The sequence below is a fragment of the Pseudomonas muyukensis genome, from assembly GCF_019139535.1.
GTDB lineage: Bacteria > Pseudomonadota > Gammaproteobacteria > Pseudomonadales > Pseudomonadaceae > Aquipseudomonas > Aquipseudomonas muyukensis.
The window spans coordinates 5025543-5083019 of sequence record NZ_CP077073.1; the positions used below are offsets into that span (position 1 = coordinate 5025543).

At 63.3% G+C, this 57477-nt stretch carries 49 protein-coding genes (2 of these 49 running past the window's edge); 25 read left to right on the forward strand and 24 right to left on the reverse strand.

The window, feature by feature from the left end:
- The 3 genes in view from gspD to KSS95_RS22325 are tightly spaced (at most 3 nt apart) and all read right to left on the reverse strand, a layout consistent with a single transcriptional unit that may run on beyond the window.
- Positions 1–68, reverse strand: partial view of a type II secretion system secretin GspD gene (gene gspD / locus KSS95_RS22315; RefSeq protein WP_217854061.1) — the 5' end (the start) only. The gene continues 1882 nt to the left of window position 1, outside the view; the window shows 68 of its 1950 coding nt (coding positions 1–68); the start codon lies at positions 66–68; the stop codon falls past the left edge of the window.
- A 3-nt stretch (positions 69–71) separates the two neighbouring features.
- Positions 72–491, reverse strand: a complete 420-nt coding sequence (locus KSS95_RS22320; RefSeq protein ID WP_217849689.1) for a pilus assembly protein PilZ — start codon at positions 489–491, stop codon at positions 72–74.
- Complete coding sequence (locus KSS95_RS22325) at positions 488–2134, reverse strand: bifunctional UDP-sugar hydrolase/5'-nucleotidase (RefSeq protein WP_217849691.1); 1647 nt, start codon at positions 2132–2134, stop codon at positions 488–490. Before KSS95_RS22325 ends, KSS95_RS22320 begins: the two co-directional genes overlap by 4 nt.
- Before the next feature lie 207 nt (positions 2135–2341).
- Between KSS95_RS22325 and KSS95_RS22330 the strand changes: the two genes are divergently transcribed.
- Positions 2342–4393 carry a PhoX family protein gene (locus tag KSS95_RS22330; RefSeq protein ID WP_217849693.1) on the forward strand — a complete coding sequence of 684 codons (2052 nt, stop codon included), beginning with the start codon at positions 2342–2344 and terminating at the stop codon, positions 4391–4393.
- 189 nt (positions 4394–4582) lie between these two features.
- On the opposite strand, the gene gspK is transcribed toward KSS95_RS22330, so the two are convergent.
- Positions 4583–5548, reverse strand: coding sequence for a type II secretion system minor pseudopilin GspK (gspK, locus tag KSS95_RS22335; protein ID WP_217849695.1), 966 nt, complete (start codon positions 5546–5548; stop codon positions 4583–4585).
- 135 nt (positions 5549–5683) lie between these two features.
- On the opposite strand from gspK, the gene tatA reads away from it, so the two are divergent.
- From tatA to KSS95_RS22380, 9 genes are all read left to right on the forward strand, one after another.
- Positions 5684–5902 (forward strand): twin-arginine translocase TatA/TatE family subunit, encoded by a 219-nt coding sequence (tatA, locus tag KSS95_RS22340; RefSeq protein ID WP_217849696.1) that lies wholly within the window; start codon positions 5684–5686, stop codon positions 5900–5902.
- On the forward strand, positions 5902–6180 hold the full coding sequence (tatB, locus tag KSS95_RS22345) for a Sec-independent protein translocase protein TatB (protein ID WP_217849698.1): 279 nt from the start codon (positions 5902–5904) through the stop codon (positions 6178–6180). Before tatA ends, tatB begins: the two co-directional genes overlap by 1 nt.
- Entirely contained in the window at positions 6180–6914 is a 735-nt protein-coding gene (gene tatC / locus KSS95_RS22350; protein WP_217849700.1) for a twin-arginine translocase subunit TatC, read from the forward strand. The genes tatB and tatC overlap by 1 nt, the downstream gene beginning before the upstream one ends.
- 208 nt (positions 6915–7122) lie before the next feature.
- Complete coding sequence (locus tag KSS95_RS22355) at positions 7123–7854, forward strand: GntR family transcriptional regulator (protein ID WP_217849702.1); 732 nt, start codon at positions 7123–7125, stop codon at positions 7852–7854.
- 11 nt (positions 7855–7865) lie between these two features.
- Positions 7866–8954, forward strand: coding sequence for an N-acetylglucosamine-6-phosphate deacetylase (nagA, locus tag KSS95_RS22360; protein ID WP_217849703.1), 1089 nt, complete (start codon positions 7866–7868; stop codon positions 8952–8954).
- Positions 8951–9973, forward strand: a complete 1023-nt coding sequence (locus KSS95_RS22365; protein ID WP_217849705.1) for an SIS domain-containing protein — start codon at positions 8951–8953, stop codon at positions 9971–9973. The genes nagA and KSS95_RS22365 overlap by 4 nt, the downstream gene beginning before the upstream one ends.
- A gap of 18 nt (positions 9974–9991) precedes the next feature.
- Positions 9992–12535 (forward strand): phosphoenolpyruvate--protein phosphotransferase, encoded by a 2544-nt coding sequence (gene ptsP, locus KSS95_RS22370; RefSeq protein ID WP_217849707.1) that lies wholly within the window; start codon positions 9992–9994, stop codon positions 12533–12535.
- A gap of 12 nt (positions 12536–12547) precedes the next feature.
- Positions 12548–14212: an N-acetylglucosamine-specific PTS transporter subunit IIBC gene (gene nagE / locus KSS95_RS22375; RefSeq protein WP_217849709.1), complete on the forward strand. Its 1665-nt coding sequence runs from the start codon at positions 12548–12550 to the stop codon at positions 14210–14212.
- A gap of 196 nt (positions 14213–14408) precedes the next feature.
- Complete coding sequence (locus KSS95_RS22380) at positions 14409–16448, forward strand: HET-C-related protein (protein WP_217849710.1); 2040 nt, start codon at positions 14409–14411, stop codon at positions 16446–16448.
- A gap of 253 nt (positions 16449–16701) precedes the next feature.
- On the opposite strand, the gene KSS95_RS22385 is transcribed toward KSS95_RS22380, so the two are convergent.
- Positions 16702–17013, reverse strand: a complete 312-nt coding sequence (locus KSS95_RS22385) for a YqfO family protein (RefSeq protein WP_217849712.1) — start codon at positions 17011–17013, stop codon at positions 16702–16704.
- A 3-nt stretch (positions 17014–17016) separates the two neighbouring features.
- Entirely contained in the window at positions 17017–20916 is a 3900-nt protein-coding gene (gene purL, locus KSS95_RS22390) for a phosphoribosylformylglycinamidine synthase (protein WP_217849714.1), read from the reverse strand.
- Positions 20917–21244: 328 nt separating this feature from the next.
- On the opposite strand from purL, the gene mltF reads away from it, so the two are divergent.
- Positions 21245–22702 (forward strand): membrane-bound lytic murein transglycosylase MltF, encoded by a 1458-nt coding sequence (gene mltF / locus KSS95_RS22395; RefSeq protein WP_217849715.1) that lies wholly within the window; start codon positions 21245–21247, stop codon positions 22700–22702.
- 145 nt (positions 22703–22847) lie between these two features.
- Here mltF and tadA read toward each other — a convergent pair whose 3' ends face one another.
- The 4 genes from tadA to KSS95_RS22415 form a co-directional block, all read right to left on the reverse strand.
- The gene (gene tadA, locus KSS95_RS22400) at positions 22848–23327 is read right to left on the reverse strand and encodes a tRNA adenosine(34) deaminase TadA (RefSeq protein ID WP_217849717.1); all 480 of its coding nucleotides are present in this window, start codon (positions 23325–23327) and stop codon (positions 22848–22850) included.
- Complete coding sequence (locus KSS95_RS22405; protein ID WP_217849719.1) at positions 23327–24709, reverse strand: multicopper oxidase family protein; 1383 nt, start codon at positions 24707–24709, stop codon at positions 23327–23329. Before KSS95_RS22405 ends, tadA begins: the two co-directional genes overlap by 1 nt.
- Positions 24710–24824: 115 nt before the next feature.
- On the reverse strand, positions 24825–25610 hold the full coding sequence (locus KSS95_RS22410) for an APH(3') family aminoglycoside O-phosphotransferase (protein ID WP_367616932.1): 786 nt from the start codon (positions 25608–25610) through the stop codon (positions 24825–24827).
- 133 nt (positions 25611–25743) lie between these two features.
- Positions 25744–26331 carry a TetR/AcrR family transcriptional regulator gene (locus KSS95_RS22415; protein ID WP_217849727.1) on the reverse strand — a complete coding sequence of 196 codons (588 nt, stop codon included), beginning with the start codon at positions 26329–26331 and terminating at the stop codon, positions 25744–25746.
- Between the two features lie 122 nt (positions 26332–26453).
- Here KSS95_RS22415 and KSS95_RS22420 point away from each other — a divergent pair, with 122 nt between their 5' ends.
- On the forward strand, positions 26454–27653 hold the full coding sequence (locus KSS95_RS22420) for an MFS transporter (protein WP_217849729.1): 1200 nt from the start codon (positions 26454–26456) through the stop codon (positions 27651–27653).
- 178 nt (positions 27654–27831) lie between these two features.
- Here KSS95_RS22420 and KSS95_RS22425 read toward each other — a convergent pair whose 3' ends face one another.
- Complete coding sequence (locus tag KSS95_RS22425; protein ID WP_217849731.1) at positions 27832–28005, reverse strand: hypothetical protein; 174 nt, start codon at positions 28003–28005, stop codon at positions 27832–27834.
- 306 nt (positions 28006–28311) lie between these two features.
- Between KSS95_RS22425 and KSS95_RS22430 the strand changes: the two genes are divergently transcribed.
- From KSS95_RS22430 to KSS95_RS22460, 7 genes are all read left to right on the forward strand, one after another.
- Positions 28312–29868, forward strand: a complete 1557-nt coding sequence (locus KSS95_RS22430; RefSeq protein ID WP_217849733.1) for a phosphorylase family protein — start codon at positions 28312–28314, stop codon at positions 29866–29868.
- Positions 29869–29917: 49 nt separating this feature from the next.
- Positions 29918–30865: a CBASS oligonucleotide cyclase gene (locus KSS95_RS22435; protein ID WP_217849734.1), complete on the forward strand. Its 948-nt coding sequence runs from the start codon at positions 29918–29920 to the stop codon at positions 30863–30865.
- A gap of 5 nt (positions 30866–30870) precedes the next feature.
- Positions 30871–31350, forward strand: a complete 480-nt coding sequence (locus KSS95_RS22440) for an HORMA-1 domain-containing protein (RefSeq protein ID WP_217849736.1) — start codon at positions 30871–30873, stop codon at positions 31348–31350.
- On the forward strand, positions 31347–32243 hold the full coding sequence (locus KSS95_RS22445) for an AAA family ATPase (protein ID WP_217849738.1): 897 nt from the start codon (positions 31347–31349) through the stop codon (positions 32241–32243). Before KSS95_RS22440 ends, KSS95_RS22445 begins: the two co-directional genes overlap by 4 nt.
- Before the next feature lie 27 nt (positions 32244–32270).
- On the forward strand, positions 32271–32825 hold the full coding sequence (locus KSS95_RS22450) for a 3'-5' exonuclease (protein WP_217849739.1): 555 nt from the start codon (positions 32271–32273) through the stop codon (positions 32823–32825).
- Between the two features lie 176 nt (positions 32826–33001).
- Entirely contained in the window at positions 33002–33460 is a 459-nt protein-coding gene (locus KSS95_RS22455) for a hypothetical protein (RefSeq protein WP_225935542.1), read from the forward strand.
- 1371 nt (positions 33461–34831) lie between these two features.
- Positions 34832–35560 (forward strand): hypothetical protein, encoded by a 729-nt coding sequence (locus tag KSS95_RS22460; RefSeq protein ID WP_217849741.1) that lies wholly within the window; start codon positions 34832–34834, stop codon positions 35558–35560.
- A gap of 49 nt (positions 35561–35609) precedes the next feature.
- On the opposite strand, the gene KSS95_RS22465 is transcribed toward KSS95_RS22460, so the two are convergent.
- From KSS95_RS22465 to KSS95_RS22485, 5 genes are all read right to left on the reverse strand, one after another.
- A complete protein-coding gene (locus KSS95_RS22465; RefSeq protein WP_217854064.1) occupies positions 35610–36821 on the reverse strand; it encodes a tyrosine-type recombinase/integrase in 1212 nt (403 codons plus the stop codon).
- Between the two features lie 307 nt (positions 36822–37128).
- The gene (gene guaA, locus KSS95_RS22470) at positions 37129–38706 is read right to left on the reverse strand and encodes a glutamine-hydrolyzing GMP synthase (RefSeq protein ID WP_134691670.1); all 1578 of its coding nucleotides are present in this window, start codon (positions 38704–38706) and stop codon (positions 37129–37131) included.
- Between the two features lie 77 nt (positions 38707–38783).
- Positions 38784–40253: an IMP dehydrogenase gene (guaB, locus tag KSS95_RS22475; protein WP_134691671.1), complete on the reverse strand. Its 1470-nt coding sequence runs from the start codon at positions 40251–40253 to the stop codon at positions 38784–38786.
- Positions 40254–40339: 86 nt separating this feature from the next.
- On the reverse strand, positions 40340–40897 hold the full coding sequence (locus KSS95_RS22480; RefSeq protein ID WP_217849743.1) for a sugar ABC transporter ATPase: 558 nt from the start codon (positions 40895–40897) through the stop codon (positions 40340–40342).
- Positions 40898–40947: 50 nt separating this feature from the next.
- A complete protein-coding gene (locus KSS95_RS22485; protein ID WP_217849745.1) occupies positions 40948–41703 on the reverse strand; it encodes a sulfite exporter TauE/SafE family protein in 756 nt (251 codons plus the stop codon).
- Positions 41704–41800: 97 nt separating this feature from the next.
- On the opposite strand from KSS95_RS22485, the gene KSS95_RS22490 reads away from it, so the two are divergent.
- The 5 genes from KSS95_RS22490 to KSS95_RS22510 all read left to right on the forward strand — a co-directional run bounded on the left by KSS95_RS22490 (position 41801) and on the right by KSS95_RS22510 (position 48400).
- A complete protein-coding gene (locus KSS95_RS22490) occupies positions 41801–42679 on the forward strand; it encodes a LysR substrate-binding domain-containing protein (protein ID WP_217849746.1) in 879 nt (292 codons plus the stop codon).
- Positions 42680–42886: 207 nt separating this feature from the next.
- Positions 42887–44266, forward strand: coding sequence for an exodeoxyribonuclease VII large subunit (xseA, locus tag KSS95_RS22495; protein WP_217849748.1), 1380 nt, complete (start codon positions 42887–42889; stop codon positions 44264–44266).
- Positions 44267–44269: 3 nt separating this feature from the next.
- Complete coding sequence (locus tag KSS95_RS22500; RefSeq protein ID WP_217849750.1) at positions 44270–45097, forward strand: M23 family metallopeptidase; 828 nt, start codon at positions 44270–44272, stop codon at positions 45095–45097.
- Positions 45098–45466: 369 nt separating this feature from the next.
- Complete coding sequence (gene leuA / locus KSS95_RS22505) at positions 45467–47140, forward strand: 2-isopropylmalate synthase (protein WP_217849752.1); 1674 nt, start codon at positions 45467–45469, stop codon at positions 47138–47140.
- Positions 47141–47296: 156 nt separating this feature from the next.
- Complete coding sequence (locus tag KSS95_RS22510; protein WP_217848121.1) at positions 47297–48400, forward strand: IS110 family RNA-guided transposase; 1104 nt, start codon at positions 47297–47299, stop codon at positions 48398–48400.
- A gap of 426 nt (positions 48401–48826) precedes the next feature.
- Here KSS95_RS22510 and KSS95_RS22515 read toward each other — a convergent pair whose 3' ends face one another.
- From KSS95_RS22515 to zwf, 3 genes are read right to left on the reverse strand one after another with little or no spacing between them, the layout of a single operon-like run.
- Positions 48827–49501 (reverse strand): bifunctional 4-hydroxy-2-oxoglutarate aldolase/2-dehydro-3-deoxy-phosphogluconate aldolase, encoded by a 675-nt coding sequence (locus KSS95_RS22515; RefSeq protein ID WP_217849754.1) that lies wholly within the window; start codon positions 49499–49501, stop codon positions 48827–48829.
- Between the two features lie 17 nt (positions 49502–49518).
- The gene (gene pgl / locus KSS95_RS22520; RefSeq protein ID WP_217849759.1) at positions 49519–50232 is read right to left on the reverse strand and encodes a 6-phosphogluconolactonase; all 714 of its coding nucleotides are present in this window, start codon (positions 50230–50232) and stop codon (positions 49519–49521) included.
- On the reverse strand, positions 50219–51688 hold the full coding sequence (zwf, locus tag KSS95_RS22525; RefSeq protein ID WP_217849766.1) for a glucose-6-phosphate dehydrogenase: 1470 nt from the start codon (positions 51686–51688) through the stop codon (positions 50219–50221). Before zwf ends, pgl begins: the two co-directional genes overlap by 14 nt.
- A 190-nt stretch (positions 51689–51878) precedes the next feature.
- On the opposite strand from zwf, the gene hexR reads away from it, so the two are divergent.
- Positions 51879–52742 carry a DNA-binding transcriptional regulator HexR gene (gene hexR / locus KSS95_RS22530; RefSeq protein ID WP_217854065.1) on the forward strand — a complete coding sequence of 288 codons (864 nt, stop codon included), beginning with the start codon at positions 51879–51881 and terminating at the stop codon, positions 52740–52742.
- Here the strand turns inward: hexR and KSS95_RS22535 are convergent.
- The 5 genes from KSS95_RS22535 to KSS95_RS22555 all read right to left on the reverse strand — a co-directional run.
- Positions 52735–53589, reverse strand: coding sequence for a D-hexose-6-phosphate mutarotase (locus tag KSS95_RS22535; protein ID WP_217849767.1), 855 nt, complete (start codon positions 53587–53589; stop codon positions 52735–52737). The two genes, hexR and KSS95_RS22535, sit on opposite strands and share 8 nt — an antisense overlap.
- Before the next feature lie 117 nt (positions 53590–53706).
- Positions 53707–55050: a carbohydrate porin gene (locus tag KSS95_RS22540; RefSeq protein ID WP_217849769.1), complete on the reverse strand. Its 1344-nt coding sequence runs from the start codon at positions 55048–55050 to the stop codon at positions 53707–53709.
- 185 nt (positions 55051–55235) lie between these two features.
- Positions 55236–56384: an ABC transporter ATP-binding protein gene (locus KSS95_RS22545; RefSeq protein ID WP_217849770.1), complete on the reverse strand. Its 1149-nt coding sequence runs from the start codon at positions 56382–56384 to the stop codon at positions 55236–55238.
- A gap of 3 nt (positions 56385–56387) precedes the next feature.
- Positions 56388–57233 (reverse strand): carbohydrate ABC transporter permease, encoded by an 846-nt coding sequence (locus KSS95_RS22550; RefSeq protein WP_217849772.1) that lies wholly within the window; start codon positions 57231–57233, stop codon positions 56388–56390.
- Positions 57226–57477, reverse strand: partial view of a carbohydrate ABC transporter permease gene (locus tag KSS95_RS22555; RefSeq protein WP_217849773.1) — the end only. 657 nt of this gene lie beyond the right edge of the window; only the last 252 of its 909 coding nucleotides appear in the window; its start codon lies beyond the right edge, outside the window — the gene reads right to left on this strand; the stop codon is at positions 57226–57228. The genes KSS95_RS22550 and KSS95_RS22555 overlap by 8 nt, the downstream gene beginning before the upstream one ends.

The window sequence follows — 57477 nt, forward strand, 5'->3', positions numbered from 1 at the left end:
GGCTCTTCGGCCTGGGCCAGGGATATGCCGAGCATCAGCAGCCCGGCCAGACAGTACCTTGCGATCATCATTCATCCTTGGCGCTTGAAGCCGGTCACGGCAGGGCGTGGCGGCCAGGGCAGGCGCTCGCGCCGGCCGTTGTTGTCGAAAATCAGGCCATCGGCGTCGATGTCCTGCAGCACGATGCCCGGCGCCAGGCGCTGGCCACGGCCGAGGGTGCGCACCTGCTGGCCGTGGCGCAGCACCACCACGCTGGCCGACAACGGCTGGGCCTTGAGCCCGCCCAGGTAGACCAGGGGCAAGCGGGTCAGCGGAATGCGGCCGTCGTCCACCGGCGTTTGCCAATGCTCGACCAACAAGCCCGGCAACGGCGCCAGCGCCGGCACTGATGCGCTCGCCGGTTGCGGCTGGCGGCTGAGCAGCAGCACGCACTGCGCCGCCAGCCAACCGGCCAGGGTCAGCAGGGCGAAGCTGAAAACCCGCGAAGTCACGCGGCCACCTGGTGCGGGTGCCAGCCAGGGTGCCCCTGCACGTAGCGCACGGCCGGCAGTTGCAAGGGTGCCAGGGCCCAGCCCGGCGCCTGGCGGGTCAGCCAGGCTTCGAGGGTCTGCCACAATGGCGCGCCAGCCTGGGCATCGAAGTGCAGGCCAAAGGTGCGGCACAGGCCCTCGACGGGTTGCAGGCCGATGATGCGCTTGCCGTTGGGGCTGTAGCTGACCTGCCAGTCCTGGCTTTGCCAGCGCGGCAGGTCTTGGCTGTTGTCCAGCAGCAATGGGTCGCCGAACAGTTGCTCGGCGGCGTTTTCCAGCACCTGCTCGACCTGGCGCGCCGGGGCCTCGACCACGGGGGCGGGGTAGCCGCCGGTCAGGCTGATGAGGTGCTCGCGGGTAATCGGTTCACCCGCCGGCAGCGGGTAGTCGTAGCGCAGGCCGGGCAGCAGCACCGGCATGCTCGAAGTGTCGGCCAGGGCCTGGTGCAACAGGCGGTCCCAGCTGCCGCCACGGGTATCGCGGCGCCACAATGCTTCAGGTGCACGGGCCAACGGCTGGTCGAGCCAGGCGGCATGGCCACTGCGCTGGCGTTGCAGCTCGCCACGCAATTGGCTTGCACGGGCCAGTGCCTGGGGACCGAGGCTATGCGCGAAGGCCGGGAAAAACTGCGCCTCGAACTGCCACTGATCACCGGCCTGGCGGCAGCGCAGGCGAAACGCGCCGCTGGCCCGGCAGCCGGCGAACAGCACCGGTACCCGGCGGCCGCTGGCCTGGGTAGCCTGTACCGGCGTTGGCCACAGGTCCTGGCCACGGGCGCAGAGCAGCACGTCCAGCTCCGGCACGCGCTCGGCCAGCCACAGCCCGGGGCCGGTGCCGACATCCGCCAGCGCCACCACCAGGTCGGCCTCGCGCCGGGCTTGCTGGAAGCTCGGTTGCAATGACTGGTACCACTGCTTGAGCGAGGCTTTCTGATCCTGGGCATAAGGATCGGTAACCCCGACCACCGCGATGCGCACGCCGCCGCGCTGGAACACCTGCAGGCCTTCGATACCCAGCGCCTTGGCCTGCGCATCGGCCAGGCCGGCGCCGAGGGTAATAGAGGAAGACTGGCGATAGAGCCCGGCACTGCGCTGCGGCCACAACACGCGCTCGTCGCTGCTGACCCGCGCCTCGCTGCCCAGCAGTTGGCTGCCCTGCACACCGCTTTCACCCTGGGTGAGGTAGGCCAGGCCGCTGCCGTTCCAGCATTGGCCGTTCTCCAGGGTCAGGCACTGCTCACGACCCGCCTCGAGCCGCAGTTGCTCGAGCAGCGCCGCCAATACCGCATAGCCACCGGTGCGGGCCTGCCCGGCCAGGTTGGCATCGAGCAGTGGCGCCAGCGCCGGCTGCCCGGCGCTGGCGTTCGGCCCGCTCATCCACGGCGCGCGTCCCAGGTGGCTGACCGGCCCCAGCCGTGTGGCCGGCACCACGGCCTGGCCCGGTTGGCGAGCGTCGAGGGTATCGGCGACATACAGCAGGTCCAGCGCCCGGTCAGCCGCGCCACGGGGCATGGGCAAGCCCGAGCAGGCGCCGAGCAACGGTGCCAGGGCACCGGCACCCATCCAGCTGATCACTTCGCGCCTGCTTGCCATCGACTCCGCCATCCCTGTTCTCGTTGGGCCCCGGATATTGCGGCGCTTGCGTGACAGTTTGATGGCAGAAAACCGACGGTAATTCCAAAAGCAACTTGATTAAGTCTTTAGTAATAGCCGCAAGTTTTAAACGCGCGTTAACAAATCTGACAATCAATCATCATACTTGCCGTCTACAGTCGCGGTTTCCTTCAACTCAGCCAAAAAAAGGACACCCTGATGAGTCGAGACAGCGGCGATAACCTGGACCGCAACCCCAGCGGCAACCTACCGATGGCCAGCGTCATGGACGCCTACCTGAGCCGTCGCGCCGTGGTTCGCGGCAGCCTCGGCGCCGCCATCGCCATGATCGCCGGTACCGGCCTGAGCGGTTGCTTCGACAGCGGCGGCGGTTCCAACCACGACGATCCGGCCCCGCCCACCCAGCCAGAAAAACCCAAGCTCAAGCTGGGCTTCAATTCGATCACAGGCTCGCGCACCGACGCCTGCGTGGTCGCCGCCGGCTACAGCGCCTACGTGCTGGCGCCCTGGGGCACGCCGCTGAACGCCAGCGCCAACCCGTGGAAGGCCGACGGCAGCAACAGCGCCAGCGACCAGGCCAACGCCATGGGCATGCACCACGACGGCATGCACTTCTTCCCCATCAATGGCAGTTCCAGCGACGGCCTGCTGGCGATCAACTTCGAATACATCGACACCGCCGCGCTGCACCCGGCCGGCCCCACCACCGTCGCCGGCAAGCGCCCGGTCGAGGAGGTGCGCAAGGAGATCAACGCCCATGGCGCCGGCGTGGTGCGTATCAGCAAGGTCGCCGGGCGCTGGCAGGTGGTCGACAACGACCCGCTCAACCGCCGCTTCACCACCGTCTCGCTGATGGACATCGCCGGGCCGATGCGCGGCACCGACCACGTCAAGACCAAGTTCTCGCCCGCCGGCACCCAGTGCCGCGGCACCAACAACAACTGCGGCAACGGCTACACCCCGTGGGGCACCTACCTGACCTGCGAGGAGAACTGGCCTGGGATCTTCGTCAACAAGGGCACCCGCCCGGCCAACCAGGTGCGCATCGGCGTGTCCAGCAGCAGCGGCCAGTACAAGTGGGAGACCGCCGCCGGTGACGCCAGCGAGGTGGCCGGCGAGTTCGCCCGCTTCGACATCACCCCTACCGGCGCCAGCGCCACCGACGACTTCCGCAACGAAGCCAGCACCTACGGCTACATCGTCGAAATCGACCCTTACAACGCCGCCACCCTCGCGGTGAAGCGCACCGCCCTGGGCCGCTTCCGCCATGAAGGCTGCTGCCCGGGCCTGCCGGTGGCCGGCAAGCCGCTGGTCTGGTACACCGGCGACGACTCCAACAACGAGTACCTGTACAAGTTCGTCTCCGACGCCCTGTGGGACCCGGCCGACGCCAACCCGGCCGACCGCCTGGCCACCGGCGCCAAGTACCTGGACAAGGGCAAGCTGTACGTGGCCCGCTTCGACGCCAACGGCACCGGCGTGTGGCTGCTGCTCGACGTGGCCACCGCGACCACCGCAGGCAGCACCCTGGGCGCGCAGTTCGGCGACCTGCCGGGCATCATCCTCAACACCCGTGGCGCTGCCGACGCCGTCGGCGCCACGCCGATGGACCGCCCGGAATGGACTGCCGTCAACCCGCTCAACGGCGACGTCTACCTGACCCTGACCAACAACAGCGCGCGCACCGCGGCCAAGGTCGATGCGGCCAACCCGCGCGGCCCGAATCGCCATGGCCATATCATCCGCTGGCACGACAGCGACGATCACAAGACCTTCACCTGGGACATCTTCGTGTTCGGCGCCAACGCCGCCGGCACCCCGGACATCAACCGCTCGGGCCTGACCGAACTGAACCAGTTCGCCAGCCCCGATGGCATGAGTTTCGATAGCCGCGGCGTGCTGTGGTTCGAGACCGACAACGGCGAGACCACCCTGACCAGCTACACCAACGACCAGCTGCTGGCGGTGATCCCCACCGACCTGGTGGATGCCAACGGCAAGCAGATCCCGGTCAACGCCACCAACCAGGTGGACCTGCGCCGCTTCTTCGTCGGCCCCAATGGCTGCGAGGTGACGGGCATCACCTTCACCCCGGACAACAAGACGATGTTCGTCAACATCCAGCACCCGGACAACTGGCCCAGCACCGACAAGGCCACCGACCTGACGCCGGCCGGCACCTCGGTAAGGCCACGGGCTTCGACGGTGGTGATCCAGCGTAACGATGGGGGGGAGATCGGCACCGCCTGATTCGCCCCAAGCGCCGGGCCGCTCCCTCAAGGGTGTGCGTACTCCTTGTAGGAGCGGCCTTGCGTCGCGAAAGGGCTGCGCAGCAGCCCCGGCGATTTTGATGGTGGCTCAGAATCTGGGGCCGCTGCGCGCCCCTTTCGCGACGCAAGGCCGCTCCTACACAGATTGCGCACAGCCTGCGATTGTCTGCTACCAGGCCACCGGCTCCCGCCCCTTGACCCTTACCTGCTGCGCCGGCACCCGCGCGTGCCATTGCACCACGCCCAGCGCCTCGATCTGGAACTGGCTGCGCAGCGTGCGCCCCTCTTCCTCGAACGACAGCTGCAGCACAAAATGGCCGCTGTTGAGCAGCAACCCTTCGCTGAGCCGGGCGAAGGTCTCGTCATCCACCGCCCCCAGCGCCTGGCGCAATGCCGCGGCATCCACGTAGCCCGCCGCTGGCCGGCCGCTGATGATCCGGCTGAGCATCGACCCAGAGAACCGTCCCTCGTACATCGCCTCCAGCAACGGCAAGTGCTCCAGCCCCAAGGCATTGGCATTGAGCCGCCAGCCGCTGGTCAAAGGCAGGGCGCAGAGCATCCGGTAGCGCGCCTGGCGGCCACTGTCGGGCTCCAGCAACAGGTTCAGTTCGCTGCTGTCGAGCATCGGCTGGTTGGCCGCCAGGCGCGGCGGTTGCTGGCGCAGGTACTGGGCGCTCTCGGCGCCCTGCAGGCGGGCATCGCTGTCGGCATCCAGCCAGTCGGCCAGGGCATCGACCAGGCGCTCGGCGGCCATGTCATCGCCCAGCAGGTAACGCAATTGGCGCTGCGCCCGAGGGCCGTCCTCGCCCAGCAGGGCATTGACGTTGAAGCAACTGTGCTGGTCGATCACCCGCAGCTGCGCCTTGCCCGCGCCAAAGTCATAGCTCAGCGGTTGCCCGCGCAACGCCTGCCAGAACAGCGGGCTGACGCGCCAGGCCGGATCGCGCAGGGCCTGGGAGGCATAGGCTAGCCCTGCCTGCTCCATGGCCCGCACCTGCACCCGCTGGTGCAGCAGGCGCACCGCGTCCACCTGGCGGCGGCCGTCCTCCACCAGCCAGGCCAGCCCCGCGGCCAGCATCGCCAGCACTACCAGCACCATCAGCAGTGCCGCGCCCCGTTGTTGCCCGCGCCCCATCCTTGTCTTCCTGTCGCCGCTAAAAGCGCCAGTCAACACGCTGGTTGTTGCAGGCAGATGGCAGTCATGTGCGCGTCATCTGCGCCAGGCAGCATTGGCCTTCCCTTTTTATCGACCTGACAGGAGTGGTCTTACATGGGTGGCATCGGAATCTGGCAACTGGTGATCGTGCTGTTGATCGTCTTCCTGCTGTTCGGCACCAAGCGTCTCAAGGGGCTGGGCAGCGATGTGGGCGAGGCGATCCAGGGCTTTCGCAAATCCATGGGTGGCAATGCCGAGGCAAACCTCGAGCAGCAACCGCCAACCCTGAACAACCCGCCTGTGCACCAGGCCCAGCCGGATCGCCAGGCCTGATGTTCGAGATCGGTTTCAGCGAACTGCTGCTGGTGGGCATCGTCGCCCTGCTGGTGCTCGGCCCCGAGCGCCTGCCGCTGGCGGCGCGCAGCCTGGGCCGTGGCCTGGGCCAGGCGCGCCGGGCAATGAACGCGCTCAAGGCCCAGGTGCAGCGCGAGCTCGACATGCCCGCCCTCGACGCGGCGCCACTGCAACGCCTGGAGCAGGAGATCCGCCAGGGTATCCAGCTCGACGCGCTGCCCGCCAATGATGCAGCCCCAGCCAAGGAGCGTGCCTGATGTCCGTCGCCCTCGAACAGCCAGGCCGCCTGCCGCTGACCGAGCACCTGCGCGCGCTGCGCAAGCGCCTGGTGCGCTGCCTGCTGCTGGTCGCGCTGGTGTTCTGCGGCTTGTTCCCCTTCGCCCAGACGCTGTACACGCACATTTCCGAACCGCTGCGCCGCTACCTGCCCGAGGGCGCCAGCATGATCGCCACCAGCGTCACCTCGCCGTTTCTTGCGCCCTTCAAGCTGACGGCGATGTGCGCGCTGTTCGTCGCCATGCCACTGTTGCTGCACCAGGCCTGGGGCTTCATCGCCCCCGGGCTGTACCGCCGCGAACGGCGCATCGCCTTGCCGTTGCTGGTGTCGAGCATCGTGCTGTTCTACGGCGGCATGGCGTTCGCGTTCTTCCTGGTGTTCCCGATGATGTTCGGCTTTTTCGCCAGCGTGACCCCGGACGGGGTGGCGATGATGACCGACATCGGCTTGTACCTGGACTTCATCCTCGCGCTGTTTTTGGCGTTCGGCCTGGCCTTCGAGATTCCGGTGGCGACCTTCATCGTGGTCTGGGCCGGGCTCGCCGACGTGGCCACGCTGCGGCGCAGCCGGCCTTATGTGATCGTCGGCTGTTTCGTGGTGGGGATGATCCTGACGCCGCCGGATGTGTTTTCCCAGACCATGCTGGCGGTGCCGATGTGGCTGCTGTTCGAGGTGGGGTTGCTGGCGTGTGGGGTGGTGCGCAGGGTGGAGTAGGGCTGGAGGATTGGGGAGATCGAGACCGTTCACCGGAAGAGGTGTTGCGCCTATGCGACCGAGCGCCGCGCGGGCGGCGCTCGATCTCATAGGCGCCAAATCTCTATCGACATACATCTTCATCGACACACCAATCCAGACCAGTGGTATTGACCTGGTATTAAAGTGGTATTAGCTTTCTACCCAACAACAATACCGGACACCGCCCATGCGTCCTCTCTCGGCCCTGCGCCCCGACGACACCAGCGCCACCCCGCTCTACCTGCAGCTGGCACGCAACCTCGAACAGGCCATCCACGCCGGCCAGTGGAGCGCCGACCAGGCCCTGCCCTCCGAGCGCACCCTCAGCGAAACCCTGGACATCTCCCGGGTCACCGCGCGCAAGGCCCTCGAAGTCCTGCTCGAACAAGGCCTGATCCAGCGCATCCAAGGCTCCGGCACCTTCATCACCCCGCGCCTCGAACAACCCTTGTCACGCCTGTCGAGCTTCAGCGAAATGCTGCGCATGAAAGGCTTCGCGCCCAGCTCGCTGTGGCTTGAACGCAGCATCGGCAGCCCAAGCAACGACGAACTGATCCGCCTCGGCCTGTCGCCCACCGACCAGGTGGTCCACCTCAAGCGCTTGCGCAAGGCCGACGACATCGTCATGGCGGTGGAGGTCAGCACCCTGCCTGCCCGCCTGCTCGGCGACCCGCAGGCCATCGGCGACTCGCTGTACCAGCACCTCGACCAGCTCGGCCGCCCGGTGGTCCGCGCCCTGCAACACATTCGCGCGATCAACGCCGGTGACGAACTGGCCGCCCAGGTGGGCATCGCCCCCGGCACCGCCATGCTGCTGATGACCCGTATCGGCTACCTCGACGACAACACGCCGATCGAGCTCACCGACACCTACTGCCGCAACGACTACTACGACTTCGTCGCCGAACTGCGACGCTGACCGGAGCCCCCATGGACATCGCCAACATCCTCACCCCCGACGGCTGGGTGCGCGGACAGCTGCACCTCGAAAACGGCCGCATACAGGCCATCGAGGGCACGCCGTGCGACCCGCAGGCCAACGACCTGCCCTACCTGCTGCCCGGTTTCATCGACCTGCACGTGCACGGCGGCGGTGGCAGCGACATCATGCAGGGCGGTGACGCCTTCGCCACCATCGCCCGCACCCATCGGCGCTTCGGCACCACCTCGTTGCTGGCCACCACCATGACCGCGCCCCGTGAGGAGCTGGCCCGCGTGCTCGCCGAACTGGGCGAGCACCTCGGGCAACCGCGCCAGGGCGCGCGCATCCTCGGCGTGCACCTGGAAGGCCCGTACATCAACCCCGGCAAGCTCGGCGCGCAGCCGAACTTCGCTCACCAGGCGCTGCTCGACGAGGTCGAAGAGTACCTGGCCCTGGCGCCGATCAAGGTCATCACCATCGCCCCGGAAGTCGCCGGCCACCTGCCGCTGATCCAGGCCCTGAGCCAGCGCGGCATCCGCCTGCAGCTCGGCCATACCCTGGGCAGCTACGAAGAAGGCGTGGCGGCCCTGGAGGCCGGCGCCAGCAGCTTCACCCACCTGTACAACGCCATGAGCCCGCTGCACCATCGCGAGCCGGGCATCGTCGGCGCGGCCCTGGCCCATGCACGCTACGCCGAGCTGATCCCCGACCTGCTGCATGTGCACCCCGGTGCGATCAAGGTGGCCCTGCGCGCCATCCCCTGCCTGTACTGCGTCACCGACTCCACCGCCGCCGCCGGCATGCCCGACGGCGAATACCGCCTGGGCAGCCACACCGTGACCAAGTGCCTGGGCGGCGTGCGCCTGCCAGACGGCACCCTGGCCGGCAGCACCCTGACCATGGACCAGGCCCTGCGCAACCTGGTGAAGATCGGCCTGCCGCTGGCCGAAGCATCCGACCGCCTGTCCCGCTACCCCGCCGATTACCTCGGCATCGCCGACCGTGGCCGCCTGCAAGCTGGCGCCTGGGCCGACGCGGTGCTGCTCGATCGCCAACTGAACCTGACCGCCGTGATGGTCGAAGGAGAAACCGCATGAGTTCAAGGATGCTCGAAGAGGCGCGCGCCTGCGCCGATGTGGTACAGACACAGCTCCAGGCACTGGACCTGCGCCTGGAAACCCTCAGCGAACAGCTGCGTCGGCTCGACCCGCAGGTGGCGCTGACCGTGGCCCGGGGCAGCTCGGACCATGCCGCCAGCTATTTCGCCTACCTCGCCATGCAGCAACTCGGCCTGCCGGTGGCCTCGCTGCCGATGTCGGTGGTAACCCTGCAACAGGCGCCGCTGCGGGTGCGTGGCCAAGTGGCGTTGGGCTTCTCGCAATCGGGCCAGAGCCCGGACCTGGTCGACAGCCTGCGTCGCCTGGACCAATGCGGCGCGACCACCGTGTCGCTGGTCAACGCCACCGGCTCGCCGCTGGAGCAGGCCTGCAAGCACCATCTGCCGCTGTGCGCGGGGCCTGAGCTGTCGGTGGCGGCGACCAAGAGCTTCGTCGCCACCCTCAGCGCCAGCGCCCGCCTGGTCGCCCACTGGGGCCAGGATCGCGCCTTGCTGGAGGCCGGCCTGGCCCTGCCGGCTCAACTGCGTGAAGCCGCCGCCCAGGACTGGAGCCTGGCCATCGACACCCTGCGCGATGCCGAACAACTGATGGTGATCGGCCGCGGCGCGGGCTTTGCCATTGCCCAGGAGGCCGCGCTGAAGTTCAAGGAAACCTCGGTGATCCAGGCCGAGGCCTTCAGCAGCGCCGAGGTGCGCCATGGCCCCATGGCGCTGATCGATGCCCAGTACCCGCTGCTGGTGTTCGCCCCGCGGGGCGTCGAGCAGGCCGGCCTGCTGCAACTGGCCGCCGACATGCGCCAGCGCGGCGCCCGGGTGCTGCTGGCGGCGCCGGCCGACATCGCCGCCCGCGACCTGACCCTGAGCTGCGCCGAACACCCGGCCCTGGACCCGCTGCTGGCGATCCAGAGCTTCTACCTGATGGCCGCGGCCCTGGCCGAGGCCCGTGGCCTGGACCCTGACCAGCCGCGCCACCTGAGCAAAGTGACCTGCACGCAGTAAAGCCGCGAGGAACCGCGCATGCCCGACAATAACAAGATCATCCTCCATGCCCCGCTCGCCGGGCCGCTGGTGTCGCTGGAACAGGTGCCGGACCCGGTGTTCAGCAGCGCCACCCTCGGTGACGGCATCGCCATCGACCCGCTCAACGAGGTGCTGCACGCCCCGTGTGCCGGCGAAGTGGTGCAGTTGGCACGCAGCGGCCACGCGCTGACCCTGCGTGCGGCCAACGGCGCCGAGATCCTCCTGCATATCGGTGTCGACACCGTGCAACTGCAAGGTCGTGGTTTCTCGCCGTTGGTGGCGCTGGGCGACCAGGTCAGCCAAGGCCAACCGCTGGTGCGCTTCGACATGGACCAGGTGGCGCAGCACTGTGTCAGCCTGGTTACGGTGATGCTGATCAGCAATGGCCCTGGCTATGGCCTGAGGCGACTGCAGACAGACACTGCGCAGCTCGGTGCGGCGCTGCTGGAGGTCGAGGCCACGGCTCACGAAGCGAATGCCCGAGCGGTCAGCCATGAGCGCGCACGCGGCCATGCCCGGGTCGCTCATCATGGCGGCCTGCACGCCCGCCCCGCCGCCCTGCTGCGCCAGACCGCGCAAGGCTTCCAGAGCCAAGCCGTGCTGCGCTTCGGCGAACGCGAGGCCGACCTCGACAGCCTGGTGGCGGTCATGGGCCTGGGCGTTGGCGAAGGTGTCGACGTCGAACTGGTCTGTACCGGGCCGGACAGCCAGGCCGCGCTGCAAGCGTTGATCACCGCCGTGCAGACGGCCTCGGTCGGTGAGCGGCATGCCGCGCACGCGCCAACCAACACCACCCAGCCCAAGCCCGCTGCGGGGCCCGGCATGCTTACCGGTGTCTGCGCCGCCCCCGGCCTGGCCCAGGGGCCGCTGGCCCGGCTGGACGGAATCAGCCTGCCGCCCGACAACGGCGACAACGACCCCGCCGTACAGCACCAGGCGTTGAACACGGCCTTGGCCGAAGTGCGCCACGCCCTCGACCGCGACTGGCGCCACCTGCCACGCGGCCAGGAGGATGCGGCGGCGATCCTCGAGGCCCACCTGGCGCTGCTCGACGATCCGGCCCTGCTCGGCGACGCCCGCCAGCATATCGCCAACGGTGTCGCCGCCAGCCATGCCTGGAGCCGTGCCATCGATACCCAGTGCCAGATCCTGCGTAACCTGGGCAACCCATTGCTGGCCGAGCGCGCCAACGACCTGTACGACCTGCAACAGCGCGTTCTGCGGGCCTTGCTTGGTGAAACCCGGCAACTGCGCCTACCGCCCTCGGCCATTGTCGTCGCCCATGAACTGACCCCGTCCGACCTGCTGCTCCTGGCCCGCCATGAGGTCGCCGGGCTGTGCATGGCCGCCGGCGGCGCCACCTCGCACGTCGCCATCCTTGCCCGCGCCCGTGGCCTGCCGTGCCTGGTGGCCGTGGGCGAAGCGCTGCTGGAACTGCCCACAGGTACGCCGTTGGTGCTGGACGCCGACCAGGGCCGCCTGGAAACCGAGGCTGATGCGCAGCGCCTGGCCGAGGTGCAGCGTCATGTGCAACAGCGCCGCGACACCCGCCAACGCCAGCAGGTCGCCGCCCAAGGCAGCGCGCGCACCCGCGACGGCCAGCGGGTCGAGGTCGCCGCCAACGTCGCCAGCGCCGCGGACGCCGCCGAGGCCCTGGCCCAGGGCGCCGACGGCATCGGCCTGCTGCGCAGCGAGTTCCTGTTCATCGACCGCCCCACCGCGCCAGACCAAGCCGAGCAACTCGCCGCCTACCAGGCCGTGCTCGACGCCATGGCCGAGCGCCCGGTGATCATCCGTACCATCGACGTCGGCGGCGACAAGCAGCTCGACTACCTGCCGTTGCCGGCCGAGGCCAACCCGGTACTGGGCCTGCGCGGCATCCGCCTGGGCCAGGTGCGCCCGGAACTGCTCGACCAGCAACTGCGCGCGCTGCTGCAGGTCAGCCCGCAACGCCGTTGCCGGATCATGCTGCCGATGGTCACCGAGGTCGACGAACTGCTCGCCATTCGCCAGCGCCTGGACCAGCTGGCCGCCGAGCTGGGCATCGGCGAGCGCGCCGAACTGGGGGTGATGATCGAAGTGCCTGCCGCGGCGCTGCTCGCCGAGCGCCTGGCCGAGCATGCCGACTTCTTCTCCATCGGCACCAACGACCTGTCCCAGTACACCCTGGCCATGGACCGAGACCATGCCGGGTTGGCGGCACGGGTCGATGCCCTGCACCCAGCGCTGCTGCGCCTGATCGACTTGACCTGCCAGGGCGCGGCGAAACATGGCCGCTGGGTTGGCGTGTGCGGCGCGCTGGCCTGCGACCCACTGGCCACCCCGGTGCTGGTCGGCCTGGGCGTCGCCGAGCTGTCGGTCAGCGCGCCGCAGATCGGTGAGATCAAGGCCCTGGTTCGTCAGCTCGACGCCAGTGCCTGTCGCCGCTTCAGCCAAGGCCTGCTGGGCCTGGCCAGCGCCGCCGCGGTACGCCAGGCCTGCCGAGACTTCGCCGCCCTGCCCCTCGCCCAACCGACCGCCGCCGCGGCCCTACAACAATAATCGGAGCGCACCATGTACCAGCATTTCATCCAGGGCCTGCAACGGCTCGGCCGCGCCTTGATGCTGCCCATCGCCATCCTGCCCATCGCCGGCCTGTTGCTGCGCCTGGGCGATACCGACTTGCTCGACATCGCCCTGGTGCATGATGCCGGGCAAGCGATCTTCGCCAACCTGGCGCTGATCTTCGCCGTCGGTATCGCCGTGGGCTTCGCCCGTGACAACAACGGCACCGCGGGCCTTGCCGGCGCCATCGGCTACCTGGTGCTGGTGGCGACGCTGAAAGTGATCGACCCGAAGATCGACATGGGCATGCTTGCGGGGATTCTCTGCGGCTTGCTCGGTGGCGGCCTGTACAACCGCTTCAAGGACATCCAGTTGCCGGACTACCTGGCATTCTTTGGCGGGCGGCGCTTCGTGCCCATCGCCACCGGGGTCTCGGCGGTGTTCCTCGGGCTATTGTTCGGCCTGATCTGGCCGCCGATCCAGCACGGCATCAACGACCTCGGCCAACTGATGCTGGAGAGCGGCAGCATTGGCGCGTTCTTCTTCGGCGTGCTCAACCGGCTGCTGATCATCACCGGCCTGCACCACATCCTCAACAACCTGGTGTGGTTCGTCTTCGGCAGCTTCCAGGCGGCCAGCGGGCAAGTGGTCACGGGTGACCTGGCGCGCTTCTTCGCCGGCGACCCGCACGCCGGGCAGTTCATGGCCGGTATGTTCCCGGTGATGATCTTCGGCCTGCCCGCCGCCTGCCTGGCCATGTACCGCCATGCCCTGCCGGGGCGACGCAAGCTGATCGGCGGGGTGTTGCTGTCGATGGCGTTGACCTCGGCGCTGACCGGGGTGACCGAGCCGATCGAGTTCGCCTTCATGTTCCTTGCGCCCCTGCTGTATTTGATCCATGCCCTGCTCACCGGCTTGTCCATGGCCATCTGCGATTTGCTGGGCATTCGCCTCGGCTTCACCTTTTCCGGCGGCGCCATCGACATGGCCCTGGGCTGGGGCCGCTCCAGCAACGGCTGGCTGGTGTTCCCGCTGGGCCTGGCATACGCGCTGCTGTACTACTTCGTGTTCGACTTCTGCATCCGCCGCTTCGACCTGAAAACCCCGGGGCGCGAAGAACAGCCGGCCGCCCAGCCCGGCAGCAGCGCCGATGCCGCCCGAGGGCGCCGCTACATCGATGCCCTGGGCGGGGCAGCCAACCTGCAAGGTGTCGACGCCTGCACCACGCGCCTGCGCCTGGTGTTGGCCGACCGTGCCCTGGCCAACGACCAGGCCTTGAAAGCCCTTGGCGCCCTGGCCGTGGTACGCCCCGGCAGCGGGGGCAGCCTGCAGGTGGTGGTTGGGCCAATGGCTGATGCGCTGGCGGATGAGATACGTGCCGAATTACCGCTTGTCGCCAGTGCCAAGCCACTCGCTGCGCAGGTGCCGGCGCCTCTGCTGCAGACGGTGGACGCCGAACCATGGTTGCAAGCATTAGGCGGCCGGGAAAACCTGCTCAACGCGCAGTGCGTGGCGCTAAGCCGGGTGCGCATCGAGCTCAAGGATCAGCAGCGCGTCGACGCCTCACGGCTGATGAGCCTGGGTTGCCTGGGCATCAGCCCACAGCCGAATGGCGTTTGGCATTTGCTGCTGGGCCCTCGGGCAGCGTCGTTGAGCCAGGCACTGGACAGCTGACGGATCATGCAGGGGCACAGCCGTCAGCGGTGTTGCCCCTGATACTGCGCGTAGGAAAACACCGCAATAACTCGCAAGAAACAAGCGCTATCACAGAAGGACCAGGCTGAAGCCACTGTAGGGCAGTTGTTCCATATTCTTTTACCGCCTGCCAAACAGCACTGTGGCCCTCACAACCATTGATGAGGACGCCACCATGAGCGAACTGAACAGCACCTTTGCCCTGAACCAATTGACCGCAATTGCCCGCACCACCGGCGAGCTGGAATTTGTACTGATGTTCATGCCGATCTTCGGCTATGACGTTCCTGCGACACTCTTCACCAAGTTTCGCGATGCCCTGCTCTCGGGCGAGGTGGAGAACCCGGAGCACCGCGTCGACGAAGACGCCGAGCGCATCGCCAGCTACGACAGCGACACCCGTAGCATCAGTGTCGACATCAGCGCTATCGAGCAAGCCCTGGAAGACCAGACCACCGCGCCCGACCTGCTGATCGAGATGCTGGGTGCGTTCGGCCGCCACCTGCATGCGTTGTTCGCGTCCGAGCTCGATGCACTGGAGCCAATGCCCGAGCTGCTCGAGGCCGAAGAGGTCGGCCATAACTACGCTGCGATGCTGGCCCTGTTCGACAGTACCCCTGAGACAGGGACAGTCTTCGGCTATTACACCAAGGCTGAAGAAACATCCCCCCTGCTGCTGGATTTCAGCGCCGCACCGGAGCTTGAGGCCCTCCTGCCGCAGGAACCCGACAGCCTGGTCATCCAACCTCGATTCGGGGCTGGCACAGGCAACGGTTCGGAACACTCCTTCGGCCACGAGTCCATCGAGCACATTCTCAAGGACGCCGGTTTCACCGAACGTGAATGCAAGGCGATCTACTTCGGTAACTGGCTACGCGACCACTCGCAGATCGTCGACCCCAAGATCGTGCGTCCGGCGGGCGCAAGCCAAGAGCAGCCCTGGCAGTTGCCCAGGGAAGTCCTCGCGCAGATCATTGATATCTTCGCCCACGAAGAATTCAGCAGCCTGCAAGAAACCGATGAAGATCGCGAAGCCTACCGTGTGACCAAGGAGATGCTGGGCGTATATCGACCCTCCGAACATATCGATAACCCCACCAACCTCGACGAAGCCGCTGTGGATCCCCGAACGATCGACGAAGACTTCGAAGCGCTGGTCAGGCCCGGCGATGCTCAAACCCAGGTAAACCCGCATACCTCGAAAAAGCACCACATCGATTACGCCGAAAGCTACATGCGCCATAAACTGTTCGAGGCAGCGACGCTAGGCAAGACCCCAGATGGCATGCGGTGCTTCGGTGAGGCCCTGCATGTGCTGGAGGACTACTTTGCCCACTCCAACTTCGTCGAGCTCAGCCTGATCAAGCAAGGCCACGCGGTTTTGCCATGGACCACGCCGAATGGCGAGTACCGTCATGCCTTACCGGTTGTCACCGGGCTTTTCAGCAGCCTGGATGTCATCGCCAGCGTCGTCGAACCCCTGGGCAAGATACTGTTCTCCACGCAGGACCCGAAGGATAAACGGCAACCCGGTTACCGCGCGCGAACCGACAAAGCCTTGCTGCTGGTCCTGTCCGAGTTGGAAGATCGGCGCTGGTACAACGCACTGAACACCCTGCTGGCGATCCGTGACGGTATACGTAGCAACCCCCTCGTGAGGTTCAGTTCGAGACTGCTGTGGGCCATTGGCAAGCCAGACAGGTTGGTCAGCCAGATAATGAATGCCTACTTGCAGAAAGCACTGGTGCCCATTGGCGAACTGGTACATGACCACCAGACGGCACTCGGCGACCCCAACACCGAACCCGGCGTCGATCCTACCCACACCCAAGTGGCCAAGGACCATGACGACCATCCCTTCCATGCGCTGGCGGCCCGGCTGGCCCAGTGGGCAGTGCTTGAAGTCGGGGTGAAGATGCGAGCGATCTGGGCCAAGGATGAAACGGAGTCCATCGACTGGATCGAGCTGCAGGACCTTGCCTCCAGCTTCCTCCTCCATCCCAATGACAGCGAATGGCAGGACGATATCGTCAGCGCCTGGAGCGCCACCAATGCCCAGGCTATCGAGGACGGTAAGTCCGCCAGCTACTTCGAAAGGCACCGCAAGCAGGAGATGGAGCAGTCCCAGGACAGGGTCAAACAGCTGAGCGAAAACCCGAACTTCCAGCCGATCAAGCTCAATGACAGTTTCCGCAACACGTTCCCTCTGTTCTGAAAACACAGGGTTGCCTGCGCAATTTTTCGCCTGCAGTTGCGCTTTGCAGGATGATCGGGCTTCAGCCATTTCCCTGAGCGAGCTCGTGTCGCGAAAGGGGCGTGCAGCGGCCCCTGGATTCGAGCGGTCATGCACAGATCGCTGGGGCCGCCTTGCGGCCCTTTCGCGACACGAGGCCGCTCCTACAGGGGCGCAGAACGCAAAAAAGGTGGGCTAATGCCCACCTTTTTCGTGCAGCTGACTCACTGCCCTTTCAAATGTCCAGCAACTGCCAGACCTCATAAGCCGGTGTTTCATAGGGGTGGCTGTGCTTGAGCGCGGCAACGACCTGAACGATCAGCTCGTCGGCCACCACCAGCTCCACCTTCCACTCCTCGACCACCTCCACCTGGCCGGTTTGCCCGAGGTACGGCTGGCTGCCGTCCAACGGGCGGAACTGGCCCTGGCCGCGGGTCTGCCAGGCGCAGTGGTCGTAGTCGCCGATGCGTCCGCCACCGGCGGCGAACACAGCGGCCTTGACCACTTCGACATGGCTGTCGGGGACGAAGAAGGCGAGCTTGTGCACCCCTTAGTTCACCCACACCCGCGCGTTGCGGAACATGCGCATCAAGGCCGCGTCTTCCTGCCACTCATCCGGGCGCCAGGAGTTCTGCACGGCGCGGAACATCCGCTCCGGGTGCGGCATCATGATGGTCACGCGGCCGTCGCGGCTGGTCAGGCCGGTGATGCCACGCGGCGAGCCGTTCGGGTTGGCCGGGTAGGCTTCGGTGACCTTGCCATGGTTGTCGACGTAGCGCAGGGCCACGCAACCGGACAGGTCGGCTTCGAGCAGCGCTTCTTCGCTGGCGAACTCGGCATGGCCTTCGCCGTGGGCGATGGCGATCGGCATGCGCGAACCGGCCATGCCCTGCAGGAAGATCGAGTTGGACTTCTGCACCTCGACCATGGCCACGCGCGCCTCGAACTGCTCCGAGCGGTTGCGCACGAAGTGCGGCCAGTACTCGGTGCCCGGGATCAGCTCGTGCAGGTTGGACATCATCTGGCAACCGTTGCACACGCCCAGGGCGAAGCTGTCGGTACGCTCGAAGAAGGCCTGGAAGGCATCACGGGCACGGGCGTTGAACAGCGCCGACTTGGCCCAGCCTTCACCGGCGCCGAGCACGTCGCCGTAGGAGAAGCCACCGCAAGCCACCAAGCCCTTGAACGCTTCGAAATCGACACGACCAGAGAGGATGTCGCTCATGTGCACGTCGACGGCGGCAAAACCTGCGCGGTCGAAGGCGGCAGCCATTTCGACCTGGCCGTTGACGCCCTGCTCGCGCAGGATCGCCACTTGCGGGCGCACGCCCTTCTTGATGTACGGCGCGGCGATGTCTTCGTTGACGTCGTAGCCCAGCTTGACCGACAGGCCTGGGTTGTCTTCTTCCAGCAGGACGTCGAATTCCTGGTCGGCGCAGTCGGCGTTGTCGCGCAGGCGCTGGACCTGGTAGCTGGTCTCGGCCCACTGGCGCTGCAGCAGGCGACGGTCGCCCTTGAACAGCTCTTCGCCTTCGAACTTGATCAGGACCTCACCGTTGTTGATCGGCTGGCCGATCACCGCGACGCAATCCTCGCCCAGGCCAGCGGCGCTGAACTGCGCCAGCACATCCGGCGTGGCGTCCTGACGAACCTGGATCACCGCGCCCAGCTCTTCGTTGAAGAGGATGGCCGCGACTTTCTCGCGCTTGCTGGTCAGGTTACCCAGTTCCAGCTCCAGGCCGCAGTGGCCGGCGAAGGCCATTTCCAGCACGGTAGTCAGCAGACCACCGTCGGAACGGTCGTGGTAGGCCAGCAGGTGGCCGTCTTCGTTAAGGCCCTGGATCACCGCGAAGAACGCCTTGAGGTCCTCGGCGTCATCGACGTCCGGCGCCTGGGCGGCCAGCTTGCCGTGGGTCTGCGCCAGGATCGAGGCGCCCATGCGGTTCTTGCCGCGACCCAGGTCGATCAGGACCAGGTCGGTCTCGCCCTTGTCCATGCGCAGTTGCGGGGTCAGGGTCTTGCGGATGTCGGTGACCGGGGCGAAGCCGGTGATGATCAGCGACATCGGCGAGGTGACGCTCTTCTGCTCGCCGGCTTCGCTCCACTGGGTCTTCATCGACATCGAGTCTTTACCCACCGGAATGGTGATGCCCAGCTCTGGGCACAGCTCCATGCCGACCGCCTTGACGGTGTCGTACAGGCGGGCGTCTTCACCCGGGTGACCGGCGGCGGACATCCAGTTGGCCGACAGCTTGATGTCGGACAGCTTCTCGATGCGCGAGGCGGCCAGGTTGGTCAGGGTCTCGCCGATTGCCATGCGGCCAGAGGCCGGGGCGTCGAGCAGGGCCAGCGGGGTACGCTCACCCATGGCCATGGCTTCGCCGGTGTAGACATCGAAGCTGGTGGCGGTGACGGCGCAGTCGGCCACCGGTACCTGCCACGGGCCGACCATCTGGTCGCGGGCAACCAGGCCGGTGATGGTGCGGTCGCCGATGGTGATCAGGAAGCTCTTGCTGGCCACGGCCGGGTGCCGCAGGACGCGCTCGACCGAGTCGGTCAGGTCCAGGGTGCTCGGGTCGAACTCATCGCCCAGTTCCGCTTCGCGGGTGACCGAACGGTGCATGCGCGGCGGCTTGCCCAGCAGCACGTCCAGCGGCATGTCCACCGGGGTGTTGTCGAAGTGGCTGTCGGTGACGGTCAGGTGCGGCTCGGCAGTGGCCTCACCGACCACCGCGAACGGGCAACGCTCGCGTTCGCAGATGGCCTGGAAGCGCTCGAAGTCCTCGGCGCTGACCGCCAGCACGTAGCGTTCCTGGGATTCGTTGGACCAGATCTCGTGCGGGGCCATGCCCGGCTCGTCGTTGGGCACGTTGCGCAGCTCGAAGCGGCCACCGCGGCCACCGTCGTTGACCAGCTCGGGGAAGGCGTTGGAGATACCACCGGCGCCGACATCGTGGATGAAGGCGATCGGGTTCTTGTCGCCCAGCTGCCAGCAGCGGTCGATGACCTCCTGGCAACGACGCTCCATCTCGGGGTTTTCGCGCTGCACCGAGGCGAAGTCGAGGTCAGCGGAGCTGGCGCCGGTGGCCACCGACGAGGCGGCGCCGCCGCCCAGGCCGATCAGCATGGCCGGGCCGCCGAGCACGATCAGCTTGGCGCCGACGGTGATCTCGCCCTTCTGCACGTGGTCTTCACGGATGTTGCCCATGCCGCCGGCCAACATGATCGGCTTGTGGTAGCCGCGCACTTCTTCGCCGTGCGGGGTGTTGATGCCCTGCTCGAAGGTACGGAAGTAGCCGGTCAGCGCCGGACGGCCGAATTCGTTGTTGAACGCCGCGCCGCCCAGTGGGCCTTCGATCATGATGTCGAGGGCGTCGACGATGCGCTCGGGCTTGCCGTACGGCTTTTCCCAAGGCTGCTCGAAACCTGGGATACGCAGGTTGGACACGGTGAAACCGGTCAGGCCGGCCTTGGGCTTGGCACCACGGCCGGTGGCGCCTTCGTCGCGGATCTCGCCGCCGGAGCCGGTGGAGGCACCGGAGAACGGGGCGATGGCGGTCGGGTGGTTGTGCGTCTCGACCTTCATCAGGATGTGCACCGGCTCCTGCACCGCGCCGTACTGGCGGGTCTCAGGGTTCGGGAAGAAGCGCCCGGCCACCGAACCGACGATCACCGAGGCGTTGTCCTTGTAGGCCGACAGCACGCCTTCGTTGTGCATCTGGTAGGTGTTCTTGATCATGCCGAACAGGCTCTTCTCTTGCGCCTGGCCGTCGATGTCCCAGCTGGCGTTGAAGATCTTGTGGCGGCAGTGCTCGGAGTTGGCCTGGGCGAACATCATCAGCTCGATGTCGTTCGGGTTGCGCTTGAGCCCCTGGAAAGCGGCGACCAGGTAGTCGATTTCGTCCTCGGCCAGGGCCAGGCCCAGGTCGATGTTGGCCTGGGCCAGGGCGGCGCGGCCACCGCCGAGCACGTCGACCGAGGTCATCGGCCGTGGCTGGGCGTGGCTGAACAGGTCGGCGGCGTCTTCCAGGCGCGCCAGCACGCGCTGGGTCATGCGGTCGTGCAGTTCGGCGGCGACGCGCTGGGCGTCGGCATCGCTGAGGCTACCGGCGACGTAATAGGCGATGCCGCGCTCCAGGCGCTGGATCGACTGCAGGCCGCAGTTGTGGGCGATGTCGCTGGCCTTGGACGCCCAGGGCGAGATGGTGCCCAGACGCGGCACCACCAGGAACAGGTGGCCGGCTGGCTCCTGGACCGGCACGCTCGGGCCGTACTTGAGCAGACGGCCCAGCACCTGCTGCTGGTCGGCGGTCAGCTCGCCGTCGACGTCGGCGAAATGGGCGAATTCGGCATACAAACCAGTAACAGCGGGGACTTTCTGGCTCAGTTGCTCGAGTAATTTACCGTGGCGAAAGGCAGAAAGGGCAGGAGCGCCGCGCAGGATCAACATCGTCGGGACAGCCTCAGGAAGGGGTGTGCTTAGAGGCCGTGCATTCTAGCCTAATTCGCGCGCTTTCGGCACCCGCTCTAAGCCAATGCTGCCGGGCGGTGGAACCGGACTTTGAGGTCAAATTTTACAGGGGTTCGCCTTGAGTCATTCAGCGCCTGCGAGACCGAGCGCCGCGCGGGCGGCGCTCGGTTTCACAGGCGCCAAACGTCTCAAGGCGGACCCTGGTGGCCTTGATGCAATCCCCAGCCGCCACCACAACACCCGCTAGCAGACCTGCCAACCATTGTCGAGATATGGCACTGGCGGTGCTTTGCGTATACTGCACCCTATGTTCGCCCACACTGCTTTGCGCCAGCGTTGTGCCAAATGGCTCTTCGCAACCGGACTCTTCCTGATGCTCGGTGCCTGTGTTGAAAAACCCAGCACCCTCGAACGCGTCAAGGAGGATGGCGTATTGCGCGTGATTACCCGCAACAGCCCGGCCACCTACTTCCAGGACCGCAACGGCGAAACCGGCTTCGAGTACGAGCTGGTCAAGCGCTTCGCCGATGACCTGGGGGTAAAGCTCGAGATCGAGACCGCCGACAACCTCGACGAGCTGTTCGACCAGCTGGGCAAGCCCTCCGGCCCCGTGCTGGCCGCCGCCGGCCTGGTCAGCAGCGAACGCCGCGCCAGCCAGGCGAAGTTTTCCCACCCCTACCTCGAGGTGACGCCGCAGGTCATCTACCGCAACGGTCGCTCGCGTCCCACCGACGCCAAGGGCCTGGTGGGCAAGAAGATCATGGTGCTCAAGGGCAGCAGCCATGCCGACCAGCTGGCCGGGCTGAAAAAACAGTACCCCGGGCTCGACTACGAAGAATCCGACGCCGTCGAGGTGGTCGACCTGCTGCGCATGGTCGACGAGGGCCAGATCGACCTGACCCTGGTCGACTCCAACGAGCTGGCCATGAACCAGGTGTACTTCCCCAACGTGCGCGTGGCCTTCGACCTGGGCGACACCCGCGACCAACGCTGGGCGGTGGCAGCCGGCGAAGACAACAGCCTGCTCAACGAAGTCAACGAGTTCCTCGACAAGTCACAGAAGAACGGCACCCTGCAACGCCTGAAGGACCGCTACTACGGCCATGTCGATGTGCTCGGCTATGTCGGCGCCTACACCTTCGCCCAGCACCTGCAGCAACGCCTGCCCAAGTACGAAAAGCACTTCAAGGCGAGTTCCAAGGTCGAACAGGTGGACTGGCGCCTGCTGGCCGCCATCGGCTACCAGGAGTCGATGTGGCAGCCCGAGGTGACCTCCAAGACCGGCGTGCGCGGCCTGATGATGCTTACCCAGCGCACCGCCCAGGCCATGGGCGTGTCCAACCGCCTGGACCCCCGGCAAAGCATCCAGGGTGGCGCCAAGTACTTCATGCTGGTCAAGGAGCAGCTCGACGACAGCATCAAGGAGCCGGACCGCACCTGGTTCGCCCTGGCCGCCTACAACGTCGGCAGCGGCCACCTGGAAGATGCCCGCACCCTGGCCCGGCGCGAGAAGCTCAACCCGAACAAGTGGCTGGACGTGAAGAAGATGCTGCCACGCCTGTCGCAGAAGCAGTGGTACAGCAAGACCAAGTACGGCTATGCCCGCGGCGGCGAGCCGGTGCATTTCGTCGCCAACATCCGCCGCTACTACGACATCCTCACCTGGGTCACGCAGCCACAGCTCGAAGGTCAGGTGGCCGAAGGCAACCTGCACGTGCCGGCGGTGAACAAGGACAAGCCTGCGCAGCAGGCGGCGCCGATGTAACACGCCACCGCCCATTGTAGGAGCGGCCTTGTGTCGCGATAGGGCCGCAAAGCGGCCCCGGCGATCTATGCGTCAATGCTCAAATCCTGGGGCCGCTACGCGCCCCTATCGCGACACAAGGCCGCTCCTACAGGGAGCCTGTCAGCTAGGCCTTCGCCCGGCGCGCCTTGAAGAACGCGCTCAGAATCGCCCCGCACTCCTCGGCCAAAACCCCGCCCTCGACCATCACCCGGTGGTTGAGAAAGCCCTGGCTGAAAAACTGCCCCTGGCTCTGCACTATTCCTGCCTTGGGCTCCAGCGCCCCGTACACCACGCGCGCCACCCGCGAATGAACGATCAGCCCCGCGCACATGCTGCACGGCTCCAGCGTCACGTACAGGGTGCTGCCCGGCAGCCGGTAGTTGCTGGCGGCTTTGGCCGCGGCGCGAATCGCCACCATTTCGGCATGGGCGCTGGGGTCGCTGTCGACGATCGGCCGGTTGAAGCCCTGGCCGATCACCTGGCCGTGCTGCACCAGCACCGCGCCCACCGGCACCTCGCCCATGGCCGCGCCCTGGGCCGCCAGCGCCAGGGCCAGGCGCATGAACGCCTGGTCGCGGCTGCGATCGATGATCTGCGCGCGCATCAGACCACCGCGATCGCGGCCATCAGGCCGGTTTCCATGTGGTCGATGACATGGCAGTGGAACATCCAGGTGCCCGGGTTATCCGCCACCAGCGCCACCTGGGCGCGTTCGTTCTTGCCCAGCAGGTAGGTATCGGTGAACCAGGGCTCGGTGATCTTGCGGCGATTGGAGGCGATCACCTTGAAACTCATGCCATGCAAGTGGATCGGATGCTGGTACTGGGTCATGTTCTTCAGCTCGAAGATGTAGCTCTTGCCCTTGCGCAGCGTGGCGATGGGGCGCTCGGCGCAGGTCTTGTCGGTGATGTCCCAGGCCTGGCCATTGATCTGCCACAGGCTCGGCGGCTTGCCGTTGTCGGTGTTCACCGAGACCTTGCCGGCCCATTCGAAATTGAAGTTGAGCTTCTCGGCATTCTCCAGGTCCGGCTCGGCGATAGGGTTGGCCGGCAATGCCTTGGGCCAGTCGCCCGGCGCCTCGCTGCTGGCCACCGAGCGCAGGGTGCCCAGGCGCACGAAGCCATCGCGCAGGGAGATTTCCTCGCCGGCCTCGGGAATGCGGATCGCCAGGCAAATGCGCATGCCCGGGCCGAGCCAGTAGTCCTCGTCCAACGGGCGTGGGGTGATCGGGTTGCCGTCGAGGGCGTAGATCATCGCCTCGCAGTTGCCCTTGAGGTTGAGGCGGTAGGTCCAGGTGTTGTCCAGGTTGAGCAGACGCACCCGCACCACCTGGCCGGCCGGCAGCTCGGTCACCGCCTCGGCCTGGCCGTTGATGGTGATCAGGCGCCCGGCGGTGCCGTTGCGCGCGGCTTCGCGCGGCACGCTGAAGGGCATCCAGGCGCCCTGCTCGTCGACATGCCAGGTTTTCAGGCTGAGGGTGCGCTCATGGGCGAAGCCGGTGGGCTCGCGCTCCTCGACGATCAGCGGGCCGACCAGGCCGCGTCCCAGCTCCTCGGAGCTGCTGACGTGCGGGTGGTACCAGTAGCTGCCGGCGTCCGGCACCCGGAACTTGTAGTCGAAGAACTCGCCGGGCTTGACCGGCAGTTGCGAGACATAGGGCACGCCGTCCATTTCCAGCGGCAGGCGGATGCCATGCCAGTGAATGGTGGTTTCCACCGGCAACTGGTTGATGAAGCGCACCCGCAGCCAGGTGCCCTGGCGCACGCGCAACTCGGTGCCCGGCGCCGACGGGCCGAAAGCCCAGGCCTCGGTCTTGTAGCCGGGCACCAGTTCGACATCCAGCGGCGCGGCGATCAACTCATAATCGTGCCCGGCGTTGTCATCCTCGACCTTGCCCAGCCAGTAGCGCGCCGCGCCGCCGGCGCCCAGGCCTACCACCACAAGGCCAGTCAGGCCCTTGAGCATTTGTCGACGGGTAAAGGACATCGGTGCGGGTACCTCATTCTGCGCAATCAGTCTGCCAGCAGGCCTGGCAATGAAGGGCGAATACGATACACCTGCATTTGCGAAAGATTAAGTGAAGTCTTGTCGCAGGCAGTGTTCAGAAGAACTCGTCCAGCAGCCGATAGAAGCGGTTCTTGCCGGGATCGTCCGGCAGACCGTAGGCCGCCAGGAAGGGTTGCACCCATTGCTCGCCCAGGTCGGCGGCGATATCCCGGGTAGCCAGCGCCAGGTCCTGCCAACGGTCGGCGACGCCCAGGCGGCCGCAATCGATGAAGCCGGTGAAGCGCCCGTCCGCGGCCATCAGGTTCGCCAGGCAGGCATCGCCATGGGTCACCACCCGGTCTTCTTCTCTTGGCCGCGCGGCGAGCATTTCGGCGAACACATCGGCGGCGCTGCGCCCCAGGCGCAACGGATCGAAGTCGTCCTCGTCGACCAGGCCCTCCAGCATCCGCGCCTGCGCCAGGCGTACCCGCGCCGCCAGCGCATGGTCGAACGGGCACTGCTCGACTGGCAAGCGATGCAACTGGCGCAGCGCCTCGGCCAGCAGCAGCACCGTGGCCCGTGGTGCCTGCGTGGCTGTCGCCTCCAGGCAGCGCCCCGGCACGGCGCTCATCAACAGCCAGTGCCAGCCACGCTCGGTAGCGACATCGATGATGTGCGGCACAGGCTGGCCGTGCTGCGCCATCCAGCGCAGACGGCTGATTTCGCCAGGCAGTTCGGCCAGCGCGGTGACGGGCTCGGCCTTGACGAACAGATCAGCGCCAGCCTGGCGGCGGACACGCAGCACGGTTGCGCCCGACTTGCCGAGGGTTTGTGCCTCAAGCGCCAGGATGCCATGGGCTTCGCCCCAGCCTTTGGGCAGGTTGCAGTCAGTCATCGTCATCTGTGCTCCAGGCGGGTTTGCCTGCAGTGTGGGCAAAAAGGCTCGTGGGGTCTGTGAACAATCGTATCGGCGCCGACGGCGCGTTGCCTGCGTGGCCAGCCAGGCTGGCGCCTACGCGGTCGAGACCGCCTGATCATTTACCGGCCAGCAAGCCGTGCAACAGCAGGTCCAGCGCCTCGAGGCTCTGCACCAGGCGCGCATCGCCATCATCCCCTTGCGCAATCCACACCGCGGCCTCGGCCAGGCTGCCATAGATCAGCGCCGCCAGCGCCCGTGGCTCGGCCTGCAGCATCACGCCCTCCTCGACCAAACGCTGCACCACCCGCTGCATGGTCGCCAGGCAGTGCTGGTGCGACGCTTGCGAGGCACCGCCGAGCACCGCGCGGGCATCGCGCAGCACGATGCGCTGGATGTCCCGCTCCAACGCCATCTCCAGGTAGGCGCGGCAACGCCGGCGAAAACCGTCCCAGGCATCGTCGGCGCTGTCGGTGATGCTGTTCAGGCGTTGGTCCACCTCGTCGTCGATCTGCGCCACCACCGCCACGAGCAAGCCTTGCTTGTCGCCGAAGTGGTGGTACAGCGCGCCACGGGTCAACCCCGCGCGGGCGGTCAGGTCGTCCATCGAAGTGCCGACATAGCCGTGCTCGCTGAATACCTGGCGCGCCGTGGACAGTAGCGTGGCACGGGTTTGCTCCATCTCGGCGCGAGTGCGTCGGACCATCCTGCCCCTCCTTTACCTACGGATTGCATGATTGCTTACATTCAAAGCGTATGTATATGATCCATTCATACGCGCTGCACGTATTCTCCCCAGACCTCCTCACCGTGACAAGGGACTGAATCATGAGCACCTCCACACCTGACGCAATCGCCCTTCCACGCCATCCCTGGCTGGCGGTCGGCACAACCGGCCTGGCCACGTTCTCGGTGGTGACCACGGAAATGCTGCCTGTGGGGCTACTGACCCCTATCGCCGAAGCCTTGGGCACCAGCACCGGTTCGGTCGGGCTGACGCTGACCCTGCCCTCGCTGCTGGCAGCCCTGTTCGCGCCCGTGGTGGTGCTGGCCGCCGGTGGCATGGACCGGCGGCGGATCCTGTGCGCTCTGCTGGTGCTGCTGGTGTTCGCCAACCTCGCCTCGGCGCTGGCGCCGGGCATCAGCTGGCTGCTGGCGGCGCGGGTGCTGGTCGGCTTGTGCATCGGTGGCATCTGGGCGATCGCCGGCGGCCTGGCCACGCGCCTGGCCCCCGACCACGCCATCGGCCTGGCCACAGCGATCATTTTCGGCGGCGTGGCCGCCGCCTCGGTACTCGGTGTCCCGCTCGGCGCGTTGCTTGGCGAACTGGCCGGCTGGCGCTGGGCGTTCGCGGCCATGGCAGTGCTCGGCGTACTGGCACTGGCACTGCTGATCGCCTTTGTGCCGCCACTGCCCGTCGCCAGCGCCATCACGCCCGGCGACTTCCTCGCGCAATCCGGCAACCGCGCCCTGCAAGCGGGGCTGTTACTGACGCTGCTGCTGGTCGCCGGGCATTTCATGGCATTTACCTTCGTGCGCCCGCTCTTGCTGTCGCTGTCCGGCTTCGACGGGCCATGGATCGGCGCCTTGCTGTTCGCCTACGGGATCGCCGGCATGCTCGGCAACTTTCTGGTCGGCCTGCTGGCAGCCAAACGACTGGGCATGACCCTGGCGCTGATCGCGCTGGGCCTGCTGTTGGTGCCCCTGATCTTCCTCGGCATTGGCCAGGCGCCTGTCGGGGGCGGTATCGCCCTGCTGGCCTGGGGCCTGGCCTATGGCGGGGTATCGGTGGGCCTGATGACCTGGATGATAAAAGCGGCGCCGGCCGCCGTGGAAGTGGCCACGGCCTTGTTCATTGGCCTGTTCAATGTCGGCATTGCCCTGGGCTCGTGGGCCGGCGGCCAGATTGTCGACCACTTTGCCCTGCAGCACTTGCTGTGGCTCACCGCGACGGTCTTCGCCGTGGCGCTGCTGTTGGCCCTGACTCAGGGGGCACGCCCGGCCAGCAGGCTCGGCGAGTGCTGCTGAGATAACGCAAAAGCCCGCCAATAGGCGGGCTTTTGCAGTTATCGAGTGCCGACCGTGGTCGGCTGCTCGATCATTCCCACTCTATTATCAATTAGCTAATAAAGACCATGAAAAACGGGACTTTTGGAGATTACATAACTGTAAAGCCATGAAAAATGCCATGCACGCCATCAAAATTTCAAGAAGTCGGATTAGCCTCTCTCGAGGCAAAGGCGACCAACAGCTGCCTCTCCAGGATGGCTAACTCATCCGCGTTACCATCACGAATAACCTCCACCAACAAGTCCTCAGCATAGGACGGGGCGGCCTGGAAAAGCTCTGCCATTGCCTCATCATGACTACGGTCTTTCATCAATCGCTCCTAGTCGTAGATGCCCTAAACGTTCAAGAATAGCCTGCTTAGGCCATCGCAAGACGGTCCGATTCTGGCCGACTCCAGCCTATTACGACAGACGCCTGCCGGTCGGCAGGTGCCCAAACGAACACCAGAATCTCGCCGGAAGCAAGCCTTCAAAAGTAGAGTTTCCGCGCTTTCAGCCACCGGTTGTGTCAACAAAAAAGCAAATAAAAAAATAGTGGCACTCTGCCTTGCAATCGCCTTTTCCGTCCCCAAATACGAAGAACTGAACTCAAAATCGGTCAGGGATGAGAACGATAAATGCCCCCAATCCAATCGAATTCAACAACTGCAAACTCTCTTTTGCTGGAATCGAGACACATTCTGCTGGCTGGTAGCATTTCAAATACCACTGAGAACGTACTAGTCGACAAGGCACACGAATTTGTCGACTCGTTTGTCGAGGAAGTGATCAACGCTGGCGGCGGCTTTGTCGTTTATCTTGCCGCAGAGCCAGTAAATACAGATGGCAAGGCGCTGTTGTTTGACTGGACGGTCGCTAGGGCCATTGATAGGTTGCTTCCTGGCGAAAGCTCGCAGGTTCGCCTGAAAATTGTGGCAACTGAAGAGCGACTCCAGTCCAAAGCAAGCGCCGTCCAGCGACAGTTGATCTATGGAATGGTGGCACGAGGCGTTGCCGAATTGATTCCGCTTGAAGACGAAGTGCTAACGGGGGGGAATGTCGGCGATGAGCAAATTGAGCATGCTACGGCGATGGTGGCCCTCGGCGGTGGGAAGGGTGTCCTAGACCGCGCACGAAAAATGAGCAAGAAAATGTTGCCCGTGCTGCCTCTCGATCTGCAGCTCGGCGCAAATAGCGAGGATGGCACAGGGGCACTGGGTGTACGCAAAAATTTCTTAACTAGCCCTCTGACCTATCTGCCAAATACCGGTAACAAGGTCGCAAAAATCCTGTCTGCGCTCTCATTGCAAGAGCCAGTTATGGCCCTTGCTGATATCAGCAAGCGCATTATCAAAATTTTTCATGATGAAGAACAGGCTAGGATCGAGGCATTGCCTCCAGATGTACTTGTCCTGACCGCTTTGGACGTCGAGCTCGCTGCAGCCAAGCAAGCACTAGGGATAGCTACCGATGCCGAGCATGTGACCACAAAAGATGGCATTCACATATGGAAGGCTCCCGTCACCAAGCGGGGCGGAAAGACCGCAAGTTGTGTGGTCGCGTGTTTTGCGGGGGCAGGCAACATTGACGCGGCTTCTGTTACTTCCATGCTCCTGGGAGAGCTGAGACCCGCGAATGTCATGATGCTTGGTATCGCAGCTGGCATGCGGGAGAAATGCAAACTTGGAGAGGTTGTGCTTGCTGAACGTATTGTCGCCTACGATGGCGCAGCTCTTGTTGCGGGAGGCGCAGTTGAACATCGGCCTGAAATTACCAGGCTAAACACGCGCGTGCGCCAAGACGTAGCCTCCTATCTCTCGGATAGAGAGTCTGTCGTTGCCCGTCTCACGGAAAGCTACAAGACACTAGATATCGTATTCCCTGAAAATGTTGAGGCCGGGCCTGTCGCTGAAGGAGTGATGCCAAAGACAGCTACCGTCGCGAGCGGTGAAAAGCTCCTTCGCGATCCGGAGAAGTTCTTAGCACTGCGCGAGCTTCATGGCAAAACCGAGGTCGCAGAAATGGAAGGGGCTGGTCTATTTGCCGCGTGTGCGAACTTCGGAAAGCCTGTTCTGATGGTGCGCGGAATCAGCGACTTCGGTGATTCAGTGAAGGACAATAGATTCCATCTCTTGGCGGCTAAGGCTGCCGCAGCAGTCACTGTCGATTACATAGCAAACGGCATGACTCTTTAAGAAAAAACGCCAACCCAGTTCATTGACGACGGATAAAACTGGAGAAACAATGCCACTGTCTAACACAGAGCTCGAATATTTCGATCACAACGTGTTGCGCCTCCCGGCGGAGAAACGCAAGGAGTATCACGCACAAGTCGACAATCTCGTAAGCGAACTAAAAAAACGCATCACCGACAAGTCAGAGCTGAAAGTTACTAAAGTGGTGAAGGCCGGTTCCTTTGCCAAGTACACTATCCTGCGCAAAGTTGACGACTATCCGACGGACATTGATGTCGTTTTTTACATCACCGGCGTGAATGAAGATAGCAAGTCCTACGAAAAACTTTGCAACAGAATTTATGAATTGCTATTGGAAATCTATCCAACCAAAAAGGTTGAAGATTTCGAGATCCAGCGTCGTGCAGCGACCGTAGTGTTCGTCAAAAGTGGCCTCAGCGTAGACATCGTACCTGTTCTACAAGACAGTTCGAAACCGGATCATGGCTGGCAGCTCGACATCAAGACTGGAGAGAAAAACCTTACTTGCGCTCCGTGCCACATACAATTCGTCCGCAATCGCAAGGATAAAGATAAGCACTTTCGCACATTAGTGCGCTTGGCGAAGCGCTGGAAGCATTTTCACGACCTGCCCGGGCTAAAATCGTTCCATATCGAGTTAATCATGGCACATCTTGTCGATACGGAAGGCCCAGCAGAGAATATCGAGAAACGCTTTAGAGAATTTTTGCTTTACATCGCTCAAACCAGATTGAAGAAGCGTATCGATTTTCCGGAAAACAGTGGAAAAACTGAGGTCAGCTTCAGCGATCCAGTCGTGATCATCGACCCAGTAACTCCAGAGAACAACGTTGCATCACGTATCACTAAAGATGAGCAGGAGCTTATTGGTGCTGCCGCAGAGGCTGCCTGGGAAGCAGCGACTTATGCATCAGTAAAAAACAGCGATGACGTCTGGAAAGAAATTTTTGGTGGCCGCTTCAAGATCAGGGACTAAGAAGGATGAGCACCTATACAAGCACGAGTACCTATACGGTAGCGGATGTTGAAGAAGTCATGAAAAGTGTCAGGGCTGACATGATTATGATTGCAGGATCTACCAAGGCAATGACCGAACAGACTGCGATTGATTATGCGCATGATATCGAAGCGTTAGCCAAAAAGAACTATCTCGCAGTCGCTGACGTAACGCTTATGGACGGATCCACCGAGGTACGTGCAATCAAATATCAATTTCAATCCGAGGGAGCGACGGGGTCATCCCGGCCCGGTGGTGTCTTGTGGCCTTTGACGCCGCATGGATGGATCCGTGTTAACTTGCGCTATACCGCGTTAGGGACATCCGAAAAACGTGCAGAGCTTTCCTTGAAGATTTCATGGACCCCTTCGAAAACTGACACCAGTCACAAAACGCTCAGTTCTTCAGCCGAACGCGGATATAGCAGCAACGGCTTTGGTACAAATAGAGAGGATTTTTCGTGAGTTCGCAATCCGTATTCGAGGCAAAAACTAATCTGCCGACGCTCTCTTTGGATGCCCAAGCCGAAAAATTGCTGGGGTTTGAAGCACGCTATCAAAGAGTTATGAAGCGCCTGCAGCTAATTCTTCAAGCGAATGAGCTGGAGCAATGGAGTCAGAAGCACCACAAGAAGAAGCTCGCAGTAGTCGGCCTGCTGGACGATCAATACCCACTGGCCATTTTCCATGGGGATGTGGGTACCGGAAAAACCGCAACCGCCGAGGCGATTGCAAACCGGTTGGCTCGTGATGCAAGGCTCGAAGATGCCATCCTCTTCAAGCTTAGTAATAAAGTACGTGGAACCGGCAAGGTCGGTGAAATGGGTACTCTTATTACCCAAGCTTTTGAAGACATTACGCGCGCTATAGGACCAGGCAAAGGCCGTGCTTTTCTCATCATTGATGAGGGCGATTCGCTGGGCGCTTCGCGCAGCCAAGCTCATAGCCACCATGAAGATAAGGTTGGCGTGAACACCCTGATCCAATCGATCGACACCTTGCGCAAGCATGGTGGCCGGATCTTCGCCGTGCTATGCACTAACCGCTTGGCAGCTCTTGACGCTGCGGTCATTCGCCGAGCGTCAATTGTCGAGGAGTTTACGCGGCCTTCCGATGCAGAGCGCCGCGAACTGTTCGTTAAAGACTTGGGGGACATGAACTTCTCCACCACCGAAATCGGGAAATTGGTAAAAGCGACAGCCGCTACGGAAACTAAACCATCGTGGACATACTCCGATATTCGTACGCGGCTGTACCCAGCAGCGGTATCTCTGGCGTTCCCGAGCTCGCCGCTGACCGCTGAGCACTTCCACCAAGCAGCTGCGGAACTAGATCCATCACCTGTGATGCACGGGTGATGGTCAACGGCTCACCGGAGTAAAGCAATGAAGAAAAGGCGTGAAGTTTTTATTTCAGTCGATGTTGAAACTACTGGCCCCCTTGTCAGCGAGCACAGCATGCTTACGGTGGGCGCATGTTTAGCTTATCAACCAGATATTTCCTTCTCAGTCATGTTGAAGCCTATCAGCAACAAATACGTCGCTGCAGCTCTTGAAGTGACGGGACTGACCTTGGAGGAGGCTGAAAAGGAAGGTTTGTCACCAAAAGACGCAATGGAGAAGTTTGCCGAATGGGTAACCTGCCACACACCTGAAGACGGCACACCAGTGTTTGTAGGTCTAAATGCCCCGTTCGACTGGGGATTCGTGAACTATTACTTTCTGCGATATCTTGGTAATAACCCGTTCGGCTTTACTGCGTTAGATATTAAGGCTCTCTTCATGGGTGTCAAAGGGTGCACATGGCATGACACAAAATCTAGTGTTATTGACAAGATTGTGAATCCTTGCCTTAAAGGAGACCACGATGCCCTCCATGATGCTCGATACCAAGCTGAGCTATTTAGGTTGGTCTATGAATTAAGCCAGAATGCCAAATAGCAAATTCAGATTCGCGCAGAGAGTGTAAAACACGAGGAAGCGCTTCGATGCCCCCTAACTCACGAAAAAGGCGAGAGAGAGCTGATTTATCACCTGGGTATAAATCAGCTCTCACGCCACACAAAACGCATGAGTTTCCAGACTTGTTTCAAAAGACATACTGAGATCTGTACATTATGAGTGACGAAAAAACCACACGCTCACTAGAGCACGCTTGGAAGTATTTTGAGCTACATGCACAACAGCGAATGACTGTATTTAATTTTTTTCTTGCAATTTCTGGCTTAACTGCAGCCGGTATTGGTGCCGGATTGCAGCAAGGGGATAAGTTTTCAGCGTTAGTATGCTTGCTGGGCTGCTTCCTTTTCTTCATCGCATTTCTATTTTGGAAATTAGACCAGCGCGTATCCTTAATGATCAAAGCGTCCGAGAACGCAATTATTGCTTTAGAACAAGCTGCAGTAACCAAAGAAGCTTCGATTTTTTCCAACGAGCAGCCATTGAGTAAATCTTTTGGAGTTACGACAACGTGGTCCTATGGTAGATGCTTTCGAACATGCTTTATCTTGGTTGCGCTTTCTGGGCTATTTTTTATTTTTGCGCCTTACTTAATGAGTATGACATGCTCACCATAATGAAAGCGTAATAGCTTAAAGATTTTAATATTTCACTAAGAAAGGCGACATGCTGCGTTACACTAGATATTCATGTCGCCCGCCTCTGTCCGTGCTTCGCGGAGGTCCACTCTGGGCCAAAAGAGGCAGCCGGTCGAATAAAGCGTTTTCCCTTTTCGGAGCTAGCTACCAAAACCGCCTTATTGCGACACTGCCCTCAAACGACATAAGTAAATTAGCTTACGCAGCTTAACGCGTAAACATCCGTAGGATCTATAGTTGAAGCGGATCGACCATGTTCTTCATGCAAGTTACTACTGAGCCTAAAAAATTCCCAATCGGCTCAGGCCGACATTGCGTAAAGCAATAGTGCTCATTGGACTGTGGTAACTCCGAAGACCTGGGGATCGGCACAAAAAATATGAGAATGGGCTTGATACGCGGCAAGCACGTTAAATCTTTCAAGCAGCCTCATATCATTATGATGATGCTGTGCTGAAAATTTAATATCGAACGATCCTACTTGCTCCTTCATATGCGACGGGATCTGTACAACCGTCTAACAAGGATATGGGCGGTTTGAACGGTCAACGCTTGAAGGGGTTCTGTAGATTCTGCGGCGCGCGAGCAGAGCTAGCATTGTTCGCAGAAGGTGAAGGTCAGCGTGACCTTGATGAACACCTACGCCTGAGCAACCTGTACTGCACCACCCACCGCCCAAAGACACCGGATGGACGCTGGAACCCGGCATACAGGCAAGCAATGAGATCTGTAGCGCAGTTCGACCTAGAGCTGGCCAGATTGAGTAGACAATGCGCGATACGAGCAGAGCCTAAGGCAAAGTCTGGTGACGAGCTCGTCGACGCGTATATCTTTCGATACATGCTTAGCCAAACCCTACACCTAGCGGACGAAGCGGAGCTAAGAAATCTCGCTCGACTAATGGTGGACGTGAAACTGACAGACCGAAGAAAGCAAATCCTCGTACTGCAAAAATTCGGCTTCAACCAGTCAGAAATTGCTCGCAGACTGGAGATCGAGCGCCAAGCAGTGTCCAAAGCTCTTCGCTCAATTCCTGATTGCTTTCGACTTTCGAAAGAATGAGTGAGTCAAACTGCGTCATTACACACATAGGCCCAAACGTTTGCACTCGACGCGTCCAGTCACTTGCATTTGATCCGACTAGATCTCTTACATGGCTAACGAAAAAACAGGTCTCCACGACCAGCAGCCCCCCTTTTTTCGGCCCCTGCTTCTGAAGAAAAACGGCCGCCTGGTTGTTTTCTCGCCCCCACTTAACGCGTCATGGCGGCCTCTTAGAAATCCGAAGCTTTACAGACCATCTTAGGCATTACAATACAAACCACCTAAATTACACAGAGCGGTTATTACATGGAAAGTGCTAAGGAACTCAACGTAAATTCAGGCTACACAGCAGCGATAGATGACTTGAAAAGGAGAGCCAAGCGATCTAGGACAGCAAGACTCTATATAGCTTTGGGCTTGTTAATTTTAATGAGCCTTGCAGTGGCGGCTGTGTTTAGTTCGAGTCAGACCAGGACATATTCACTCCGAGAACTTGGCGAGAAAATCTCTTTTAACAAAATGCGTGACCCTGGATTATTTTTACGCAAATCCAACGATCTCCTCGAGAAGATTTATCCTGACAGCATCATTAACATGGGAAGGCGGATGGATGGCGAAGACGTCAAGGAAGAAAGTTTTACAATGGATGAGCGCACCGCCTACATGCGCGAGCTTGAGCAACTGGTGAATTTCTATGAGCGCACCCAGACAGCGTATTCGAAACAGCCATTTGTACAAGAAACACCGGAATGGACAAGCTCCGTATCGTCTATGGCTTTTACATTTGGCGCTATAGCTGTTTCAATTCTATTATTCCAAACAGCAGTTTCCTTTATAAGGTATTACTCACAGCTAGCAGAGCTTTATGACTCGCAAGCTAGCGCACTATTGGCCGCAAATAACGACCCAGAAAAGTTTGTAAAATATTCAGAGATGCTCTCCCCATCAGGCGTTAGTTTCGGAAAGCCTCCTGTGAGTGTGTATGAGCGAGCATTTGAAGCAATAGCATCAATTAGAGGGAAAGAGACGAAGTAAAGACCGACACAGAACTCAGAAGAACCCGCCTCTGGCGGGTTCATTTTTGCTACCCAGTTGTTTTACGAGGTCTCTTAAGCGTCCATTCATCAATCATATCGGCCCAATCCTGCAACATAGCGCGACGCTGATCCCGGTACTCGGCCTTGTTGTAGACAGCTCGCACACCCTTCTGCTCGTGCGCAAGACACTTCTCGATCCAGTCGGAGTTGTAGCCCGCCTCATGCAGCAGCGTGCTGGCCGTGCGTCGCAGATCGTGGGGACCGAATTTGCCTAATGGCACCCCTTCCTTTTGCGCAAGGCGATAAGTGAGCGTCAGTACTTGGTTGATCGTGGCCGCACTCATTGGTAAATCGGAGTCGTAGCGTGACGGCAGAACGTAGTCTGAACCTCCAGCCAAGGTTTTCAACGCGATGAAGAAATCCAATGCCTGCTGGGACAGAAACACCAAATGAGGGTTACGACGCTTCATCCGCTCTTTGGGGATCGTCCACAGCGCCTCGCTGAAATTGATCTCACCCCACGTCGCATTGGTAAGCTCGCTCTTGCGCACCATTGTCAGCAGAAGGAGCTTTGCCGCAGCACGAACCGAAGTCGCGGTACCGATTCTGTCCATGTACTGGTACATCAGCGCAATTTCATCGGGCGTCAACGCACGGTCACGTGGCTCAAATTTCGCGATGCTGGCAGGCCGTACCAGATCTGCCGGGTTTTCAACCTTCTGGCCACGCTCAATGGCCCAACGGAAGACTTGCAGCACGATCTCCCGCGAGTGGACGGCGGTTGCAGGGGCACCCCGCTCCACTATGGCATCCGTCAGCGCACGCAGATCCTCATGGGTGATTTCGACTAGCTTCTGATTGCCAAATTTCGGCTTCAACTCACGCTCGTAGACTGATCGACGCATGTCTCGCGTCGAATCCGCCATCTGGTAACCGCGCAGCCATTTTTCAGCCCAAGCGTCAAAAGTCTCAGCACCCTTCGTGCGCGCCTTCGCACGCGCTTTTTCCTTAGCTGGAGACTTTCCAGCGACGACCATCTTCTTCGCCTCCCCTAGCCGCTCGCGAGCCTCTGCCAGAGTGATCCCCCCTAAGCCATAACGACCGAAGGTGATGGTCTCCTGCCGGCCGTTGATGGAGTAGTTGTAGCGAAAGGAGATTGAGCCGGCTGGGGTGACGGCCACGTACAAGCCGTCACGGTCAATCACCTTGTAGAGCTTGTCCTGGGGCTTGAGATTTCGAAGCTTGGTATCGGTGAGCATGGCTTCCACTATTTCCATGAAAAAATACCATGCTCTGAAAAGCTCGGAAAAATGGGGTCCATCCCCAGTAAAACCGGGCCTTTAGGCCAACTCGATACCATGCCAACACTGAGGCAAAGGACATGGTATTGAGCGTCATGCATGGCATTAGATGCAGTCAATACCCCGTACCATGCCACACAAACACCGTGCTTGGCGATGCAGAACGCTACCCGAATTTGCCAGACCCAAAAAGCCAAAAGCCCGCAATTACGCGGGCTTCAGGGCATTTTTTGCTAGATCGTGCCGGGCAATGCCGGACGTCCAATCATTCCCACTCGATGGTGGCCGGCGGCTTGCTCGACACGTCGTAGGTGACGCGGGAGATACCGTCGATTTCGTTGATGATACGGCCGCTGACGGTTTCCAGCAGCTCGTACGGCAGGTGCGCCCAACGCGCGGTCATGAAGTCCACGGTCTCGACGGCACGCAGGGCCACGACCCAGGCGTAGCGACGGCCGTCGCCGACGACGCCGACCGACTTGACCGGCTGGAACACCACGAATGCCTGGCTGGTCTTGTGGTACCAGTCGGCCTTGCGCAGTTCTTCGATGAAGATATGGTCGGCGCGACGCAGGATGTCGGCGTATTCCTTCTTCACTTCACCGAGGATGCGCACGCCCAGGCCTGGGCCCGGGAACGGGTGGCGGTAGACCATGTCGTAGGGCAGGCCCAGCTCCAGGCCGATCTTGCGCACTTCGTCCTTGAACAGTTCGCGCAGCGGCTCGACCAGCTTGAGGTTCATTTCCTCCGGCAGGCCACCGACGTTGTGGTGCGACTTGATCACGTGGGCCTTGCCGCTCTTGGCGCCGGCCGACTCGATCACATCGGGGTAGATGGTGCCCTGGGCGAGGAACTGGATGTTCTCCAGCTTGCTGGCTTCGGCATCGAATACGTCGATGAAGGTGCGGCCGATGATCTTGCGCTTCTTCTCTGGGTCGGCTTCGCCGGCCAGGTTGTCGAGGAACTGCTTCTCGGCATCGGCGCGGATCACCTTGACGCCCATGTTCTCCTTGAACATGGCCATCACCTGGTCGCCTTCGTGCAGGCGCAGCAGGCCGTTGTCGACGAACACGCAGGTCAGCTGGTCGCCGATGGCGCGGTGCAGCAGCGCGGCAACCACCGAGCTGTCGACACCGCCGGACAGGCCCAGCAGGACGTTGGCCGAACCCACCTGGGCACGCACCTGGGCGATGGCGTCCTCGACGATGTTCGAAGCCGTCCACAGGGCTTCACAGCCGCAGATGTCCTGGACGAAGCGCGACAGGATGCGACCGCCCTGCTTGGTGTGGGTCACTTCCGGGTGGAACTGCACGCCGTAGTAGCCCAGGGCGTCGTCGAACATGCCGGCGATCGGGCAGCTCGGGGTGCTGGCCAGCACATGGAAGTTGCCCGGCATCTGGGTGACCTTGTCGCCGTGGCTCATCCACACGTCCAGGCCCAGCACGCCGTCGTCGTCGACATGGTCTTCGATGCCGTCGAGCAGGCGGCTCTTGCCGACCACGTCGACACGGGCGTAACCGAACTCGCGCAGGTCGGAACCTTCGACCTTGCCGCCCATCTGTTCGGCCATGGTCTGCATGCCGTAGCAGATGCCCAGCACGGGCACTTTCAGGTCGAACACCGCCTGCGGCGCGCGCGGGCTGTTGGCTTCGTGGACCGACTCGGGGCCGCCGGCCAGGATGATGCCGCGCGGGTTGAATTCGCGGATCGCTTCATCGTCCATGTCGAACGGGTGCAGTTCGCAGTACACGCCGATCTCGCGCACGCGGCGGGCAATCAGCTGGGTGTATTGGGAACCGAAATCGAGGATCAGGATGCGGTGAGCGTGAATGTCGAGGGCCATGACTCAATCTCGTCAGTGGAAATCGGAAACGACGCGGGGCTGTGTATGACAGCCCCGTTCGGTAATTGCTGGAAGCCTCAGCCTACGCGGTAGTTAGGGGCTTCTTTGGTGATCTGTACATCATGCACATGGGACTCGGCCATGCCGGCGCCGGTGATGCGCACGAACTCCGGCTTGGTCCGCATCTCTTCGATGGTGGCGCTGCCGGTGTAGCCCATGGACGAACGCAGGCCGCCCATCAGCTGGTGGATGATCGCGGCCAGGGCGCCCTTGTACGGCACGCGGCCTTCGATGCCTTCCGGTACCAGCTTCTCGGCGCCGGCCGAGGAGTCCTGGAAGTAACGGTCGGAGGAGCCTTGCGCCTGCGCCATGGCACCCAGCGAGCCCATGCCGCGGTAAGCCTTGTAGGAACGGCCCTGGAACAGCTCGACCTCACCCGGCGCTTCTTCGGTACCGGCGAACATCGAACCCATCATCACGCAGGAAGCACCGGCGACGATGGCCTTGGACAGGTCACCGGAGAAGCGGATCCCGCCGTCGGCGATCAGCGGCACGCCAGTGCCTTCCAGCGCCGCGGCAACGTTGGCGATGGCGCTGATCTGCGGCACGCCGACACCGGCAACGATACGGGTGGTGCAGATCGAGCCTGGGCCGATACCGACCTTGACCGCGTCGGCGCCCGCTTCGGCCAGGGCCTTGGCGGCGGCGCCGGTGGCGATGTTGCCGCCGATCACCTGCACTTGCGGGTAGGTTTCCTTGACCCAGCGAACGCGGTCGATCACGCCTTTGGAGTGACCGTGGGCGGTGTCGACGACAACCACGTCAACGCCGGCGGCAACCAGGGCGGCAACGCGCTCGCCGGTGTCCTTGCCGGTGCCGACCGCGGCGCCGACGCGCAGGCGACCCTGGTCGTCCTTGCTGGCCAGCGGGTAGGCCTTGGCCTTCTCGATGTCCTTGACGGTCATCATGCCCTTGAGGGCGAACTTGTCGTCGACGATCAGGACTTTTTCCAGGCGGTGCTTGTGCAGCAGCTCGCGGACTTCGTTCTTGTCGGCGCCTTCGCGGACGGTGACCAAACGCTCTTTGGGGGTCATCACGTCGCGAACCTTGGCGTCCAGGCGGGTCTCGAAGCGCACGTCGCGGGAGGTGACGATGCCGACCAGGTCGCCGTTCTCCAGTACGGGAACGCCGGAGATGTTGTTCAGGCGGGTCAGGTCGAACAGGTCACGCACGGTGGCGTCGGCCTCGATGGTGATCGGGTCCTTGACCACGCCTGCCTCGAACTTCTTGACCTTGCGTACTTCGCCGGCCTGCTGCTCGATGGTCATGTTCTTGTGGATGATGCCGATGCCGCCTTCCTGGGCCATGGCGATGGCCAGACGCGCTTCGGTCACGGTATCCATGGCGGCGGAAACCAGGGGAATGTTCAGCTCGATGCCACGAGTCAAACGGGTCTTGAGACTGACTTCATTGGGCAGTACCTCGGAGTAGCCAGGTACAAGGAGGATATCGTCGAAGGTCAGGGCTTCTTGGCTGATACGCAGCATCGCGGGGGCTCCCGGGAGGGAAAAATGGAAGCGCGCCATTATACCCATGCATGGCGCGCCGCTCAATGCAAAAAAGGGGCCTTCGGTCAGCCTTGCGCCAGTTTCACCTGCACGACCGCCACCGGCTGATCCAGCCAGTCGGCGAAGCTGTCGAGAAAGGCCTGGGTAAACCCGGCCTCGCCCCAGTTATTGAAGATGAACCCCAGGTTGGAAAAGGCACACGGCTGCAGGTACAGGAAGCCATTGATGTCATCTTCGAAGCCGCACAGCGGGCAGGTGAAGTTGTCGCTCACCCCAGGCATCCACTCTTCCAGGCTCTCGAACAGCGGCTCGCCGACCTCGCGCCGGCACTGCGGGCAACCGGCTTCCTCGAGAAAGCCTTCGCTGGGCGTGTAGATGCAGCGCTTGAGCATCACTTCCAGGCCATTGACCTGTTCGCCAAGCGGTAGTTTCTCGGGGTGCAGCGCAATCTTGCGCGCCCCGGCGGCCAGGGCATGGCCCATGCGGTTGCCGGTACGGCCACAGGTGCTCAGTTGCTCCTCGACGATCTTCTCGCGCACCAGCCAGCGCAAAATGGCGCGGGCGCGGGCTTCGTGCACCGGCACGGTGGACTGCTTGGGGACGATGATGCTCTGGGTATTCATGCTTGAGGCGGGCCTGCGAACTGCGGTAATGGCGCAATTCTACCGCCTGCTCAGGCACTCAGGTAGCGACCGATCAACGCCAGGCCGCTGGCCAGCACCAGCCAGGTGATCAACCGCACGAAGGCCTCGCGGGACAGCCTGAGGGTCAGCCGTCGCCCCAGCCAGGTACCGGCGAACATCACCGGCAGCAGGCAGGCGGCCAGCAGCAGCAGGCTGACGTCGGCATACACGCCGGCGATCAGGAACAGCGACAGGCGCACCACCGTGCTGCAACTGATCAGCGCGACCTGGGTCGCCCGCACCTGTTCCTTGCCCTCCAGCCGTGCGCTGAGGTAGATCGCGTATAAAAAACCGCCACTGCCGAACAGTGCGCCGAACAACCCGCCCACCGTGCCCATGGGCACCGCCCAGGCACCCGACAGGCTCGCCGGGCGCACCTTCACCGCCAGGCCATAGACCGCATAGGCGGTGACGAACAAGCCCATCAGCAACAGCAGCACATCCGACTTCAGGCGCAGCAGGAACACCACGCCCAGCGTGCAGCCCACGGCCATGAACGGCAGCAGCCTGAGCAGTTCGCCGCGTACCACGTCGCGCCGCGACGGCAGCAGGTTGCCGAAGGCGGCGACGAAGTCCAGCAGCACCAGCAACGGGACGATCCGCGACAACGGCATGAAATGGATCAGCACGGGCCCGGCCACCAGCGCGGTGCCGAAGCCGGCAATGCCAAAGACGATATAGGCCGCCCCGACCGCCAACAGGATGGGCAGCCAGTCAAGCGTGGAAAACGACAGTTGAGCGAACATCGGGGCAATTCCTCAGAAGACAGCTGAAGGTTAGCCAGGCGCAAGCCATGCCGACTAATATGCCTTTGCGCCACAAGCCATCTTGAAAAGGCATGACATGACTTCAATCCGCCAGTTGCGTTACTTCGTCGAAATCGCCGAGAGCGGCAGCTTCAGTGCAGCGGCCGAGCGGCTGTACATTGCCCAGTCGGCCCTGAGCCGGCAGATCAAGGAGCTGGAACTGCAGCTCGAAACGCCCTTGTTCGAGCGCACCGCGCGCCAGCCCCGGCTGACCGCCGCCGGGCTGGCCTTCCTTGATCGCGCCCGGCGCCTGCTGGCCGACCTGGACAAGGCCGAGCGCCTGGCCCGGGAAGTCGGCCAGGGCCTGCGTGGCAGCCTGCGCCTGAACCACTCCAGCACCGTGCCCCTGACTGGGCGACTGCTCGCCCAGTTGGGCGGGTACCTGGCGGCCAACCCTGGCGTGTCGCTGGAAATCGCCCAGCAATCGTCCGAAGCACAGCTGGAGGACATCGCCGAAGGGCGCCTGGATATCGGCCTGTTGCGCCTGCCTGTGTTGCGCCAGCATGAGGGCGTGGCGCTGCACGCCTTGTTCGATGAACCCCTGCTGTTGGCGGTGGCGGCGCAGCACCCACTGGCGGGGGCCGCCAGCGTGCAGCTGGGCCAGTTGCGCGAGGAGCGCTTCATCTCCATTCCGCACCGCCAGCGCGGTGGCCTGAGCTACCTGTCGGCGTCGCTGTGCATGGCCGCGGGCTTCTTCCCCCGGGCGGCGCAGGTGGTGTCGCGCAAGACCACCCAGTTGCAGCTGATCCAGGCCGGGTTCGGGGTGGCGTTGCTGCCGGCGAGCATGCGCGAGATCGCCCCGCCGGCGGTGCGCTTCGTGCCGTTGGCCGAGGCCTGCCAAAGTACCGTGGCGCTGGCGTGTCGCCGGGATGCCGGGGAGCTGGTGCAGCAGTTTGTGGCGGCGATGATGTATTGAGGCCTTCACGCAAACACCCTGTAGGAGCGGCCTTGTGTCGCGATCGGGCTGCGAAGCAGCCCCAGTTCTTCAGCTTTGCCGCAGAGACCGGCAGGGCTGCTCTGCGGCCCGATCGCGACACAAGGCCGCTCCTACAATGATCGTGCCCTGCCGCGACGACCGGGCCAGGACAGACAACCAGGGCCGATGTCCTTTATGATGCCTGCCATGATCACAGACCCCTTCGAACGACTCGGCCTGGACCGCGAGGTCCTCACCGTCAGCCAGCTCAACGGCCGCGCCCGCGTGCTGCTCGAGGACGTGTTCCGCAGCGTCTGGGTGCAAGGCGAGATTTCCAACCTCGCCCGCCCGGCCTCCGGCCACATGTACTTCACCCTCAAGGACAGCGGCGCACAGATCCGCTGCGCGTTGTTCCGGCAGAACGCCGCGCGGGTGCGCCAGGCCCTGCGCGACGGCCTGGCGGTCAAGGTGCGCGGCAAGGTCTCGCTGTTCGAGGGGCGCGGCGACTACCAGCTGATCCTCGACACTGTCGAGCCGGCCGGCGACGGCGCCCTGCGCCTGGCGTTCGAGGCGCTGAAGGAAAAGCTCGGCGCCGAAGGCCTGTTCAGCACCGAGCGCAAGCAGCCCTTGCCGGCGCACCCGCAGCGCATCGGCATCATCACCTCGCCCACCGGCGCGGTGATCCGCGACATCATCAGTGTGTTCGGCCGCCGTGCGCCGCAGGTCGAGCTGAACCTGATTCCCACCGCCGTGCAAGGCCGCGAAGCCATCGCGCAGATCGTCCGCGCCGTGCAGATGGCCGATCGCCAAGGCTTCGACGCGCTGATCCTGGCCCGTGGTGGCGGCTCGCTGGAAGACCTCTGGTGCTTCAACGAAGAAGCCGTGGCCCGCGCCGTGGCCGCCTGCGTCACGCCGATCGTCAGCGCCGTCGGCCATGAAACCGACGTGTCGATCAGCGACTTCGTCGCCGACGTGCGCGCGCCCACGCCGTCGGCCGCCGCCGAACTGCTGGCCCCCGACAGCAGCGGCCTGCAGCAGCGCCTGGAGGGCCTGCAACGGCGCCTGCTGCTGCGCATGCAGAACCGCCTGGCCCACGAGCGCCTGCGCGTGGACGGCCTGGCCCGGCGCCTGCGCCACCCCGGCGAGCGCCTGCGCCAGCAGGCCCAGCGCCTGGACGACCTGGACATGCGCCTGCGCCGCGCCTTCATGCTCGACATGAACCAGCGCCAGCAACGCCTGGGCCGCCTCGACATGCGCCTGGCCGCGCAGCATCCAGGGCGCAACCTGAAGCTGCTCAGGCAGCGCCTGGACAGCCTTGCCGAGCGCCTGCCACGGGCCATGCGCGACGTGCTCAAGGACCGCCGCCAGCGCTTCCAGGCGCAGCTGCAGACCCTGCAGGTGGTCAGCCCGCTGGCCACCCTCGCCCGCGGCTACAGTATTCTCCTCGATGACCGCGGCCAGGCCATTCGCAGCGCCGCGCAGACGCAAAACGGCCAGCGCCTGACCGCCCGCCTCAACGAAGGCGAGCTCCAGGTGCGGGTCGAGGACAACCACCAGACCCCGGTCACCCTCTCGCTACTGGACTGACACATGCCCCGCCTGTTCGCGCCCCTGCTTGCCCTCGCCCTGCTGCTGCCGGTCACTGCCGCCCAGGCCAGCTACATCACCCGCACCCTCAACAAACCGGTGCCCGGCGGCGTCGCGGTGGTCGACCTGGGGCCGGCCGCCAGCGCTCCGGCGGCGCGCTTCGACGGCAAGCCGGTACTGGTGGTCAAGGAGCAGGACAACTGGCTGGCCATCGTCGGCATCCCGCTGACGCAAAAACCTGGCAGCGCCATGCTGACCCAGGGCGGGCGCAACATTGCCTTCAACGTCGGCAGCAAGAAATACCCCGAGCAGCACATCACCTTGAAGAACAAGCGCCAGGTCAACCCCGAGCCCCAGGACCTCAAGCGCATCGACCGCGAACTGGCCGAGCAGATCAAGGCCTACCGCAGCTTCAGCCCGACGCTGCCAAGCAACCTGGTGCTGGACAAGCCGGTCAACGGCCCGCTGTCGAGCAAGTTCGGCGTGCGCCGCTTCTTCAATGGCGAAGAGCGCAACCCCCACGCCGGCCTGGACTTCGCCGTGCCGGCCGGGACACCGATCAAGACCCCGGCCAATGGCAAGGTGATCCTGGTAGGGGACTACTTCTTCAATGGCCGCACGGTATTCGTCGACCACGGCCAGGGCTTCATCAGCATGTTCTGCCACATGTCCAAGATCGACGTGAAGCCGGGCCAGGTGCTGCGCCGTGGCGAAGTGGTCGGCCGGGTGGGCGCGACCGGCCGAGCCACCGGGCCGCACATGCACTGGAACGTCAGCCTCAACGATGCGCGGGTCGACCCGGCGATCTTCATCGGTGCGTTCCAGCCCTGAAACCGCAATCGCCGGGGCTGCCCGCGGCCACGCAGCCGAGGGTGGCATCGTGGGATGCGGGTTGGCCCGGCGATTTGCGCAACGAAAAAACATCACGCAATAAAATCTCAACAGAACCTAATCAACAGCCATAAAAACTCTACAACATCATTTTTTTAAGCATTCCTCTCAATTTTCCCGCAATGCTTGCCATCCCCCAACCCACTGGTTAGGGTTGAGCACATGAACATCTTCAGCACCCTGCTCCGACAACATCGCAGCCTCTGCCTGGTCAGCGCCCGACTACCAGGGTGAATCGCGTCGCCTCGCCTTTTCTCTCGTTTTCGTTTGGCAGGCCCGATCACGGCCGCACATAAAAGGAATGCTTGCATGACCATGCTCAAAGACCCTTCGAAGAAGTACCGCGCGTTCCCGACCATCGACTTGCCCGATCGTACCTGGCCGTCGAAGGCCATCACCCAGGCGCCGATCTGGTGCAGCTCCGACCTGCGTGATGGCAACCAGTCGCTGATCGAACCGATGGATGCCGAGAAGAAGCTGCGGTTCTGGAAGACCTTGGTGCAGGTCGGCGTGAAGGAAATCGAGGCCTCGTTCCCCTCCGCCTCGCAAACCGACTTCGACTTCGTGCGCACCCTGATCGAAGGCGGCCACATCCCGGACGACACCACCATCCAGGTGCTGACCCAGGCCCGTGAAGACCTCATCGCCCGCACCTTCGAATCGCTGCGCGGCGCCAAGAAGGCCATCGTCCACCTGTACAACGCCACCTGCCCGTCGTTCCGCCGTATCGTCTTCAACCAGGACAAGCAGGGCGTGAAGGACATCGCGGTCAACGCCGCCAAGCTGTTCGTCAAGTACGCAGCCCAGCAGCCGGATACCCAGTGGACGTTCCAGTACTCGCCGGAAACCTTCAGCGCCACCGAACTGGAGTTCGCCAAAGAGGTGTGCGATGCGGTGATCGAGGTGTGGAACCCGACCCCCGAGCACAAGATCATCCTCAACCTGCCGGCCACCGTCGAAGTCGCCACGCCGAACGTCTACGCCGACCAGATCGAATGGTTCTGCCGCAACGTCAACCGTCGTGACAGCGTGATCATCAGCCTGCACACCCACAACGACCGTGGCACCGGCATCGCCGCCACCGAGCTGGGCCTGATGGCCGGCGCCGACCGCGCCGAAGGCTGCCTGTTCGGCAACGGCGAACGCACCGGCAACGTCGACCTGGTCACCCTCGCGCTGAACCTCTACACCCAGGGTATCGACCCGCAGCTGGACTTCTCCGATATCGACGGCGTGCGCAAGGTCGTCGAGGAGTGCAACCAGCTGCCGGTACACCCACGTCACCCCTATGTCGGCGACCTGGTCCATACCGCGTTCTCCGGCTCGCACCAGGACGCCATCCGCAAGGGCTTCACCAAGCAGCAGGAAGGCGAGCTCTGGGAAGTGCCGTACCTGCCGATCGACCCGGCCGACATCGGCCGCAGCTACGAGGCGGTGATCCGCGTCAACAGCCAGTCGGGCAAGGGCGGCATCACCTACCTGCTCGAGCAGGAATACGGCATCAGCCTGCCGCGCCGCATGCAGATCGAGTTCAGCCAGGTGGTGCAAGGCGAGACTGATCGCCTGGGCCTGGAAATGACCGCCGAGCAGATCTACAAGCTGCTGCAGAAGGAATACCTCCAGGCCAACGCGCCGTACGCACTGGTCAGTCACCGCCTGCAGGAAGAAAACGGCAGCAGCCATGTGCAGGTGGAAGTCTCCGGTGAAGGCGAGACCACCCTGCACTGGCACGGCAAGGGCAACGGTGCCCTGGAGGCGCTGGTCGCCGGCTTGCCGGTCAGCGTCGAGATCATGGACTACAACGAACACGCCATCGGTGCCGGCACCAACGCCAAGGCGGCAGCCTACATCGAGCTGCGCGTGGCCGGTGGGCGTCCGGTACACGGCGTGGGTATCGACGAGAACATCACCACCGCCAGCTTCAAGGCACTGTTCAGTGCACTGAACCGCTCGCTGAGCCAGCAGCAGGCCAAGGCGGCGTAAGTCATCGCCGATGACCAAAGCCCGCATCCTCGATGCGGGCTTTTTTGTCTGTAGCAGGGCACTGCGTACCCCTGTAATCGGATGGACTCGCCCCCGCCGAGGCATCACAGTGCCACGGTGGCGTTCTAAGAAGCCAACGGCAGCGAGGGCGAGACCATGAGCAAGCATAGGACGAAGCGCAATTCCCTGTCTTCCACCGATGTAACGCTTTGCCAACACCTGTCAGTCGACTTGGCCAAGCAAGTCTTTCAGGTGGCCGGAGATGACGGCTCCGGGCGCGTCATCTACGAAGATCGAATCAAATCCCGTGAAGCCTTTCACGCGTTCCTGACCAAGCTGCCACCCACCGTGACGGTCCTGATGGAAAGTGGCCCCGGCGCTCAAGCATGGGGGCGTTTGCTCCAGGCGCAGGGCACCCCAGTCCGCATCCTGCCCGCGCAGCGAGTGGCGGAGCACCGCAGTGGTGCCAAGAATGATCGTAACGACGCCCATGCCATCTTGCGCGCAGGCCGGGATACCAGCATTGCTGCGGTGCCGATCAAGAGCACTGCCGCTTTGGCGATTCAAGCTTTACACCGCGCTCGCAGAGGCTATGTCAGGCGCCACACCGCGCTAGGCAACCAGATCCGCGGCCTGTTACTGGAACAGGGCGTCGCCCTGGCGCAAGGCGATTTTGCCGTCAGCCAAGGTGTGTCGCGGATTCTTGAAGATGCGACCCAACCATTACCAGATCTGCTGCGTGAATTGCTCGATGAACTGCTCGCCGAATGGCGCTATCTGGGCGAGCGTATCGCCGTCCTGACAGGACGGCTCGAAACAGCGGCGGGGGCCGACAAGGTCGCATGCCGCCTGATGACGATACGCGGTGTCGGCCCGATCATCGCCACAGCGATGCTGGCCAAGCAGCCTGAACCTTCGCGGTTCCCCAATGCTCGACAGTTTGCCGCTTACTTTGGCCTGGTGCCCGACCAGCACAGCAGTGGAAAGAAGGTCAGGCTGGGCAAGATGAGCAAGCGAGGTGACGGCTACTTACGCAGCATGATGATCCAGGGTGCGCACGCGGTTCTTAGCCATTTGAAGCCTGATTCCGATCAGCCAGACGATCGCCGCCTCTTGCGATGGTTAACTCGGCTTGGTCGCAAGGAGGCGGCGATCAGACTGGCTAATCGAAATCTGCGCATCATTTGGGTGCTGCTACAAGGAGAGCAGGTTTACCAACGTCAACCGGATGATCGTCAGGAGCCCGCCATGAGCCGCTGACTTACAGCGTTACGCCACCGGGGTGCCGAGCGCCCCAGCCCCTGCTAGTGAACATCGACCCTAGGTAAGACCGTCGCGGATCAATGCCTACGCTCCTACCGGCCCAAGAGGCCTGAATGTAATGGGCATGCTGCGAGCTCACCCGATGTTGGCCAGAAGCACCAAGCTTCCTCGAATAGGCCTGATACATAGATGCAACCGGGTAACCTTGTTCGAAAAGCAGGTAGACAATGTAGGCGAGTCCATACATAGGAGCGGCCTTGTGTCGCGAAAGGGCCGCAACGCGGTCCCCAGGATATCAGCGTTCATGCAAAGATCGCCGGGGCCGCTTGGCGGCCCTTTCGCGACACAAGGCCGCTCCTACAGGCGAAAAAAATGGGCGCCGACCAAGCGCCCCACAAGCCGTGTAGCACACAACGAAATCTGTCAGTCCAGCAACGCCATCGCCTCGGCGCTGCACGCCTCGATCCGCGCCCAGTCACCGTTCTTGATCCAGCTGCTGTCGAGCATCCAGGTGCCACCCACGCACATTACATTCGGCAAGGCCATGTAGTTGCGCACGTTGGCCGGGTTCACCCCGCCGGTGGGACAGAAGCGAATGTCGCCAAACGGGCCGGCAAAGGCCTTGATCGCCGCCACACCACCGCTGATTTCCGCAGGGAACAGCTTGAAGCGCCGGTAGCCGAGGGCGTAGCCCATCATGATTTCCGACGGTGTGCTGATGCCCGGCAACAACGGGATATCGCTGTCCACGCCGGCCTCGAGAATGTCCTGGGTAATGCCCGGGGTGACGACGAACTGCGCGCCCGCCGCCTCGACAGCCGCGAACATGCCGCGGTCGAGCACGGTGCCAGCGCCGACGCACAGCTCCGGGCGCTGCTCGCGCAGCACCTGGATGGCCTTCAGGCCGTGTTGCGAGCGCAGGGTCACTTCCAGGGTGCGGATGCCGCCCGCGGCCAAGGCGTCGGCCAGGGGCAGGATGTCTTCCTCACGGGCGATGGTGATCACCGGCAGGATGCGCGCCTTGTCGCAGATCGCATCGATGCGTTGGGCTTTCTCGGCCATCGAGAGCAAAGGCTGGGGGCGTTCGAGGGTGGTCATGACAATGGGTCCTTGGCTCATGGGCACCAGTAGATGTCCAGGGGGTCGTGAAGAAAGGCGCGGATCGGCATTTCGGTTGGGTCTTCGCCCGCCAGCGCGGTGCGCAGGGTGGCGAGCTTGCCCGCGCCCTGTACCGCCAACAGGGTCAGGCCGGCACTGGCCAGCAGCGCGCGGGTCATGCTCAGGCGCTGGTGCGGCACACTGGGCGCCAGCATCGGCAGGCAGCGGCGCTCGCCGACCTTGGCCAGGCCCTGGCGCAGGTTGGGGCTGGCCGGGAACAGCGAGGCGGTATGGCCATCGTCGCCCATGCCCAACACCAGCACGTCGATCGGCGGCAGGTCGGCCAGCACCTGGTCAGCCTGCTCGGCAGCAGCTTCGAGGGTCGCGGCAGGTTGGTAGAGCCCGATAAAGCGAGCCTTGGCCGCCGGCCCCTTGAACAAGTGACGGGCCAGCAAGCCGGCGTTGCTGTCTTGGTGGGCCACCGGCACCCAGCGCTCGTCGGCCAGGCTCACGGTGACCCGGGTCCAGTCCAGCGCCTCGCCGGCCAGCTTCTCGAGGAACGGCACCGGGCTACGCCCGCCAGACAGCACCAAGCAGGCCTGCCCCTTGCTGGCGATCGCCTGGCGCAGGCGCTCGGCCACATCATGGGCCTGGGTCGCCGCCAGGGTTTTCGGATCGGCCAGCTCGTGAACCTTCACGGTCGCCGGCAGTTGCAGTTCAGATATCGCCATACCAGGCCCTCCCATCGCGGGTGATCAGTGCAATCGAGCTCATCGGCCCCCAGGAACCGGCCGCATAGGGCTTGGGCGCGTCGCCGGTGTGCTTCCAGCCGGCGATCAGCTGGTCACACCACTGCCAGGCGTACTCGATCTCGTCCTTGCGCACGAACAGGTTCTGGTTGCCGCGCATCACTTCCAGCAGCAAGCGCTCGTAGGCATCCGGAATCCGCGCGCTGCGCCAGGTGTCGGAAAAATTCAGCTGCAGCGGGCCGCTGCGCAGTTGCATGCCCTTGTCCAGGCCCTGCTCCTTGGTCATCACCCGCAGCGAGATGCCTTCGTCTGGCTGCAGGCGGATGATCAGCTTGTTGCCGATCTGCAAGCGCTGCTCCGGGGCGAAGATGTAGTGCGGGGTTTCCTTGAAGTGGATGACGATCTGCGACAGTTTCTGCGGCATGCGCTTGCCGGTACGCAGGTAGAACGGCACGCCCGACCAGCGCCAGTTGCGAATATCGGCACGCAGGGCGACGAAGGTCTCGGTGTCGCTCTGGGCGTTGGCGTTGTCTTCCTCGAGGTAGCCCGGCACCGGCTTGCCGTCGCTGTAGCCGGCGATGTACTGGCCACGCACCACGCGGGTGCTCAGGCCATCGCCGGTGATCGGCGCCAGTGCCTTGAGCACCTTGACCTTCTCGTCGCGGATGCTGTCGGCCGACAGGTCGCTCGGCGGGTCCATGGCGATCAGGCACAGCAGCTGCAACAGGTGGTTCTGGATCATGTCGCGCAACTGGCCGGCCTTGTCGAAGTAGCCCCAGCGGCCTTCGATGCCGACCTTCTCGGCGACGGTGATCTCCACGTGGGAGATGGAGTTCTGGTTCCACTGGGTTTCGAACAGGCTGTTGGCGAAGCGCAGGGCGATCAGGTTCTGCACCGTCTCCTTGCCCAGGTAGTGGTCGATGCGGTACACGCGGTTCTCGGGGAAGAAGCGCGCCACGGCATCGTTGACCCGCCGCGACGACTCCAGGTCGTGGCCGATGGGTTTCTCCAGCACGACCCGGGTGCGCGGCGCCAGGCCTGCACGGTCGAGGTTTTCGCAAATAGCGCCATAGACTGCCGCCGCCGTGGCGAAATAGGCGATCAGCGGCTGAGCGCTCGGCGCCTGTTCGGCCAGGGCCTGGTAGCCCTCGGGCTCGACGAAGTCCAGGTGCAGGTAGCTCAGGCGCCCGAGGAAACGGCCCAGGGAGGCAGCGTCGATTTCCGCCTCCGGCACATGCAGGCGCAAATGGGCCTCGATGTTGTCCAGGTGCGCTTGCGCGCTACCGGCTTCGCGCGCCAGGGCCAGCAGGCGGGTGTCCGGGTGCAGGAGGTCGGCACGGTCGAGCTGGTAGAGCGCAGGAAACAGCTTGCGCAATGCCAGGTCACCGAGGGCGCCAAAGAGGGCAAAGGTGCAAGGTTCGACACTGATCGCTGCCATGATGTTGGTTCTTTTATAAAGTTGAGCTAGAAATACCGCTTTCAACCCTGCTTTTCAAGGGTCAATGTAGTAAAAACCACAACATTAGTTACAGCCATTACAGACAAGTGGTGTGACAATCTTACCGACAGTAGGATACACACCATCGCAAAAAGCCTGCTTCCCGACCCAAGGACCCACCATGGACCGCGTGCGCAACCTCCTGGAACAGATCCAGGGCCGCCTCGACGAGCTGAACAAGGCCGAGCGCAAAGTCGCCGAAGTCATCCTGCTCAACCCGCAACAGGCCACCCGCTTCAGCATCGCCGCCCTGGCCCAGGCGGCCAAGGTCAGCGAACCGACCGTCAACCGCTTCTGCCGCTCGTTCGGCGTCAGCGGCTACCCCGAGCTCAAGCTGCAACTGGCGCAGAGCCTGGCCAGCGGCGCCGCCTACGTGAGCCGCGCGGTGGAGGCCGACGACGATCCGGCGGCCTATACCCAGAAAATCTTCGGCAGCGCCATCGCCTCGCTGGACAGCGCCTGCCAGGCGCTCGATCCGCAGCAGGTCAGCCGCGCCGTGGACATGATGATCCAGGCCCGGCAGATCCACTTCTTCGGCCTTGGCGCCTCGGCCCCGGTGGCCCTGGACGCCCAGCACAAGTTCTTCCGCTTCAACCTGGCGGTGTCGGCCCATGCCGACGTGCTGATGCAGCGCATGCTGGCCTCGGTGGCGCACACCGGCGACCTGTTCGTGATCATCTCCTACACCGGGCGCACCCGCGAACTGGTCGAGGTGGCGCGCCTGGCGCGGGAAAACGGCGCCTCGGTGCTCGGCCTGACCGCCGCCGGCTCGCCGCTGGCCCAGGCCTGCAGCCTGAGCCTGCACATCCCGCTGCCGGAGGACACCGACATCTACATGCCGATGACCTCGCGGATCATCCAGCTCACCGTGCTCGATGTGCTGGCCACCGGCATGACCCTGCGCCGCGGCGTGGACTTCCAGCCGCACCTGCGCAAGATCAAGGAAAGCCTCAACGCCAGCCGCTATCCGGTCGCCGACGACGACCTCAGCTGAGCCGGTGCGCCTGCAAGCGCAGGTGCGCCCGCTCGCCCGGGGCCAGGCTCAGGCCCTCGTCGCTGCCACTGGCGACTTCGACGCAGACGAACCCCTGGCACTCGCGCCCGCTCACGCCCATCAATGGCCGGTTGCCCGGGTGCCAGACCACGGTGTCGTCGCTGTCACCGGTATCGATGCACAGCTCACGCTGCCAGGCCGGATCCTGCAACTGCACGCGCGGCGTGCCCGGGTAGACCTTCTGGCAGCCGCCCTTGAGCGTCAGCGCGCCGTCTTCGCGGCAGGCCTGGCGATTGAGGCGATCATAGCCGTCGATGTCCTCGAGCCCAGACAGCGCTATCTTCGACACGTCGCTGATGCGCCAATAGGCCAGTAGCGCATGGCTCAGCTGGCAGGGCTCGCTGTCCTGGTGCTCGGTGCACAGGCTCAGCTCCATGCTCGCGCCCAGGCGGGCGTGCAAATCGACCTGCCAGTCGCACAGGTCCAGGCGCCAGGTCAGGCTCACGCCCTCCTCGTCCTCGCGGCTGTCGATCAGCTTCCAGTCCAGCAGCCGCGCCCAGCCATGGGCCGGCCACAGGTCTTCGCTGGGATGGCGACCGTACCAGGGCCAGCACACCGGCACGCCACCACGGATGGCGCCAACCTGCGGCCACTGCTCGGCACACCACAGCCAGGGCTTTTCACCGGCCGGCTGGAAATGCAGCAACTGCCCGCCCTGGCGGCTGAACACCGCCTGGCACCGAGGGTGATCGATGATCAGGACATCGCGCTGCTGGTAACGCTCCCACTCGAAGGTCGGCCTGGGCCGTTGCGAGGTGAAAAAGCGATGTAGCGGATGTTCAGGCATGGTTCCAAGCTCTTTTGTTGTTCGAGATAGCGCTGTCTTGGCCTGGACCCATTCACCACTGCGCAGCAGTGGTGAATGGCAGACCAAATGGATGGCGTAAATTTACAACAATTTTTCTCAGAATGACGACTGAATCTTCAAGCCCGCGACCAGCGCGTTGTCCACCTCGTCGACACCGCCCGGGCTCTTGATGTACTGCAGGTTGGGGCGCACGGTCAGCCAGTTGGTGACGTGGAAGCCGTAGTAGAGCTCGGCGTTGTATTCAGTACGTTGCAGCGGCATGAAGCCTGGGTTGTCGTAGTCGTTGATGCCGGACTGGGCGTTGAGCAGTTCGGCGCGCTTTTTCACGTCGTCGTTGACGTGGATACGGGCGATGCCGAAACCGATGTCGTCCTTGGGCCGGGCATCGAAGGCGCCCTTGTAGACCAGGCCAACCTGCTGGTAGTTGTCGACCACGTTGGTGGCCTTGTCGTGCACGGTGAAGTTGGCGAACAGGCTCAAGCCACGGTTGACATCACCGGCCTGGGCAGTGACCTGCTGCTGCGCCACCACCCACCAGCCATGCTTGCTGGAGTGCGACTTGAACGCCGCGCCGGTCAGTGCCTGCGGGTTGCCGTTGACGTCGTCGTACACGTCGTCGGCCTTGGCGGTGCTGTAGTAGTAACCCAGGCGGTATTCGCCGGGCAGGCCGTTGACCTTGGGCGACCACACCGCCTCCACTGGCAGGATCGCGCCCTTGGTGCCGCTGCCGCTGAGCTTGAAGCCGTTGCCGGTCTCCAGGTTCGACGGGTTCTGCTCGAAGGCGCCAACCTGGACGAAGAATTGCGGGGTGATGTTGTACTTGACCCGCAGCGCCCACTGGCTGACCGGCCAGTTGTACCAGATACCGCCAACCCAGTTGCCCACCTGCGAGCCGCAGAACGCCAGGTTCTGGAAGTCGCAGGGGAAGCTGTTGAAGTCCTCGCCCTCGCCGAAGCGGCCGAATTTCACATCCAGCGCGCCGTCGAAGTACTTCTGCTTGATCCACATCTGGGTCAGGCGCCAGGTCTGGCCCCGGCCCCAGACTTCCTGCACCGAGCTGAACTGCCCGGCACGTGGGTCGCTGATGCGGTCGTTGGACAGGTTGCGGCCGCTACGCTCGGTGATCGCCAGCTTGAACTCGGTGTCCTTCCAGCCGAAGATCTTTTCCAGGTCCAGGTGCGCGCCGAGGGCGAACTGATCGCTGTAGCGCGCGGTCTTGTCGTCGTTGTAGCCGCCGTGCAGGTTGCCGGCCACCTCGCCCACATAATCGAGGGTGAAGTCATAACCCTTCTCCAGCAGCTCGGTGCGAGTGCCGCCCCAGTCGCCGGTCATCCATTTCGATTCCGACGAGAAAGCCTCGGCGGCCTGGGCCCCGCTGCTGCCGACCACGGCCAGCAACGCCAGCGAGCCCAGTGTCCTGATGCGATTGCGATGTTCCATCCCTTTGCGTCCTCTTTTCTTGTTATTAACAGAACGGTTTAACGGCGCGGGTCTGTAGGAGCGGCCTTGTGTCGCGATAGGGCTGCGAAGCGGCCCCAGGATCTGCGCATCCCGCACAATTGCCGGGGCTGCTTTGCAGCCCTTTCGCGACACAAGGCCGCTCCTACAGGGTACGACCGCCGTCCTTAACGGCCTTTGAAACGCGTCACGTTGTCCTTTATGGCGGTGGCGGCAAGATCCAAGCGTTCGCCGCTACTGGCGTCGAACAGCAGCACCCGCGCCGGGTCGAACTGCAAGTCGAGGCTGTCGCCGACCCGGCACGCCACATCCGGCGCCAGGCGGCAGCAGACCTTGGTCTGGTTGAGGGTGACGAACACCAGCAGGTCCGGCCCGGTGGGTTCGGTCACCTGCACCTCGGCGCGGATACCCGGCAGGCCATTGCCCTGCGCGGTGCCCAGGCTGATCTGCTCCGGACGCACGCCAAGGATCACTTCACGCCCCTCCAGCTCGGCCGCCGCTACGCCCAGCGGCAGCTCGCAGCGCGCCTGACCGCTGTCGAGCAGGGCCAGCACGCGACCTTCCTGGCGGCTCAGGCGCACCGGAATGAAGTTCATCGGCGGCGAACCGATGAAGCTGGCGACGAACAGGTTGGCCGGGTCGTTGTAGATCTGCTGCGGCGTGCCGAACTGCTGGATGATGCCGTCCTTCATCACCGCCACCTTGTCACCGAGCGTCATCGCTTCGATCTGGTCGTGGGTGACGTACACCGTGGTGGTCTTCAGGCGCTGGTGCATCAGCTTGATCTCGGTGCGCATCTCCACCCGCAGCTTGGCGTCCAGGTTCGACAGCGGTTCGTCGAACAGGTAGATCTTCGGCCGCCGCGCCAGTGCCCGGCCCATGGCCACGCGCTGCTGCTGGCCGCCGGACAGCTGGCCGGGCTTGCGCGCCAGCAAGTGCTCGATCTGCAGCAGCTTGGCCACCCGCGCCACCTCGTCGTCGATGGCCGCCTGGGGCAGCTTGCGGATCTTCAGGCCGAAGGCGATGTTGTCGCGCACGTTCATGGTCGGGTACAGCGCGTAAGACTGAAACACCATGGCGATGTCGCGATCCTTGGGGCTCATGCCGCTGACATCCGCGTCGTCGATGAGGATCGCCCCGCCGCTGATGCTTTCCAGGCCGGCGATGCAGTTCATCAGTGTCGACTTGCCACATCCCGAGGGGCCGACCAGGATCAGGAACTCGCCGTCCTTGATCGCCAGCTGGATGTCCTTGAGCGTGTCCGGCAAGCCCGCGCCGTAGGTCTTGTGCACATTGCGAAGTTCGAGTGTTGCCATGACTTACCCCTTGACCGCGCCGGCAGTCAGCCCGCGCACGAAATACTTGCCTGCGACCACATAGACCAGCAGCGTCGGCAGCCCGGCGATCATCGCCGCAGCCATGTCGACGTTGTACTCCTTGGCCCCGGTGCTGGTGTTGACCAGGTTGTTGAGGGCCACGGTGATCGGTTGCGAGTCGCCGCTGGAGAACACCACGCCGAACAGGAAGTCGTTCCAGATCTGGGTGAACTGCCAGATCAGGCAGACCATGACGATCGGCGTCGACATCGGCAGGATGATCCGCCCGAAGATGGTGAAGAACCCGGCGCCATCCAGGCGCGCGGCCTTGACCAGCGCCTCGGGGATGCTCACGTAGTAGTTGCGAAAGAACAGCGTGGTGAAGGCCAGGCCATAGACCACATGCACCAGCACCAGTCCGCTGGTGGTGCTGGCCAGGCCCAGCTTGCCGAGGGTGAACGAGGCCGGCAGCAGCACGGTCTGGAACGGCAGGAAGCAGCCGAACAGCAGCAGGCCGAAGAACAGCTGCGAGCCACGGAAGCGCCACATCGACAACACATAGCCATTGAGCGCGCCGATGGCCGTGGAGATCAGCACCGCCGGCACGGTGATCAGGATCGAGTTGAGGAAATAGCCGTTGACCGTGGCCCAGGCCTTGGCCCAGCCAATGCCGGTGAATGCCGCCGGCCAGCTCAGCAGGTTGCCGCTGCCGATGTCTTCGGGGGTCTTGAAGCTGGTCAGCAGCATGACCACCAATGGCACCAGGTACAGCAGCACCGCCAGCAGCAGCACTGCGTGGATCGCAAGGCGGCCGGGGTTCAGCGCGGGTTTGTCGACAGGACTAGTCATGGCGTTTGCCCCGCAGTTCGGAGTACAGATAGGGAACGATGATCGCCAGGATCGCGCCCAGCATGAGGATGGCGCTGGCCGAACCCATGCCCATCTGCCCACGGCTGAAGGTGAACGAATACATGAACATCGCCGGCAGGTCCGAGGAGTAGCCCGGCCCGCCCGCGGTCATCGCCGCGACCAGGTCGAAGCTCTTGATGGCGATGTGCGCCAGGATCATCAGCGCGCTGAAGAACACCGGGCG

What these genes read in the sequence shown, in the direction of transcription:
- KSS95_RS22325 (WP_217849691.1), bottom strand. Translation starts at nt 2,134, where the DNA reads ATGGCGGAGTCGATGGCAAGCAGGCGCGAAGTGATCAGCTGGATGGGT.
- KSS95_RS22330 (WP_217849693.1), top strand. Translation starts at nt 2,342, where the DNA reads ATGAGTCGAGACAGCGGCGATAACCTGGACCGCAACCCCAGCGGCAAC.
- gspK (WP_217849695.1), bottom strand. Translation starts at nt 5,548, where the DNA reads ATGGGGCGCGGGCAACAACGGGGCGCGGCACTGCTGATGGTGCTGGTA.
- tatA (WP_217849696.1), top strand. Translation starts at nt 5,684, where the DNA reads ATGGGTGGCATCGGAATCTGGCAACTGGTGATCGTGCTGTTGATCGTC.
- tatB (WP_217849698.1), top strand. Translation starts at nt 5,902, where the DNA reads ATGTTCGAGATCGGTTTCAGCGAACTGCTGCTGGTGGGCATCGTCGCC.
- tatC (WP_217849700.1), top strand. Translation starts at nt 6,180, where the DNA reads ATGTCCGTCGCCCTCGAACAGCCAGGCCGCCTGCCGCTGACCGAGCAC.
- KSS95_RS22355 (WP_217849702.1), top strand. Translation starts at nt 7,123, where the DNA reads ATGCGTCCTCTCTCGGCCCTGCGCCCCGACGACACCAGCGCCACCCCG.
- nagA (WP_217849703.1), top strand. Translation starts at nt 7,866, where the DNA reads ATGGACATCGCCAACATCCTCACCCCCGACGGCTGGGTGCGCGGACAG.
- KSS95_RS22365 (WP_217849705.1), top strand. Translation starts at nt 8,951, where the DNA reads ATGAGTTCAAGGATGCTCGAAGAGGCGCGCGCCTGCGCCGATGTGGTA.
- ptsP (WP_217849707.1), top strand. Translation starts at nt 9,992, where the DNA reads ATGCCCGACAATAACAAGATCATCCTCCATGCCCCGCTCGCCGGGCCG.
- nagE (WP_217849709.1), top strand. Translation starts at nt 12,548, where the DNA reads ATGTACCAGCATTTCATCCAGGGCCTGCAACGGCTCGGCCGCGCCTTG.
- KSS95_RS22380 (WP_217849710.1), top strand. Translation starts at nt 14,409, where the DNA reads ATGAGCGAACTGAACAGCACCTTTGCCCTGAACCAATTGACCGCAATT.
- purL (WP_217849714.1), bottom strand. Translation starts at nt 20,916, where the DNA reads ATGTTGATCCTGCGCGGCGCTCCTGCCCTTTCTGCCTTTCGCCACGGT.
- mltF (WP_217849715.1), top strand. Translation starts at nt 21,245, where the DNA reads ATGTTCGCCCACACTGCTTTGCGCCAGCGTTGTGCCAAATGGCTCTTC.
- tadA (WP_217849717.1), bottom strand. Translation starts at nt 23,327, where the DNA reads ATGCGCGCGCAGATCATCGATCGCAGCCGCGACCAGGCGTTCATGCGC.
- KSS95_RS22405 (WP_217849719.1), bottom strand. Translation starts at nt 24,709, where the DNA reads ATGTCCTTTACCCGTCGACAAATGCTCAAGGGCCTGACTGGCCTTGTG.
- KSS95_RS22410 (WP_367616932.1), bottom strand. Translation starts at nt 25,610, where the DNA reads ATGACGATGACTGACTGCAACCTGCCCAAAGGCTGGGGCGAAGCCCAT.
- KSS95_RS22415 (WP_217849727.1), bottom strand. Translation starts at nt 26,331, where the DNA reads ATGGTCCGACGCACTCGCGCCGAGATGGAGCAAACCCGTGCCACGCTA.
- KSS95_RS22420 (WP_217849729.1), top strand. Translation starts at nt 26,454, where the DNA reads ATGAGCACCTCCACACCTGACGCAATCGCCCTTCCACGCCATCCCTGG.
- KSS95_RS22425 (WP_217849731.1), bottom strand. Translation starts at nt 28,005, where the DNA reads ATGAAAGACCGTAGTCATGATGAGGCAATGGCAGAGCTTTTCCAGGCC.
- KSS95_RS22430 (WP_217849733.1), top strand. Translation starts at nt 28,312, where the DNA reads ATGCCCCCAATCCAATCGAATTCAACAACTGCAAACTCTCTTTTGCTG.
- KSS95_RS22435 (WP_217849734.1), top strand. Translation starts at nt 29,918, where the DNA reads ATGCCACTGTCTAACACAGAGCTCGAATATTTCGATCACAACGTGTTG.
- KSS95_RS22440 (WP_217849736.1), top strand. Translation starts at nt 30,871, where the DNA reads ATGAGCACCTATACAAGCACGAGTACCTATACGGTAGCGGATGTTGAA.
- KSS95_RS22450 (WP_217849739.1), top strand. Translation starts at nt 32,271, where the DNA reads ATGAAGAAAAGGCGTGAAGTTTTTATTTCAGTCGATGTTGAAACTACT.
- KSS95_RS22455 (WP_225935542.1), top strand. Translation starts at nt 33,002, where the DNA reads ATGAGTGACGAAAAAACCACACGCTCACTAGAGCACGCTTGGAAGTAT.
- KSS95_RS22460 (WP_217849741.1), top strand. Translation starts at nt 34,832, where the DNA reads ATGGAAAGTGCTAAGGAACTCAACGTAAATTCAGGCTACACAGCAGCG.
- KSS95_RS22465 (WP_217854064.1), bottom strand. Translation starts at nt 36,821, where the DNA reads ATGCTCACCGATACCAAGCTTCGAAATCTCAAGCCCCAGGACAAGCTC.
- guaA (WP_134691670.1), bottom strand. Translation starts at nt 38,706, where the DNA reads ATGGCCCTCGACATTCACGCTCACCGCATCCTGATCCTCGATTTCGGT.
- guaB (WP_134691671.1), bottom strand. Translation starts at nt 40,253, where the DNA reads ATGCTGCGTATCAGCCAAGAAGCCCTGACCTTCGACGATATCCTCCTT.
- KSS95_RS22480 (WP_217849743.1), bottom strand. Translation starts at nt 40,897, where the DNA reads ATGAATACCCAGAGCATCATCGTCCCCAAGCAGTCCACCGTGCCGGTG.
- KSS95_RS22485 (WP_217849745.1), bottom strand. Translation starts at nt 41,703, where the DNA reads ATGTTCGCTCAACTGTCGTTTTCCACGCTTGACTGGCTGCCCATCCTG.
- KSS95_RS22490 (WP_217849746.1), top strand. Translation starts at nt 41,801, where the DNA reads ATGACTTCAATCCGCCAGTTGCGTTACTTCGTCGAAATCGCCGAGAGC.
- xseA (WP_217849748.1), top strand. Translation starts at nt 42,887, where the DNA reads ATGATCACAGACCCCTTCGAACGACTCGGCCTGGACCGCGAGGTCCTC.
- KSS95_RS22500 (WP_217849750.1), top strand. Translation starts at nt 44,270, where the DNA reads ATGCCCCGCCTGTTCGCGCCCCTGCTTGCCCTCGCCCTGCTGCTGCCG.
- leuA (WP_217849752.1), top strand. Translation starts at nt 45,467, where the DNA reads ATGACCATGCTCAAAGACCCTTCGAAGAAGTACCGCGCGTTCCCGACC.
- KSS95_RS22510 (WP_217848121.1), top strand. Translation starts at nt 47,297, where the DNA reads ATGAGCAAGCATAGGACGAAGCGCAATTCCCTGTCTTCCACCGATGTA.
- KSS95_RS22515 (WP_217849754.1), bottom strand. Translation starts at nt 49,501, where the DNA reads ATGACCACCCTCGAACGCCCCCAGCCTTTGCTCTCGATGGCCGAGAAA.
- pgl (WP_217849759.1), bottom strand. Translation starts at nt 50,232, where the DNA reads ATGGCGATATCTGAACTGCAACTGCCGGCGACCGTGAAGGTTCACGAG.
- zwf (WP_217849766.1), bottom strand. Translation starts at nt 51,688, where the DNA reads ATGGCAGCGATCAGTGTCGAACCTTGCACCTTTGCCCTCTTTGGCGCC.
- KSS95_RS22535 (WP_217849767.1), bottom strand. Translation starts at nt 53,589, where the DNA reads ATGCCTGAACATCCGCTACATCGCTTTTTCACCTCGCAACGGCCCAGG.
- KSS95_RS22540 (WP_217849769.1), bottom strand. Translation starts at nt 55,050, where the DNA reads ATGGAACATCGCAATCGCATCAGGACACTGGGCTCGCTGGCGTTGCTG.
- KSS95_RS22545 (WP_217849770.1), bottom strand. Translation starts at nt 56,384, where the DNA reads ATGGCAACACTCGAACTTCGCAATGTGCACAAGACCTACGGCGCGGGC.
- KSS95_RS22550 (WP_217849772.1), bottom strand. Translation starts at nt 57,233, where the DNA reads ATGACTAGTCCTGTCGACAAACCCGCGCTGAACCCCGGCCGCCTTGCG.